The 56473-nt window shown below is 65.1% G+C and carries 50 protein-coding genes and 1 tRNA gene (2 of these 51 only partly in view); 13 read left to right on the forward strand and 38 right to left on the reverse strand.

Features of this window, described 5'->3' with window-relative positions; genetic code table 11:
• Positions 1-635, reverse strand: partial view of an HlyD family secretion protein gene (locus AC2T4A_RS03010; protein WP_486742693.1) — the 5' portion only. Its footprint begins 439 nt before the window's first position; the window shows 635 of its 1074 coding nt (coding positions 1-635); it begins with the start codon at positions 633-635; the stop codon falls past the left edge of the window.
• 227 nt (positions 636-862) lie between these two features.
• On the reverse strand, positions 863-1276 hold the full coding sequence (locus AC2T4A_RS03015; protein ID WP_416743667.1) for a flagellar basal body-associated protein FliL: 414 nt from the start codon (positions 1274-1276) through the stop codon (positions 863-865).
• A gap of 161 nt (positions 1277-1437) precedes the next feature.
• Between AC2T4A_RS03015 and AC2T4A_RS03020 the strand changes: the two genes are divergently transcribed.
• Entirely contained in the window at positions 1438-2415 is a 978-nt protein-coding gene (locus tag AC2T4A_RS03020) for an NADPH:quinone oxidoreductase family protein (RefSeq protein ID WP_486742694.1), read from the forward strand.
• Positions 2416-2934: 519 nt separating this feature from the next.
• Here AC2T4A_RS03020 and AC2T4A_RS03025 read toward each other — a convergent pair.
• The 7 genes from AC2T4A_RS03025 to AC2T4A_RS03055 form a co-directional block, all read right to left on the reverse strand.
• Complete coding sequence (locus AC2T4A_RS03025; RefSeq protein ID WP_486742695.1) at positions 2935-4458, reverse strand: malonate--CoA ligase; 1524 nt, start codon at positions 4456-4458, stop codon at positions 2935-2937.
• A 9-nt stretch (positions 4459-4467) separates the two neighbouring features.
• On the reverse strand, positions 4468-5787 hold the full coding sequence (locus tag AC2T4A_RS03030; RefSeq protein ID WP_416743670.1) for a malonyl-CoA decarboxylase: 1320 nt from the start codon (positions 5785-5787) through the stop codon (positions 4468-4470).
• 29 nt (positions 5788-5816) lie between these two features.
• Entirely contained in the window at positions 5817-7277 is a 1461-nt protein-coding gene (locus tag AC2T4A_RS03035) for an amidase (RefSeq protein ID WP_478379704.1), read from the reverse strand.
• 166 nt (positions 7278-7443) lie between these two features.
• Entirely contained in the window at positions 7444-8478 is a 1035-nt protein-coding gene (locus tag AC2T4A_RS03040) for an ABC transporter substrate-binding protein (protein ID WP_416743673.1), read from the reverse strand.
• Between the two features lie 21 nt (positions 8479-8499).
• Complete coding sequence (locus tag AC2T4A_RS03045; protein WP_416744370.1) at positions 8500-9306, reverse strand: ABC transporter permease; 807 nt, start codon at positions 9304-9306, stop codon at positions 8500-8502.
• Positions 9306-10232: an ABC transporter permease gene (locus AC2T4A_RS03050; RefSeq protein WP_416743675.1), complete on the reverse strand. Its 927-nt coding sequence runs from the start codon at positions 10230-10232 to the stop codon at positions 9306-9308. The genes AC2T4A_RS03045 and AC2T4A_RS03050 overlap by 1 nt, the downstream gene beginning before the upstream one ends.
• A gap of 12 nt (positions 10233-10244) precedes the next feature.
• Positions 10245-11363 (reverse strand): ABC transporter ATP-binding protein, encoded by a 1119-nt coding sequence (locus AC2T4A_RS03055; RefSeq protein WP_416743676.1) that lies wholly within the window; start codon positions 11361-11363, stop codon positions 10245-10247.
• 234 nt (positions 11364-11597) lie between these two features.
• On the opposite strand from AC2T4A_RS03055, the gene AC2T4A_RS03060 reads away from it, so the two are divergent.
• Positions 11598-12512, forward strand: a complete 915-nt coding sequence (locus AC2T4A_RS03060; RefSeq protein WP_416743678.1) for a LysR substrate-binding domain-containing protein — start codon at positions 11598-11600, stop codon at positions 12510-12512.
• A 95-nt stretch (positions 12513-12607) separates the two neighbouring features.
• Here the strand turns inward: AC2T4A_RS03060 and AC2T4A_RS03065 are convergent, their stop codons facing one another.
• The 4 genes from AC2T4A_RS03065 to trxA all read right to left on the reverse strand — a co-directional run bounded on the left by AC2T4A_RS03065 (position 12608) and on the right by trxA (position 17212).
• The gene (locus AC2T4A_RS03065) at positions 12608-13576 is read right to left on the reverse strand and encodes a CDP-6-deoxy-delta-3,4-glucoseen reductase (RefSeq protein WP_486742696.1); all 969 of its coding nucleotides are present in this window, start codon (positions 13574-13576) and stop codon (positions 12608-12610) included.
• 120 nt (positions 13577-13696) lie between these two features.
• Positions 13697-15163 (reverse strand): 4-hydroxy-3-polyprenylbenzoate decarboxylase, encoded by a 1467-nt coding sequence (gene ubiD / locus AC2T4A_RS03070; protein ID WP_478379707.1) that lies wholly within the window; start codon positions 15161-15163, stop codon positions 13697-13699.
• Between the two features lie 221 nt (positions 15164-15384).
• Complete coding sequence (gene rho, locus AC2T4A_RS03075) at positions 15385-16647, reverse strand: transcription termination factor Rho (protein WP_015475046.1); 1263 nt, start codon at positions 16645-16647, stop codon at positions 15385-15387.
• 238 nt (positions 16648-16885) lie between these two features.
• Entirely contained in the window at positions 16886-17212 is a 327-nt protein-coding gene (gene trxA / locus AC2T4A_RS03080) for a thioredoxin TrxA (protein ID WP_015475045.1), read from the reverse strand.
• Positions 17213-17402: 190 nt separating this feature from the next.
• On the opposite strand from trxA, the gene ppx reads away from it, so the two are divergent.
• Positions 17403-18905 carry an exopolyphosphatase gene (gene ppx, locus AC2T4A_RS03085; RefSeq protein ID WP_416743681.1) on the forward strand — a complete coding sequence of 501 codons (1503 nt, stop codon included), beginning with the start codon at positions 17403-17405 and terminating at the stop codon, positions 18903-18905.
• A gap of 209 nt (positions 18906-19114) precedes the next feature.
• Here the strand turns inward: ppx and ppk1 are convergent, their stop codons facing one another.
• Both ppk1 and hemB read right to left on the reverse strand, forming a co-directional pair.
• Positions 19115-21319: a polyphosphate kinase 1 gene (gene ppk1, locus AC2T4A_RS03090; protein ID WP_416743683.1), complete on the reverse strand. Its 2205-nt coding sequence runs from the start codon at positions 21317-21319 to the stop codon at positions 19115-19117.
• A gap of 20 nt (positions 21320-21339) precedes the next feature.
• The gene (gene hemB, locus AC2T4A_RS03095) at positions 21340-22359 is read right to left on the reverse strand and encodes a porphobilinogen synthase (RefSeq protein WP_138213195.1); all 1020 of its coding nucleotides are present in this window, start codon (positions 22357-22359) and stop codon (positions 21340-21342) included.
• Between the two features lie 233 nt (positions 22360-22592).
• Here hemB and AC2T4A_RS03100 point away from each other — a divergent pair, with 233 nt between their 5' ends.
• Positions 22593-23153, forward strand: coding sequence for a DedA family protein (locus tag AC2T4A_RS03100; protein WP_026079304.1), 561 nt, complete (start codon positions 22593-22595; stop codon positions 23151-23153).
• Positions 23154-23166: 13 nt separating this feature from the next.
• On the opposite strand, the gene AC2T4A_RS03105 is transcribed toward AC2T4A_RS03100, so the two are convergent.
• The gene (locus AC2T4A_RS03105; RefSeq protein ID WP_486742697.1) at positions 23167-24405 is read right to left on the reverse strand and encodes a sterol desaturase family protein; all 1239 of its coding nucleotides are present in this window, start codon (positions 24403-24405) and stop codon (positions 23167-23169) included.
• 127 nt (positions 24406-24532) lie between these two features.
• Between AC2T4A_RS03105 and elbB the strand changes: the two genes are divergently transcribed.
• Complete coding sequence (elbB, locus tag AC2T4A_RS03110) at positions 24533-25183, forward strand: isoprenoid biosynthesis glyoxalase ElbB (RefSeq protein ID WP_416743686.1); 651 nt, start codon at positions 24533-24535, stop codon at positions 25181-25183.
• Positions 25184-25329: 146 nt separating this feature from the next.
• Here elbB and AC2T4A_RS03115 read toward each other — a convergent pair whose 3' ends face one another.
• From AC2T4A_RS03115 to AC2T4A_RS03140, 6 genes are all read right to left on the reverse strand, one after another.
• Positions 25330-25800, reverse strand: coding sequence for a YaiI/YqxD family protein (locus AC2T4A_RS03115; protein WP_416743688.1), 471 nt, complete (start codon positions 25798-25800; stop codon positions 25330-25332).
• A 71-nt stretch (positions 25801-25871) separates the two neighbouring features.
• Positions 25872-27773: an FTR1 family protein gene (locus AC2T4A_RS03120; RefSeq protein ID WP_486742698.1), complete on the reverse strand. Its 1902-nt coding sequence runs from the start codon at positions 27771-27773 to the stop codon at positions 25872-25874.
• 139 nt (positions 27774-27912) lie between these two features.
• Positions 27913-28542, reverse strand: a complete 630-nt coding sequence (locus tag AC2T4A_RS03125; RefSeq protein ID WP_054910211.1) for a LysE family transporter — start codon at positions 28540-28542, stop codon at positions 27913-27915.
• 240 nt (positions 28543-28782) lie between these two features.
• A complete protein-coding gene (locus AC2T4A_RS03130) occupies positions 28783-29541 on the reverse strand; it encodes a TerC family protein (protein ID WP_045213198.1) in 759 nt (252 codons plus the stop codon).
• Positions 29542-29556: 15 nt separating this feature from the next.
• The gene (locus AC2T4A_RS03135) at positions 29557-30123 is read right to left on the reverse strand and encodes a mechanosensitive ion channel domain-containing protein (RefSeq protein WP_486742699.1); all 567 of its coding nucleotides are present in this window, start codon (positions 30121-30123) and stop codon (positions 29557-29559) included.
• Positions 30123-32033, reverse strand: a complete 1911-nt coding sequence (locus tag AC2T4A_RS03140) for an ATP-binding cassette domain-containing protein (protein WP_486742700.1) — start codon at positions 32031-32033, stop codon at positions 30123-30125. Before AC2T4A_RS03140 ends, AC2T4A_RS03135 begins: the two co-directional genes overlap by 1 nt.
• Positions 32034-32080: 47 nt before the next feature.
• Between AC2T4A_RS03140 and AC2T4A_RS03145 the strand changes: the two genes are divergently transcribed.
• Positions 32081-32545 (forward strand): TIGR02444 family protein, encoded by a 465-nt coding sequence (locus tag AC2T4A_RS03145; RefSeq protein ID WP_486742701.1) that lies wholly within the window; start codon positions 32081-32083, stop codon positions 32543-32545.
• Positions 32546-32548: 3 nt separating this feature from the next.
• Here AC2T4A_RS03145 and AC2T4A_RS03150 read toward each other — a convergent pair whose 3' ends face one another.
• From AC2T4A_RS03150 to AC2T4A_RS03160, 3 genes are all read right to left on the reverse strand, one after another.
• On the reverse strand, positions 32549-33751 hold the full coding sequence (locus AC2T4A_RS03150) for an AlgP family protein (protein ID WP_486742703.1): 1203 nt from the start codon (positions 33749-33751) through the stop codon (positions 32549-32551).
• Between the two features lie 670 nt (positions 33752-34421).
• On the reverse strand, positions 34422-34889 hold the full coding sequence (gene rsd / locus AC2T4A_RS03155) for a sigma D regulator (RefSeq protein ID WP_138519790.1): 468 nt from the start codon (positions 34887-34889) through the stop codon (positions 34422-34424).
• 257 nt (positions 34890-35146) lie between these two features.
• Positions 35147-35632 carry a disulfide bond formation protein B gene (locus AC2T4A_RS03160; protein ID WP_416743700.1) on the reverse strand — a complete coding sequence of 162 codons (486 nt, stop codon included), beginning with the start codon at positions 35630-35632 and terminating at the stop codon, positions 35147-35149.
• Positions 35633-35748: 116 nt separating this feature from the next.
• Between AC2T4A_RS03160 and AC2T4A_RS03165 the strand changes: the two genes are divergently transcribed.
• Entirely contained in the window at positions 35749-36834 is a 1086-nt protein-coding gene (locus AC2T4A_RS03165; RefSeq protein ID WP_416743702.1) for a PQQ-dependent sugar dehydrogenase, read from the forward strand.
• A 48-nt stretch (positions 36835-36882) separates the two neighbouring features.
• On the opposite strand, the gene AC2T4A_RS03170 is transcribed toward AC2T4A_RS03165, so the two are convergent.
• The 6 genes from AC2T4A_RS03170 to AC2T4A_RS03195 form a co-directional block, all read right to left on the reverse strand.
• Positions 36883-38115: a heme biosynthesis HemY N-terminal domain-containing protein gene (locus AC2T4A_RS03170; protein ID WP_486742704.1), complete on the reverse strand. Its 1233-nt coding sequence runs from the start codon at positions 38113-38115 to the stop codon at positions 36883-36885.
• Positions 38112-39224 carry a uroporphyrinogen-III C-methyltransferase gene (locus AC2T4A_RS03175; RefSeq protein WP_478379754.1) on the reverse strand — a complete coding sequence of 371 codons (1113 nt, stop codon included), beginning with the start codon at positions 39222-39224 and terminating at the stop codon, positions 38112-38114. The genes AC2T4A_RS03170 and AC2T4A_RS03175 overlap by 4 nt, the downstream gene beginning before the upstream one ends.
• 27 nt (positions 39225-39251) lie before the next feature.
• Positions 39252-40010 (reverse strand): uroporphyrinogen-III synthase, encoded by a 759-nt coding sequence (locus AC2T4A_RS03180; protein WP_486742705.1) that lies wholly within the window; start codon positions 40008-40010, stop codon positions 39252-39254.
• Entirely contained in the window at positions 40007-40945 is a 939-nt protein-coding gene (hemC, locus tag AC2T4A_RS03185) for a hydroxymethylbilane synthase (protein WP_416743709.1), read from the reverse strand. Before hemC ends, AC2T4A_RS03180 begins: the two co-directional genes overlap by 4 nt.
• A 113-nt stretch (positions 40946-41058) precedes the next feature.
• Positions 41059-41805 (reverse strand): alginate biosynthesis regulator AlgR, encoded by a 747-nt coding sequence (gene algR, locus AC2T4A_RS03190; protein WP_017521347.1) that lies wholly within the window; start codon positions 41803-41805, stop codon positions 41059-41061.
• 4 nt (positions 41806-41809) lie between these two features.
• Positions 41810-42880, reverse strand: a complete 1071-nt coding sequence (locus AC2T4A_RS03195) for a sensor histidine kinase (RefSeq protein WP_416744372.1) — start codon at positions 42878-42880, stop codon at positions 41810-41812.
• A 233-nt stretch (positions 42881-43113) separates the two neighbouring features.
• On the opposite strand from AC2T4A_RS03195, the gene argH reads away from it, so the two are divergent.
• Positions 43114-44508 carry an argininosuccinate lyase gene (argH, locus tag AC2T4A_RS03200; RefSeq protein ID WP_037014656.1) on the forward strand — a complete coding sequence of 465 codons (1395 nt, stop codon included), beginning with the start codon at positions 43114-43116 and terminating at the stop codon, positions 44506-44508.
• Between the two features lie 54 nt (positions 44509-44562).
• On the opposite strand, the gene AC2T4A_RS03205 is transcribed toward argH, so the two are convergent.
• From AC2T4A_RS03205 to gabD, 3 genes are all read right to left on the reverse strand, one after another.
• Entirely contained in the window at positions 44563-45759 is a 1197-nt protein-coding gene (locus tag AC2T4A_RS03205) for an HDOD domain-containing protein (protein WP_486742706.1), read from the reverse strand.
• A 257-nt stretch (positions 45760-46016) separates the two neighbouring features.
• On the reverse strand, positions 46017-47297 hold the full coding sequence (gene gabT / locus AC2T4A_RS03210) for a 4-aminobutyrate--2-oxoglutarate transaminase (protein WP_045213232.1): 1281 nt from the start codon (positions 47295-47297) through the stop codon (positions 46017-46019).
• A 201-nt stretch (positions 47298-47498) separates the two neighbouring features.
• Positions 47499-48950, reverse strand: coding sequence for an NADP-dependent succinate-semialdehyde dehydrogenase (gene gabD / locus AC2T4A_RS03215; protein ID WP_184586317.1), 1452 nt, complete (start codon positions 48948-48950; stop codon positions 47499-47501).
• Between the two features lie 657 nt (positions 48951-49607).
• Here gabD and AC2T4A_RS03220 point away from each other — a divergent pair.
• Positions 49608-49684, forward strand: a tRNA-Arg gene (locus tag AC2T4A_RS03220).
• Between the two features lie 82 nt (positions 49685-49766).
• Here the strand turns inward: AC2T4A_RS03220 and yecR are convergent.
• On the reverse strand, positions 49767-50264 hold the full coding sequence (yecR, locus tag AC2T4A_RS03225) for a YecR family lipoprotein (RefSeq protein ID WP_486742708.1): 498 nt from the start codon (positions 50262-50264) through the stop codon (positions 49767-49769).
• Positions 50265-50504: 240 nt separating this feature from the next.
• On the opposite strand from yecR, the gene AC2T4A_RS03230 reads away from it, so the two are divergent.
• A complete protein-coding gene (locus tag AC2T4A_RS03230; protein WP_416743716.1) occupies positions 50505-51098 on the forward strand; it encodes a transglycosylase SLT domain-containing protein in 594 nt (197 codons plus the stop codon).
• A 35-nt stretch (positions 51099-51133) separates the two neighbouring features.
• Here AC2T4A_RS03230 and AC2T4A_RS03235 read toward each other — a convergent pair whose 3' ends face one another.
• Positions 51134-51859: a hypothetical protein gene (locus tag AC2T4A_RS03235; RefSeq protein WP_486742709.1), complete on the reverse strand. Its 726-nt coding sequence runs from the start codon at positions 51857-51859 to the stop codon at positions 51134-51136.
• Between the two features lie 77 nt (positions 51860-51936).
• Entirely contained in the window at positions 51937-52119 is a 183-nt protein-coding gene (locus AC2T4A_RS03240; protein ID WP_416743719.1) for a hypothetical protein, read from the reverse strand.
• Positions 52120-52294: 175 nt separating this feature from the next.
• Between AC2T4A_RS03240 and AC2T4A_RS03245 the strand changes: the two genes are divergently transcribed.
• Positions 52295-52729, forward strand: a complete 435-nt coding sequence (locus AC2T4A_RS03245; RefSeq protein WP_081518744.1) for a CBS domain-containing protein — start codon at positions 52295-52297, stop codon at positions 52727-52729.
• Between the two features lie 16 nt (positions 52730-52745).
• On the opposite strand, the gene AC2T4A_RS03250 is transcribed toward AC2T4A_RS03245, so the two are convergent.
• A complete protein-coding gene (locus AC2T4A_RS03250; RefSeq protein ID WP_486742710.1) occupies positions 52746-53483 on the reverse strand; it encodes a metallophosphoesterase in 738 nt (245 codons plus the stop codon).
• Positions 53484-53838: 355 nt separating this feature from the next.
• Here AC2T4A_RS03250 and AC2T4A_RS03255 point away from each other — a divergent pair, with 355 nt between their 5' ends.
• Both AC2T4A_RS03255 and AC2T4A_RS03260 read left to right on the forward strand, forming a co-directional pair.
• Positions 53839-56055 (forward strand): TonB-dependent receptor, encoded by a 2217-nt coding sequence (locus AC2T4A_RS03255; RefSeq protein WP_486742711.1) that lies wholly within the window; start codon positions 53839-53841, stop codon positions 56053-56055.
• Positions 56056-56069: 14 nt separating this feature from the next.
• Positions 56070-56473: the 5' portion of an ABC transporter substrate-binding protein gene (locus tag AC2T4A_RS03260; protein ID WP_416743723.1), read on the forward strand. The gene runs 667 nt beyond the window's last position; the window shows 404 of its 1071 coding nt (coding positions 1-404); the start codon lies at positions 56070-56072; its stop codon lies off the right edge, out of view.

Genomic DNA, 56473 nt, shown 5'->3' on the forward strand with positions numbered 1-56473 from the left:
TCGATATCGGCCTGCAGGCGCACGGTGCTGGCGGTGGCGGCCTCGATGGCCGATTGCGCCTCGATCACCTGGGAACTGGCGGCAGCGATGCTGGCCTGCGCCGAGATGACCTGCGAGCGCGCGGCGGCCAGCGCTGCCTGGGAGCTCTGCAATGCCGCGCGGTCGTCGTCCAGCTGTTGCTGCGGCAGAGCGTTGCGCTTGACCAGTTGCTCGGTGCGGGTGAAGCGCTTCTGCGCGGCAGTAAGTTCGGCCTGGCGCTGGGCGACCATGGCTTCGGCGGTGGCCTTCTCGCTATGCCGCTGGGCAACCAGCGATTCGGCGGTGAGCTTGGCGTTCTGCGCCCGCCGCACCTCGGCCTCGGCCTGCGCCAGCTGGGCCTTGAGCACCTGGGTATCCATGCGCGCAACGACCTGCCCGGCAGTGACGAAGTCCCCCTCGTCCACCAGGATCTCCGCCACGCGGCCCGCCAGTTTGGTGGCCACGTCGACTTCGGTGGCTTCGATGCGCCCGTTGCCGCTGGCGAAGCCTGCGCCCAGGCCATTTGGCTTGAACGTCTGCCAGGCCAGCGCGGCGAGCACGGCCACTACCAGCACCGCGAGTCCGCGGGTGCGCCAGCTTTTTGCGTTTCCTGTCATCCGATTTCCCCTTGTCCAGGCGCTCGAATTCGAGCGAATCATGAGGGGATGTTCGGCGACAGGCAGCGAATGGGGTTTGATTCAGGTCAGGCGTGCGCAGGAAATTTCCTACGCGCCTTGCGGGACGGGGCTTTCAGCCCGGCATTGCGGCGAGCAGCCGCAGCCGGGAACGAGGAGCGCCTGCGGTGGGCAGATGAGTCGCGCTCATGCAGGCGCTCATGCAGCGGTCAGGGCTGGACGATCAGGTTGTTGAACAGCAGGTCGTCCACCAGCGGTTTGCCCTCTTCCTGCTGGAGGACGGTCTGCACCTGCTTGAGGGCTTCCTGGCGCAGCTTCTCCTTGCCGTCGACGCTGCCCAGGGAATCGTCGGTCTGCTGGGCGAACAGCATTACCAGTTGGTTGCGGATCAGCGGCTCGTGGTGCTCGACCTTCTCGGAGGCCTCCTTGCCGGTGACCTTCAGCGCGATGTCGGCCTTGAAATACTTCAGGCGCGGACCGCTGCCGTAGTTGCCCACCAGTGCGGGAGTGAGGTCGACGAATACAGGCTTGTTGGCGTCTTCCGGCTTGGCCTCTTCGGACTCGGAAGCCATGACGAAGGTACTGAAGGAAAAGGCCAGCAACAGGGCGAGGAAAGCTCTCAAGGCGATGTCTCCGGATTCGATGGGCAAAGGATAGCCACACTCGCGCCGCCGCCCAAGCTATATCGGGGCATAAGCCCAGGCCATGGTCATTTGCCCCCTGTGCCTGCGCTCCTACACTGCCCGCTACTCACAAAGAACAACCTCCAACGGAGTACGTCCTCATGAAAGCCGTGCTGTGCAAAGCCTTCGGCCCCGCCGAAACCCTGGTGCTGGAAGACATCGCCAGCCCCGAGCCGAAGAAGAACGAGGTCCTGCTGCAGGTTCACGCCGCCGGGGTGAACTTCCCCGACACCCTGATCATCGAGGGCAAGTACCAGTTCAATCCGCCCTTCCCGTTCTCCCCGGGCGGCGAGGCCGCCGGTGTGGTCGGCGCGGTTGGTGAGAAAGTGTCCCACGTGAAGCCCGGCGACCGCGTGATGGCGCTGACCGGCTGGGGCAGCTTCGCCGAAGAAGTGGCGGTACCCGGCTACAGCGTGATGCCGATCCCCGACGGCATGGACTTCGCCAGCGCCGCTGCCTTCGGCATGACCTACGGCACCTCCATGCACGCGCTCAAGCAGCGCGCCAACCTGCAGCCGGGCGAAACCCTGCTGGTACTCGGCGCCTCGGGTGGCGTGGGCCTGGCCGCCGTGGAAATCGGTAAGGCCATGGGCGCGAAAGTGATCGCCGCCGCCAGCAGCGAGGCCAAGCTGGAAGTGGCCAAGGCCGCCGGCGCCGACGTGCTGATCAACTACAGCGAAGGCAGCCTGAAGGACAAGCTCAAGGAAATCACCGGCGGCCAGGGCGTGGACGTGATCTACGACCCGGTGGGCGGCGACCTGTTCGAAGAAGCCTTCCGCTCCATCGCCTGGAACGGCCGGATGCTGGTGGTCGGTTTCGCCAGCGGCACCATCCCGTCGCTGCCGGCCAACCTCACCCTGCTCAAGGGTGCCTCGCTGGTCGGCGTATTCTGGGGCTCCTTCGCCCAGCGCCAGCCGCAGGACAATGCGGCGAACTTCCAGCAACTGTTCGCCTGGTTCGCCGAGGGCAAGATCAAGCCGCTGGTGTCGCAGACCTACCCGCTGGAGAAGGCGGCAGAGGCGATCAATCACCTAGGCCAGCGCAAGGCGGTGGGCAAGGTGGTGGTGACCGTTCGCTGATCGATTTGTGCAACATGAAAGAGCCCCGCTGATGCGGGGCTTCTTCATTGCGTCGCTCCGGCGTTGAGCGATTCGCGAGCAAGCTCGCTCCTACGCAGAGCCCTATCCCGCCGGCTTTGGTTTTGGCTTTAAAAGGATTTCCAGAGAAACATCCGCGCACGCCGAGCCGCCCCGTTCAACGAGGGAATTTTTCGCCTGAGCGAAAAACCGTATGTCCGGGGCAAGACCTTTGCCCACTTTGGGTCGTTTGCCAAAGTGGGTCGCCCGAGGGGGCGAAACAAGAAGTTCGCGCGCACGCCAAAGCGGCGCGGGAACACCCAAGCCAACGCAGAAGACCTGCAACATCAGCGCAAAAGGAAATGCCGGCCCTGCCGGCGGATTGCGTGCATGGCCCGCTCCTACAATGGGTACCGGCGTTGGGCGGTTCGCGAGCGAGCTCGCTCCTACGAAGAGCGCTCCGGCGCTAGGCCCGACCTGTAGGAGCGAGCTTGCTCGCGAACAACTGACCCGCGCGGACTATCAGGAATACAACGCCTTGAACTGCTCGCGCAGCACATTCTTCTGCACCTTGCCCATCACGTTGCGCGGCAGCGCGTCGACCACCATCACCCGCTTGGGCTGCTTGAAGCGCGCCAGCTTGCCGTCCAGCGCGGCGAGTACCTGCGCCTCGCTCGGCGCCTGCCCTTGGCTGGCCACCAGCACAGCGGTAACGCCCTCGCCGAAGTCCGGGTGCGGCACGCCGATCACCGCCGACTCGACCACGCCCGGCAGGGTGTCGAGGATTTCCTCCAGCTCCTTGGGATACACGTTGAAGCCGCCGCTGATGATCATGTCCTTGTTGCGGCCGACGATCTGCACGTAGCCCTTGTCATCGATGAAGCCGATGTCGCCGGTCATGAAGTAGCCGTCCGCGCGCAGTTCCTCGGCGGTCTTTTCCGGCATCCGCCAGTAGCCCTGGAACACGTTCGGCCCGCGCACTTCGATCATCCCCGGCTCGCCTTGCGGCAACAGAGTTGGCTCAGCCTGGCCCGGATCGGTAATGCGCAGTTCGACACCCGGCAGCGGGAAGCCAACGGTACCGGCGATACGCTCGCCATCCAGCGGGTTGGAGGTGTTCATGCCGGTCTCGGTCATGCCGTAGCGCTCGAGAATGGCCATGCCGGTGCGCTCGGAGAACGCCTTGTGGGTCTCGGCGGTGAGCGGCGCGGAACCGGAGATGAACAGGCGCATGTGCGCGACCGCCTCACGGCTCAGGCCAGGCTGGTCGAGCAGGCGCGTGTAGAAGGTCGGCACGCCCATCAGCAGGTTCACCTGGGGCAGCAGGCGAAGCATCTGCGCGGCGTCGAACTTGCTCAGGAAGAGCATCGAGCCGCCCGCCATCAGCAGGCTGTTGCAGGCCACGAACAGGCCATGGATGTGGAAGATCGGCAGCGCATGGAGCAGCCAGTCCCTGTCGGTGATCTGCCAGGCATCCACCAGCGCGCGGGCGTTGGACACCAGGTTGCCGTGGCTGATCATCGCCCCCTTGGAACGCCCGGTGGTGCCCGACGTGTAGAGGATCGCCGCGAGGTCGCTGGAGGCGCGCGGCACGTCGACGAAGCGGCCTGGCTTGCCGTGCACCCGAGCCATCAGCGAACCGTCACCGGCATCGCCCAGGGTCTCCACGTGGGCCACGCCGCTAACTTTCGCCAGCTCGCGGGCCTGGGCCTCGAAGGCCGGAGCGCAGACGAACAGCGAGGGCTCGGCATCGTCGAGGAAGTAGCGCAGCTCGTCGCCGGTATAGCCGCTGTTGAGCGGCAGGTAGACCGCGCCGACGCGCAGCACGGCGAGGTAGAGCATCACCGTCTCGGGGCTCTTGTCGACCTGCACGGCAACGCGGTCGCCCGGCTGCACGCCAAGCTCCACCAGCGCGTGGGCGAACTGCGAGGTGCTGCGCAGCATGTCGGCATAGCTGTAGCCGCCCCCCAGGGGCGTGCGGATGAAGGGTTTGGACAGGTCGCTGGGCAGGTGTTTGCCGACTTCGGCGAAAAGACTCTGGTTCATGGTGAGGTCCTAGCGTTTTGTTTTCACCGTCAGGGTGGCCAGCTTGCGTACCTCGGGTGAGGCCGCGACCGCGCCCTGGTTGGCGTAGGCTTCGTGGTTCTTTTCGATCTGGCGCAGTTCGTAGCGGTAATTGACCATCAACCCGGCGGCCTGGCGCAGGCCGCTGGCGGACAGGTCGCCACGCCAGTTCAGGCGTTCCAGGCGGGCACCGTTGCCCAGGTGGAAACGCGCCACCGGGTCCAGCGGCAGGCCGGCGCCATTCTTGGCGTGCAGGAAATACTCGGCGGCCAGCGCCAGCATGGGTTCTTCAGTGCGTGGTGGAGGCGGCGCATCGGGCTTGAGCGCCTTGAGCAGGTCGGCAGCCGCCGAGCCCAGCTGCGGGTCAGCGCCCAGGCCGTCGAGCCAGCGGCGGAAGCCAGGCACCGGCGACAGCGTGACGTACTGGCGCAGGCTCGGAATCTCCCGCGCCAGCTCCTCCACCACCTGCTTGATCAGGAAGTTGCCGAAGGAGATGCCGCGCAGGCCGTCCTGGCAGTTGCTGATGGAGTAGAAGACAGCGGTGTCGGGTTCTTCCAGCGGCTGCGCCGGCGAACCAGGCTCCAGAATGTCAGCGATGGCACCCGGCATCGCCCGGGTCAGCGCCACCTCGACGAAGATCAGCGGCTCGTCGGCCAGCGCCGGGTGGAAGAAGGCGAAGCAACGGCGGTCGGCCGGCTGCAGCCGGCTGCGCAGGTCGTCCCAGTCCTTGATGGCGTGGACGGCCTCGTACTTGATGATTTTTTCCAGGATCGACGCCGGCGTCGACCAGTCGATGCGCCGCAGCACCAGGAAACCGCGGTTGAACCAGGACGCCAGCAGGTGCTGCAGGTCATGGTCCACCGCCGCCAACTCGGGTTTGCCCTTGAGTTCCCCCAGCAGCCGGCGACGCATGGCGATCAGTTCAGTCGTGCCTCCCGGCGCCTGGTTGAGGCGGCGGAACAGCTCCTGGCGCGGCGGTTCGCTGGCCTCGAACAGCTTCGTGGTGTTGGCCGACGAAGGATCGTCCAGATAACGCTGGCAGGCGGCGGCCAGCGCCTCGTGAGGCGGCGCAAAATCCTTGAGCAGCGTGTCGAAGAAGGCCTTCTGCTGCTCCTCGGGACAGTCGCGATAGGCGCACAGCACCTGCCGCGCCAAGGCCACGCCGGAGGCCTCGCCGTGGCCGGAGATCAGTTTGCGGCAGGCCTGCGCCAGCGCCTGGGCATTGGCCGGCGCCGGCTCGCGCGACTCGAGCAATTGCCGGCCGCGCTCGCTGATGCTCTGCAGCAGTTCCTGGAAGAAGCTGATGTTCATGCATCCCCCTCAGCTTGTGGAAAAGTGAATCAATCCCCCGCCAGCATCGGCGGCGGGCAGCGCTGGTACCAGCGCGAAGCCTGCTCATAGGCATGGGCCAGTTGCAGCACGGCCATGTCGGCCTGGTGCCTGCCGATGATCTGCAGGCCCATGGGCAGGCCCTGCTCATTGAAGCCCACCGGCACGTTGGCCGCCGGGCAACCGGACAGGGTGGCCGGGATCACCACTTCCATCCAGCGGTGGTAGGTGTCCATGGCCTTGCCAGCGATCTCTTTCGGCCAGTCCCAGGTCTTGTCGAACGGGAACACCTGGGCACTGGGCAGCAGCAGGTAGTCGTAGCGCTCGAACAGCTTGCTGATCGCACGGTACCAGTCGCTGCGCGCGGCGGAGGCGCGGAACACATCCATGGCGGAAAGCTTCAGGCCGTTCTCCACCTCCCAGATTGCCTCGGGCTTGAGCAACTCGCGCTTGGCCGGGTCGGTGTAGGCCCCGCCCAGGGAGCCGGCGACCATCCAGTGGCGCAGGGTGCGCCAGGTGTCCCAGAGGCGCTCGGGCGAGAAACCCATGGCGGTGTCCTCGACGTGGCAGCCGATGGCTTCGAAGTCAGCGAAGGATTTCCGGCAGAGCTCCAGCACGCCTTTCTCCATCGTCAGGTGCCCGCCCAGGTCGCCCAGCCAGCCCAGGCGTGCGCCCTTGAAATCACGTTCCAGCTTGCCGGCAAACTGCTCGCCGCTCTCGGCAATGGACAGCGGCGCACGGGCATCGCCACCGGCCTGTACCGACAGCAGCAAAGCCACGTCGCGCACGCTGCGGCCCATCGGGCCTTCGTAGCCGAGCTGGTCGATGAACAGGTCGGCGCTGTCGTCGAAGGGCACGCGCCCCTGGGACGGACGGAAGCCGATGATGTTGTTGAAGGCCGCCGGGTTGCGCAACGAGCCCATCATGTCGCTGCCGTCGGCCACCGGGACCATCTGCAGCGCCAGCGCCGCCGCCGCGCCACCGCTGCTGCCGCCGGCGGTGCGTTCGGGCGCGTAGGCGCAGCCGGTGGCACCGAAGATCGGGTTGTAGCTGTGGGAGCCGAGGCCGAATTCGGGGGTGTTGGTCTTGCCGATGATGATCGCGCCGGCCGCCTTGATGCGCTCGACCATGATGCCGTCGCGCTCGGGCAGGTAGTCGCGGAACAGCGGCGAGCCGAGGGTGGTGCGGATGCCCTGGGTCAGCGACAGGTCCTTCACCGCGTGCGGCAGGCCGTGCATCCAGCCGCGGTATTCGCCACGCGCCAGCTCGGCGTCGCGCTGGTCGGCTTCGGCCAGCAGAAGGGCTTCGGGTTGCTGGCTGACGATGGCGTTGACCGCCGGGTTGAAGCGCTCGATCTGCTCGAGGTGCGCCTGCATCACTTCACGGCAGGAAACCTGGCGCAGGCGGATGCGCTGGGCCAGTTCGTGGGCCTGGAGCTGGACGAGTTCGTTGTTGTGCTTGTACTGGCTCATGGAGCGCGGCCTTTTTTCATCAGGCTTCCGGTCGATGGGAAGCGTCAGTCGGGTTCAGCGACCCCGCACTTGAGCGGGGCTTGTTGCGTTCTGCAGGCCGAGCGATGCCGCTGCGCCAAGCTGGCGCACGCGTGCATCGCCGTGCCGTGTTCCCGTCGGGCGGGGATCAGCGCATCAGGTTGGTCCAGATGCGGTCGGCCAGGCGGATCGCGCCTTCGCCGCAGGTCTTGCTGAACACCACCTTGGTGCCCTCGGGGATGTGCAGTTCCGGCGCATCCTTCAGGCTGGCATCGAGGAAGGGCTCCACGCCCTTGATCGGGCTCTGGTGCTTGAGGAAGTTCTGGGTCAGCGCCGAGTTTTCCGGCTGGCTGAGGAAGGCGATGAACTTCTTCGCGTTCTCCGGATGCTTGGCGCCGGCAGGGATCACCAGGTTGTCCACCCAGGCCATCACGCCCTCTTTCGGGTAGAGGTACTTCAGGCTGGACTTCATCTCACGCGCACGCATCGACGAGCCGCCCCAGAACATCGACATGTCGACTTCGCCCGAGGCCAGGTTCTCGCGGATCGAGCCAGCCTTGGAGCTGTAGGTCTTCACGAAGGGTTTCTGGTTCTTCAGCAGGGTCAGCACCTGTTGCATCTGCTTGGGGTCCTCGCTGCACAGCGGGATGCCCAGGTAGAGGCTGGCGGTGTCGATCACCTCGCTGGCCGAGTCGAACATGTTGATCTTGCCCTGCAGCTCCTTGGGCGGGGTGAACAGCACCGAGTAACTGTCGGCCGGGCCGCTGTACCTGGCGCTGTCCAGCACCACGCTGGTGGTGCCCCAGATGAAGGGCACGGCGTAGGCGCCCTCCGGGTCCCAGGCGGGCTTCTTCAGGTTGTCCTCGACGTTGGCGTAGTACGGCTGGCTGGCCGGGTCGAAGCGCTCCAGCAGCTTTTCCTGGATCAGGATCGGCACGAAGGCGTGGGAAGGAATCGCCACGTCGTAGCCGGCGCCCCCCTGCTTGAGCTTGGCCAGCAGCGTTTCGTTGGAATCGTAGGAATCCACGGTCACCTTGATGCCGCTTTCCTTCTCGAACTTCTCCAGGATCTGCGGGGTGAAATAGCCACTCCAGCTCACCACGTTCAGTTGCTCGGCGGCTTGCGCGTGGACGGCCATGGCCAGCGTCAGCGAGGCCCCTACAGCAGCGATCAGTTTGCTCATCTTCTACTCCGGTATGTGGGCTCAGGCCTTCTTCTTGCCGAGCAGGAACGACAGGGTTACGAACAGCACGGAAACGCCGAGGATCAGGGTCGACACCGCGTTCACATCAGGCGTCACGCCCATGCGCAGCAGGCCGAAGATGAAGATCGGCAAGGTGGTGGTGCCGGCCTGGGAGACCATCATCGAAATCACGAAGTTATCCAGCGAGACGATGAAGGCCAGCATCAACCCGGAGAAGATCCCCGGCATCAGCAGCGGCAGGGTGACCTTTCGGAAAGTCCGCCAGGGCCCGGCGTAGAGGTCGGCGGCGGCCTGCTCCAGGGACAGGTCCATGTCGTTGAGGCGCGCGCGGATCGGCAGGTAGGCGAACGGGATGCAGAACACCGTGTGGGCGATGATCAGGTTGCCGTAGCCCAGCGACAGGCCGAGGGTGGAGAACAGCGCCAGGGTGGCGACGCCGACCACGATCTCGGGCAGCACCAGCGGCAACATGATCGCCCCCATGGACAGGCGCAGGCCCTTGAACTTGGCCCCGCGCGAGGTGCCCAGCGCGGCCAGGGTGGCGATCGCCGTGGCAATCACGCTGGCGCACACGGCGATCAGCAGGCTGTTGCCGGCGGCCTGGCGCAGCGCCTGGTTGGCGAAAGCGGCGCGGTACCAGTCGAAGCTGAAGCCGGTCCACACGGTGGCGGACTGGTTGGCGTTGAACGAGAGCACCACCAGCACCACGATGGGCGCGTACAGGTAGAGATAGAACAGGAAACTCAGGACGCCGAAGCCACGGAAATCCTGTACGCCAAGGCGGCGCTTGGTCAGCAGCGAGAGCATCATTCACCTCCCCGGGCGATACGCAGGCGTTCGGCGCGCATCGCATAGAACATCAGCACCAGCATCACCGCGCCCATCAGCACCAGCGACAGCGCCGCACCAAAGGGCCAGTTCCGCGAGTCGCTGAACTGCCGGAAGATCAGGTTGCCGAGCATCATCTTGGTGCCGCCGCCGAGCAGTTCGGGGGCGATCATCGCGCCCAGGCACGGCACGAAGGTGAGGATGGCGCCGGCCAGGATGCCCGGACGGGCGATCGGCAGGACGACCTTGCGCAGGGTGCGGATGCGTCCGGCGTAGAGGTCCTGGGCAGCCTCGAGCAGGCGCATGTCCATCTTCTCGAGGGTGGCGTAGATCGGCAGCACCACGAAGGGCGCGTAGGTGTAGACCAGCCCCAGCAGTACGGCGCCGTCGGTGTAGAGCATATTCAGCGGCTGGTGGATGATGCCGAGGCTCATCAGCGTGCCGTTGACCACGCCGGTGCCGCGCAGCAGCAGGATCCAGGCGTAGGTGCGGATCAGCAGGTTGGCCCAGAACGGCACGGTGATCAGGAAGATCAGCAGGCCGCGACGGTGCGCCGGCTGCATCGCCAGCCACACCGCCACCGGGAAGCCCACCAGTAGGGTGATGACGGTGGTCGCCGCAGCGATGCCGATGGAGCGCAGCGCGATCACCATGTACGAGTCGGCGAAGGCCAGGCTGTCGTCGAGCTGCCGCTCGAACAGCAGCGAGACATAGGCGTCGACGCTGAAGTGCGGGTTCACCCCACCATAGGGGTTGGCTTGCATCAGCGAGTAACCGACGACGATGAAGATCGGCACGATCAGGAACAGGCCGATGGAAACCAGCGCGGGCGACACACCGAGGAAGCTGCGCAGCGCCTGGCGCCGCTCCAGCGAATTGCCGGCGGTTGTGGATAACCGGTTCATGCACACCTCCGCTCAGTCCACGAGGACGCTGGCACTGCCTTTTTCGAACAGCAGCCCGGCGCGCTGCCCGGCTGCCAGCCGCCCACGCTGGCCGGCGCTGTTGGGCGCGCGGACTGTCAGGCGGGTGCCGTCGGCAAGGCTGACCTGGTACTGCAGGTCGGTGCCCAGGTAGATCTGCTGGACGACGTTGCAGGGCGTGGCGGACGGGGTGTCCTCGGCCACCAGTTGCAGGCGCTCCGGGCGGATCGACAGCGTGACCTCGGCGCCGACCTTCAGGCCCTCGCGGCTGCCGGCCTCGATCAACTGATCGCCGGCAATCCGGTAGTACGCGCGCTCGCCGTCGAAGTTCTCGACGCGAGCCGGGAGGAAGTTGGTCTCGCCGATGAAGTCGGCGACGAAGCGATTGCGCGGGTTTTCGTAGATGTCGTCGGGACGGCCGACCTGCTGCACCTCGCCCTCGGAGAGCACGGCGATGCGGTCGGACATGGTCAGGGCTTCTTCCTGGTCATGGGTGACGAAGATGAAGGTGATGCCGGTCTTGGACTGGATCGCCTTGAGCTCTTCGCGCATGGCCTGGCGCAGCTTGAGGTCGAGCGCGGAAAGCGGCTCGTCGAGCAGCAGCACCTTGGGATGCGGCGCCAACGCGCGGGCCAGGGCGACGCGCTGTTGCTGGCCGCCGGAGAGCTGGGTCGGCTTGCGCTGGGCGAAGCGCTCCATCTGCACCAGGGCGAGCATCTCGCGGACGCGCTCGGCAACCTGCGCCTTGCTCATGCGCTGGCCCATCGGGTGGGACTCCAGGCCGAAGGCCAGATTCTCGGCGATGGTCATGTGCGGGAACAGCGCATAGTGCTGGAACACGGTATTCACCGGGCGCTCGAAGGGCGGCCGGTCGGCGATGTTCTCGCCGTAGAGTTGGATTTCCCCGGAGGTGGGGAACTCGAAGCCGGCGATCATCCGCAGCAGGGTGGTCTTGCCGCAGCCCGAGGGGCCGAGCAGGGTGAAGAATTCGTTGTCGCGGATATCCAGGTCGACGCATTTCAGAGCGACGGGACCGCTCGCCGGATCGCCGTAGACCTTGCGCACGGAGCGGATGGAGACCGCCGCCGTCTGCAGGCTGTGCAGGGCACTCATGGTGAAACCTCCGTACCTTCCCTTCCGCCACCAGCAGGCGGTCGGGGGATCTTGTAGTTGTTCTGGCAGGACTAGAGACGCTGGATTGCAGCGCTGGCCTTGGGTCAGGCCCAAGTTGTGGTGTTGTTGAGGCGGATATTCGAAGAAAGGTGGTTGAGCGGAAAGCTCAATTTTCTTACATTCGATATTAAATAATTTAACAGCTAAAAAGCTGATACCCCCCGAGGCCACGCCATGTCCATCCAGCGCCTTCCGCCGCTCAATGCCGTCCGCGCCTTCGAGGCCGCCGCCCGGCTGGGCAGCTATGTCGCCGCCTCGAAAGACCTGCATGTGACGCAGCCGGCCATCGGCCGTCACGTGAAGCTGCTGGAGGACTGGCTGGGCGTGCAGTTGTTCGAGCGCACCCCGCGCGGGGTGAGCTTGACGCCCGCCGGGCAGCGCTACTACGCGAAGATATCCACAGCCCTGCAGCAGATCGCCGACGCCGGCCACGAACTGGCGCCGGGCGGCACCGCGCGCTGGTTGAAGATCATGGTGGTGCCCGCCTTCGCCAAGCGCTGGCTGATGCCGCGCCTGGAGACACTGCGCCAGCAACGCCCCGGCCTGAAAGTGGCGGTGGAACCCAACCCGACTTTCACTGAAGTTGACGGCAAAAGCGCCGATCTGGGGATAGTCTACGGGCTTCCGGGCGTCTACCCGCAGTGCCACGCTACTCTGGTGCGGCCAGCGGTTTTCCCGGTGTGCTCGCCCTCCTACCTCGAACAGCACGGCCCGCTGACCAGCGTGCACGAGCTGGCGCAGCACAAGCTGATCCACGTCGACGACGGCGAATGGTGGAACCTCTGGCTATCCACCATCGGGCTGGACCTGCGGGTGAACTCCGACGTGCTCTACGTCAGCAACGACCACGCCCTGTCCATGGCCGAAGCCGGCCACGGCATCGCCCTGGCCAACCTGGTGCTGGTGAAGCACCAACTGGCCGCCGGCACGCTGGTGCGGCCGCTGCCCGAGGAAGTACCGCTGGAAAGCTACCAACTGCTGCTGCCTACCGGTGCTGTAAGCGCCGACGTGGCCTGGTTCGAGGACTGGATTCGTGCGGCGCTGCAGGAGGAATTCTCCCTCGGCGCCGCGACACAGCGGGACCTGTAGGAGCGAGCTTGCTCGCGAACCAGAGTTACCGGATATGCCGGTGCCGTGCGGTTCGCGAGCAAGCTCGCTCCTACCAAAAGCGTTGCGGGCTCGAATCAGCCTCGCGGGGCGTAGGCGAAGACGTCGGCGCGCATCTGGTGCGGGTCCATGCCTGCGGCGACCAACGCATCCAGCGTGCCGTAGACCATCGCCGGCGAGCCGCTGGCGTAAACGCGCAGGCCGGACAGCTCGGCGAAGTCCTCGCACACCGCTTCGTGCAACAGGCCGCAGCGCCCCTGCCAGCCGCACAGGTCGCTGACGATCTTGTGCAGATGCAGGTTGGCCACGCTTTCCCACTCTTCCCAGTGCGGCAGCTCGTAGAAGTCCTCCGGGCGGCGCACGCCCCAGTACAGGTGTACCGGATGGGCGAAGCCGGCGGCGCGGCAGAATTCGATCAGGCTGTGCATCTGCGCCATACCGGTGCCCGCAGCGATCAGCACCAGCGGGCCGTCCGGCAGATCGGCCAGGTGCGCATCGCCAAAGGGCATCTGCACACGGGCGAAGCGATCGCGCTGCAACTGGGCCAGCAGTTCGATGGCGCTGTTCTCGCGGGCCAGGATGTGCAGCTCCAGGTCCCGCCCGTCCTGCGGCGCGGAGGCCAGGGAGAAGGCCGCCGGATCGCTGCCCTCGCGCTCGATCAGCAGGTACTGCCCGGCGTGGTAGCGCGGCGGCTTGCCGGCCGGAGCACGCAGGCGCACGCGCCAGACGTCGCCACCGACCGGCTCGCAGAGGGTCAACTGGCAGGACAGCTTGCGCACCGGCAGCTCGCCGGGGGCCAGGACGCCGTCCCAGTGCAGCACACAGTCTTCCAGCGGTTCAGCCAGGCAGGTGAAGAGTTCGCCGTGGTCGCGCACCTCGCCATCCTGGCGCACACGGCCTTCCACCAGCAGCGCCGCGCAGATATGGCAGTTGCCGTTGCGGCAGCTCTGCGGGCACTCGTAGCCCAGGCGCCGCGCACCGTCGAGGATACGTTCCCCGGGCCGCAGGTCGAGCTGGGCGCCGGAGGGTTGCAAGGTCACTTTCAAGCGATGTTCTCGTTGTTGTTCATGTAGGAGCGAGCTTGCTCGCGAACCCAGCCCCGCAGCGGGGTCATGTTCGCGAGCAAGGACTAGGCGTCCCCCTCGCTCCTACAGGGGGCGGCCCGATCAATCGATGCCCAGGCTCGCCCAGATTTCGTCGACGCGGCGGGTCACCGCCGGGTCCTTCTCGATCACCCGGCCCCACTCGCGGCTGGTCTCGCCCGGCCACTTGTGGGTGGCGTCCAGGCCCATCTTCGAACCCAGCCCCGAAATCGGCGAGGCGAAGTCCAGGTAGTCGATCGGCGTGTTATCGATCATCACCGTGTCGCGCTTGGGGTCCATGCGCGTGGTAATGGCCCAGATCACGTCATTCCAGTCGCGGGCGTTGATGTCGTCGTCGGTGACGATAACGAACTTGGTGTACATGAACTGTCGCAGGAACGACCAGACACCCAGCATCACGCGCTTGGCGTGGCCGGGGTACTGCTTCTTCATGGTCACCACCGCCATGCGGTAGGAGCAACCCTCGGGCGGCAGGTAGAAGTCGGTGATCTCGGGGAACTGCTTCTGCAGGATCGGCACGAAGACTTCGTTCAGCGCCACACCGAGGATCGCCGGCTCGTCCGGCGGGCGGCCGGTGTAGGTGCTGTGGTAGATCGGTTTCTGCCGGCGGGTGATGCGCTCGACGGTGAATACCGGGAAGCGGTCCACCTCGTTGTAGTAGCCGGTGTGGTCACCGTACGGCCCTTCATCGGCCATCTCGCCGGGATGGATCACCCCTTCGAGGACGATCTCGGCGCTGGCCGGCACCTGCAGGTCGCTGCCGATGCACTTGACCAGCTCGGTCTTGTGGCCGCGCAGCAGGCCGGCGAAGGCGTACTCGGAGAGGTTGTCCGGCACCGGGGTCACGGCGCCGAGGATGGTCGCCGGGTCCGCGCCCAGGGCCACAGCCACGGGATAGGGCTGGCCGGGATGCTTCTGGCACCACTCGCGGAAATCCAGCGCGCCGCCACGGTGGCTGAGCCAGCGCATGATGACCTTGTTGCGCCCGATCACCTGCTGGCGGTAGATGCCCAGGTTCTGCCGTTCCTTGTTCGGCCCGCGGGTGACCGTCAGGCCCCAGGTGATCAGCGGCGCGACGTCGCCGGGCCAGCAGGTCTGCACCGGCAGCTTTGACAGGTCGACATCGTCGCCCTCCTCGATCACTTCCTGGCACGGCGCGTCCTTGAGGACCTTGGGCGCCATGTTGATGACCTTCTTGAAGATCGGCAGCTTGGACCAGGCGTCCTTCAGCCCCTTGGGCGGCTCCGGCTCCTTGAGGAAGGCCAGCAGCTTGCCGATCTCGCGCAGCTCGGTGACGTCCTCGGCGCCCATGCCCAGCGCCACGCGCTCAGGCGTGCCGAACAGGTTGCCGAGTACGGGCATGTCGAAGCCGGTGGGCTTTTCGAACAGCAGGGCCGGGCCCTTGGCGCGCAGGGTGCGGTCGCACACCTCGGTCATTTCCAGCACCGGGGATACCGGCGCCTGGATGCGCTTGAGCTGTCCGCGCTGCTCCAGGGCAGCGATGAACTCGCGCAGGTCGCGATACTGCATGAGGGTCTCGATGGCGGCAGGATGATGCGACAGTCTACCGCCTATCAACGCCTTGCAGAAACACGAAGGCCGGGTTTCCCCGGCCTTGTGGCACTACTGATGCGCGTAGAGTCGCTGACAAATCTGAGCGAAGCGGTTCTGGCTAGACGCCTGGCCTCAGACAGTACTTCGCGTACGGCAGAGGCCAGGCAACAACGCCAGAACAGATTTGCCGGCGACTCTTACTTGCTGCGCTTCATCGAGTCGAAGAACTCGTCGTTCGTCTTGGTCTGGCGCAGCTTGTCCAGCAGGAACTCCACGGCGGCGATCTCGTCCATCGGGTGGAGGATCTTGCGCAGAATCCACATGCGCTGCAGCTCTTCCTCACCGGTGAGCAACTCTTCGCGACGGGTGCCCGAGCGGTTTATGTTGATCGCCGGGAATACACGTTTTTCCGAGATGCGACGGTCGAGGATGAGTTCCGAGTTACCGGTACCCTTGAATTCCTCGTAGATCACTTCGTCCATCTTCGAGCCGGTTTCGATCAGCGCGGTGGCGAGGATGGTCAGCGAACCGCCTTCCTCGATATTGCGCGCGGCGCCGAAGAAGCGCTTGGGCTTTTCCAGAGCGTGGGCATCGACACCACCGGTGAGCACCTTGCCAGAGCTGGGGATCACGGTGTTGTAGGCACGGGCCAGACGGGTGATGGAGTCGAGCAGGATGATCACGTCCTTCTTGTGCTCGACCAGGCGCTTGGCCTTCTCGATCACCATTTCGGCAACCTGCACGTGGCGGGTCGGCGGCTCGTCGAAGGTGGAAGCAACCACTTCGCCGCGCACGGTGCGCTGCATCTCGGTCACTTCTTCCGGGCGCTCGTCGATCAGCAGGACGATCAGGTGGCACTCGGGGTTGTTGCGGGTGATGTTCGAGGCGATGTTCTGCAGCATGATGGTCTTGCCCGCTTTCGGCGGGGCGACGATCAGGCCGCGCTGGCCCTTGCCGATCGGCGAGCAGAGGTCGATCACACGGCCGGTGAGGTCCTCGGTGGAGCCGTTGCCGGCTTCCATGGTCAGGCGCTTGGTCGGGAACAGCGGCGTCAGGTTCTCGAAGAGAATCTTGTTCTTCGCGTTCTCCGGACGATCGAAGTTGATCGAGTCGACTTTCAGCAGGGCGAAATAACGCTCGCCTTCCTTCGGCGGACGAATCTTGCCGATGATGGTATCGCCCGTGCGCAGGTTGAAGCGACGGATCTGGCTGGGCGAGACGTAGATGTCGTCGGGGCCGGCCAGGTACGAGGAATCGGCGGAGCGCAGGAAGCCGAAGCCATCCTGGAGAATCTCCAGCACGCCGTCACCGGAGATTTCCTCGCCGCTTTTCGCGTGCTTCTTCAGCAGCGCGAAGATGATGTCCTGTTTGCGCGAACGAGCCATGTTTTCCAGGCCCATGGCATCGGACATTTCCAGCAATTCGGCAATCGGCTTTTGCTTGAGTTCGGTCAGATTCATAGAAGGGACGTAAATACGCTGAAAGGGGAAAAGGGAACAAGCGTGATGCTTGAAGAGCCGCGCCGTAGATGACGGACAGGATCGCTTGGAATTCGAATAGGAAGTGCGTCGGCGACGGCTTGCAGGGAACAACGAAATACTCGTTGTGCGCCCGAATTTAACACCCGAGTTTCGGAGCGTCTAGGGGCAATAACGAAAAAACCCCGCGCGTTGGCGGGGCTTTTCGAGCTTCTTCGACTCAGATGTTGCTGTCGAGGAAGGCAGCCAGCTGCGACTTGGACAGTGCGCCGACCTTGGTCGCTTCGACGTTGCCGCCCTTGAACAGCATCAGGGTCGGAATGCCGCGCACGCCGTACTTAGGCGGGGTGTCCTGGTTCTCGTCGATGTTCAGCTTGCAGACTTTCAGCTTGCCCTGATAGTCCTTGGCGATCTCGTCGAGTACCGGGGCAATCATCTTGCACGGGCCGCACCATTCGGCCCAGTAGTCGACCAGCACCGGACCGTCGGACTTCAGTACGTCCTGCTCGAAGCTGGCATCAGTAACATTGACGATATGTTCGCTCATGTATTCTCTCCGTCAATCGGATGCGAAAAAGTGTCCGCCATCATATCCCGCCTCGGCCCACACCGAAAGGCACAGCCGATTGAGTGTATCTATCGCTGCCGCGGTGACTTCTGATCGGTGACAACCCCTTCATTGGCACTACCTGCCTAAAATGGCAGGATGTCTTCCGTATTTACCCGGACCTCTCCCTATGCCCCATACCCCTGCCAAGACCTTCCCGATGATCGCGGCCATTGACCTTGGCTCGAACAGTTTCCACATGGTTTTGGCGAAGGCCGATCACGGCGAGATCCGCATCCTCGAGCGATTGGGCGAGAAGGTCCAACTGGCTGCCGGTATCGGCGAAGACCGCATGCTCACCGCCGAAGCGATGCAACGCGGCTACGACTGTCTGAAGCAGTTCGCCCAGTTCATCAACGGCATGCCGCCGGGTTCGGTGCGTGTCGTGGGCACCAACGCCCTGCGCGAAGCGCGCAACCGCGCCGAATTCATCCGCGTCGCCGACCAGATACTCGGGCACCCGGTGGAAGTCATCTCTGGCCGTGAAGAGGCGCGCCTGATCTACCTCGGCGTCTCCCACACCCTGCCCGACAACCCCGGCAAGCGCCTGGTGGTCGACATCGGCGGCGGCAGCACCGAGTTCATCATCGGCCAGCAGTTCGAATCGCAGCTGCGCGAGAGCCTGCAGATGGGCTGCGTGAGCTTCACCCAGCGCTACTTCAAGGACGGCAAGATCACCCCGGCGCGCTACGCCCAGGCCTACACCTCGGCCCGCCTGGAGCTGATGAGCATCGAGAACAGCCTGCGCCGCCTGGGCTGGGACGAGGCCGTCGGGGCCTCCGGCACCATCCGCGCCATCTGCCTGGCGATCCAGGCCGGCGGCCATGGCAACGGCGAGATCAATCCCGACGGCCTGGCCTGGCTCAAGCGCAAGATGTTCAAGCTGGGCGAGGTCGAGAAGCTCGACATCGACGGCATCAAGCCGGACCGCCGGCCGATCTTCCCGGCCGGCATGGCGATCCTCGAGGCGCTGTTCGACGCCCTCGAACTGACCCGCATGACCCACTCCGAAGGCGCCCTGCGCGAAGGCGTGCTCTACGACCTGCTGGGCCGCCACCACCACGAGGACGTCCGCGAGCGCACCATCGGCGCGCTAATGGAGCGCTACCACGTCGATCCGGAGCAGGCCGCGCGCGTCGAAGCCAAGGCGCTGGAATCCCTGGACCAGGTCGCCAAGGCCTGGGACCTGAACGACGAAGGCCACCGCGAGCTGCTGATGTGGGCCGCGCGCGTGCACGAGTTGGGCCTGGACATCGCTCACTACCACTACCACAAGCATGGCGCCTACCTGCTGGAGCACTCGGACCTGGCCGGCTTCTCGCGCCTGGACCAGCTGACCCTGGCGCTGCTGGTGCGCGGCCACCGCCGCAATATCCCGGTGGACAAGTTCAACGAGCTGGGCGACGAGGGCGACAAGCTGATCCGCCTGTGCATCGTGCTGCGCTTCGCCATTCTCTTCCACCACATCCGTGGCACCCAGGAAATGCCGGCGGTGGCCCTGAAGGCTTCGGGCAAATCGCTGGACGTGCGCTTCCCCGATGGCTGGCTGGCGGCCAACCCGCTGACCCAGGCGGACTTCGAACAGGAAGCCGAGTGGCTCAAGCGCGTGGGCTATTCGCTCAGCGTGAGCTGATCGCTACCACGAACGACAAAGGCCCCGGCGCGCAAACGCCGGGGCCTTTTCATTTCGCGCGCCAGCCCCGGCATGATCTGTAGGAGCGAGCTTGCTCGCGAACCCCGCCACTCCGCCGGGCAATGTTCGCGAGCAAGCTCGCTCCCACGAAAAGCACTCGGGCACAAAAAAGCCCTGCCGAGGCAGGGCTTTCGATACCACCGGGAGGATCAGCGAACGCTGATCACCGGCGTGCACAGGCGCTCCAGCAGCGTCGCCTGGGCGTTGCGGGCGTTCTGGTTACCGCTGGGGCTCTGGCGCACGTAGCTGCCGTCGGACTGCAGCACCCAGGCCTGGGTATTGTCGGTCAGGTAGGACTCCAGTTCCTTCTTCACCCGCAGCACGAGCTTCTTGCCTTCTACCGGGAAGCAGGTCTCCACGCGCATGTCGAGGTTACGCTCCATCCAGTCGGCGCTGGAGAGATAGAGCTTCTCCTCGCCGCCGTTGAGGAAGTAGTAGATCCGGCTGTGCTCGAGGAAGCGGCCGATGATCGAGCGCACCTGGATGTTGTGCGATACGCCCGGCACGCCCGGACGCAGGCAGCACATGCCGCGCACCACCAGGTCGATCTTCACGCCGGCCTGGCTGGCCTTGTACAGCGCGCGGATGACCTTGGCATCGGTCAGCGAGTTGACCTTGGCCATGATGTGCGCCGGCTTGCCCTCGGCGGCTTGGGCGGCCTCGCGGTTGATCATCTCCAGCAGGTTCTTCTTCAGGGTGAAGGGCGCGTGCAGGAGCTTCTTCATGCGCAGCGTCTTGCCCATGCCGATCAGCTGGTTGAACAGCTTGTGCAGGTCCTCGCAGAGCGCCACGTCGGCAGTCAGCAGGCTGTAGTCGGTGTACAGGCGGGCGTTGCCGGCGTGGTAGTTGCCGGTGCCCAGGTGCGCGTAGCGGCGCAGCTCGCCGTCCTCGCGACGCAGGATCAGCATCATCTTGGCGTGGGTCTTGAAGCCGACCACACCGTAGATCACCACCGCGCCGGCCTGCTGCAGGCGGCTGGCCAGTTGCAGGTTGGATTCTTCGTCGAAACGCGCTCGCAGCTCGATCACCACGGTGACCTCCTTGCCGTTACGCGCGGCTTCCACCAGCGCGTCGACGATCTCGGAGTTGGCGCCGGAGCGGTACAGCGTCTGCTTGATCGCCAGCACGCTGGGGTCCTTGGCGGCCTGGCGCAGCAGGTCGATCACCGGGGTGAAGGACTCGAACGGGTGCATCAGCAGCACGTCGAGCTTGCCCAGCACGTTGAAGAGGTTTTCCTTCTTCTGCAGCAGCTTGGGAATCGTCGGGGTGAACGGTGGCGACTGCAGCTCCGGGTGGCTGGCGAGGCCGGTGACGCTGAACAGGCGCGTCAGGTTGACCGGCCCGCTGACGCGGTACAGTTCGGTCTCGGACAGGCCGAACTGCTTGAGCAGGTAATTAGACAGGGGCACCGGGCAGGTATCCACCACCTCCAGGCGCACGGCGTCGCCATAGCGGCGCGAGAACAGCTCGCCGCGCAGGGCGCGGGCCAGGTCCTCGACGTCCTCGGCGTCCACCGAGAGGTCGGCGTTACGGGTCAGGCGGAACTGGTAGCAGCCCTTCACCTTCATGCCGTGGAACAGGTCGTCGGCGTGGGCGTGGATCATCGACGACAGGAACACGTAGTTGTCGCCGGGGCCGGCAACTTCCTCCGGCAGGCGGATGATCCGCGGCAGCGAACGCGGCGCCGGGATGATCGCAAGGCCGGAGTCGCGGCCGAAGGCGTCCAGGCCCTCTAGCTCGACCATGAAGTTCAGGCTCTTGTTCACCAGCAGCGGGAACGGGTGAGTCGGGTCGAGGCCGATCGGGGTGACGATGGGTGCAATCTCGTCGCGGAAGAAGCGACGGACCCAGGCCTTGATCTTCGGCGTCCAGTAGCGGCGGCGGATGAAGCGGATGTCGTGCTTGGCCAGCTCCGGCAACAGGATGTCGTTGAGAATGCTGTACTGGCGGGCGACCTGCTCGTGCACCTGCTCGCTGATGCGCGCCAGCGCCTGGTGCGGCAGCAGGCCGTCGGCCCCGGCCTGCTCGCGGGCGAAGGTGATCTGCTTCTTCAGACCGGCAACACGAATCTCGAAGAACTCGTCGAGGTTGCTGGAGAAGATCAGCAGGAACTTCAGGCGTTCCAGCAGCGGGTAGGACTCATCCAGCGCCTGTTCCAGCACGCGGATGTTGAACTGCAGCTGCGAGAGCTCGCGATGAATGTAGAGGGCACTGTCGTCCACGTTGATCGCCGGAACCGCCGGTTCGGCGGGAGGCGGCGTCGCCTCGGCGACCTCCGTCACGACGACTTCGGTGATTTCAGCGGTGGTGTCAGCTTCGATAACTTCGGTTTCGCTAATGCCTTCGGTATTCATCGCTCGTCTCATCGACGGGGTCAGCCCCCGCTTTTCATTTTCAATTGTTGTGCCGCGCGCTTGGCGAAGTAGGTCAGGATGCCATCTGCGCCCGCGCGTTTGAAGGCCAGCAGGGATTCGAGGATCACCGCCTCGCTGAGCCAGCCGTTGTTGATCGCGGCCATGTGCATCGCGTACTCGCCGCTCACCTGGTAGACAAAGGTCGGCGCGCGGAATTCGTCCTTGGCGCGGCGAACGATGTCGAGATACGGCATGCCCGGCTTGACCATGATCATGTCGGCGCCTTCGGCGAGGTCGGCGTAGATCTCGTGCAGCGCTTCGTCGCTGTTGGCCGGGTCCATCTGGTAGGTGGCCTTGTTGCCCTTGCCCAGGTTGGCGGCGGAGCCGACAGCGTCGCGGAACGGGCCGTAGTAGGCGCTGGCGTACTTGGCCGAGTAGGCCATGATGCGGGTGTTGATGTGACCGGTGGATTCCAGGGCCTCGCGGATCGCGCCGATACGGCCATCCATCATGTCCGAGGGGGCCACGACCTGGGCGCCGGCTTCGGCGTGGGAAAGTGCCTGCTTGACCAGCACATCAACGGAAATGTCGTTCAGGACGTAGCCGTCCTCGTCGAGGATGCCATCCTGGCCGTGGCTGGTGAACGGGTCCAGCGCCACGTCGGTGATGATGCCCAGTTCCGGGAAGCGCTCGCGCAGGGCGCGGGTGGCGCGCTGGGCGATGCCGTCGGGGTTGAAGGCTTCGGCGCCATCGAGGGATTTCTTCTCCAGCGGAGTCACCGGGAACAGCGCCAGCGCCGGGATGCCCAGCTCCACCAGTTCTTCGGCTTCCTTGAGCAGCAGGTCGATGGACATGCGCTCCACACCCGGCATCGAGGGCACCGCTTCACGCTGATTCTTGCCGTCGAGGACGAATACCGGAAGGATCAGGTCGTTGGTGGTCAGGACGTTTTCGCGAACCAGGCGGCGGGAAAATTCGTCGCGACGGTTACGACGCAGTCGGGTAAAGGGGAAGGCACGATCGGCGGGAATGAAGCTCACGGCGTACTCCAGGGCCTGATACAGCAGGCACAGTCTGACAGTTATAGCCCTGAATTATGACCGATTGGTAACAACCGGTAACAGTGACCCTTGGTCGCGGCATCCTGCCGCAGCGGCACACCGCCGCTCTGCACCGGCACAGACTTGTTCCAGGTCAGTTGTGCAGACTGGGGTGCCTTCCCTGCGGGCGACAACCGGGTTAGGCTTCGCGTTCATTTCGCTGCGTTGCCTCGATAATGCTCCAACAATTCCTGCAGGATTTCGGCTACTTCGCGCTGTTTCTCGGCACGTTCTTCGAGGGTGAGACCATTCTGGTCCTGGCCGGCTTCCTGGCTTTCCGCGGCTACATGCAGCTGGAGTACGTCATCGCGGTGGCGTTCTTCGGTAGTTACGCGGGCGACCAGCTCTGGTATTTCCTTGGCCGTCGCCACGGGCGCAAGCTGCTCGCGCGCAAGCCGCGCTGGCAGAAAATGGGTGACAAGGCGCTGGAGCACGTGCGCAAACACCCCGACCTGTGGGTGCTGAGCTTCCGTTTCGTCTACGGTCTGCGCACCGTGATGCCGGTGGCCATCGGCCTGTCAGGCTACCCTCCGGCGCGCTACCTGCTACTCAACGGTATTGGCGCCATCGTCTGGGCTACCGTGCTGGGCAGCGCCGCCTTCTACTTCGGCAGCGTGCTCGAAGGCGTGCTGGGCAACATCAAGAAGTACGAACTCATGGTCCTCGGCGGCCTGGTGGTGATCGGCCTGCTGTTCTGGCTGCGCCGCCGCTTCAAGGCCAGCAAGACCGACTGACCACGCCGGCCGATCAGGCCGCCTGCGGCAGGCGTTCGGCGCGCCGCAGGCCCGACAGACCGATCAGGCTGAGCAGCGAGTAGACCGCCAGCGCCCAGGGCGCCCACTGTGGCAGCTCGATGCCTCCCCACAGCGCCATAGCCGCCACTGCCGGCACGTTCAGCGCCAATCGCAGCAGTTCCAGGCGCAGCGCCCAGCTTCGATTCTCCAGCCAACAGCCGATGGCGTAGAGCCCGAAAGCCATCCAGCTCCAGCCGATCACCAGCGGCAGCACCTGCCAGTGTTCCCCGACGCCCAGCAGCCAGGTGCCGACCACCACATAGGTGGCGAACTGCAGCCCGGCGTACCACTGCCGGCCGCGCGTCAGCGGCACCTCGAACTTGCGGAAGGACGCCAGGTCCGGCTTGGCCATCGGGTAGCGCTGGGCGACGTCATCGGGGCGCCAGCCGGTGCGCATGAACCAGATGCGCAGCTTGTCCCAGGCACTACCGGCGCGGCGCGCGTCGTTCCACAGGTGCGCGTACACCTGCAGGTTGGCCCACAACGGGTTCCAGCTGGCCAGTGGCACGGTCACGCCGAACACCACCGGCTCCTCGTCCAGTTCCTCCTGGAAGGTGCCGAACAGACGGTCCCAAATAATGAACACCCCGCCGTAGTTGCGATCCATGTAAACAGGGTTCTGTGCGTGGTGGACGCGGTGGTTGGATGGGGTGATGAAAATCCATTCGAACCAGCCCAGCTTGGGGATGTGCCGGGTGTGCACCCAGAACTGGTAGAGCAGGTTCAGCGCACCGACGGTGAGGAACACCAGCGGCGGCACGCCGGCGATGGCCATGGGCAGGTAGAAGATCCAGCCGAAGATGAAGCCGGTGCTGGTCTGCCGCAGCGCAGTGGAGAGGTTGTAGTCCTCGCTCTGATGGTGCACCGAGTGTGCAGCCCAGAGCACGTTGCGCTCGTGGCCCAGGCGGTGGTTCCAGTAGTAGCAGAAGTCGTAGAAGACGAAGGCGAAAGCCCAGACCCACAGGCTCTTGGCCGACAGCTCGAGCAATGCGAGCTGCTGCCACGCCAGGGTGTAAGTGACCAGCGCCAGGCCCTTGGTCAGCAGACCACTGGTGGTGGACAGCACGCCGGCGCTGAGGCTGTTCAGCGCATCGCTCAGACGATAGGTGCGCAGGCCGCGCCAGCGGTCGGCGAGCAACTCGATCGCGATCAGGAGGAAAAAGAAGGGCACGGCGAAGAGGATGTAGTTCATGGCGCGACCGAATCGTTATGCTTATGAACAAGGATCCTAGTCCCTTGCCCGACGCCGGCCACGGCCGTCGGCGACAGCCCGGGCGGCATATCGCGACAGCCCCGGCCCCCTCGTACAGGAGCAGTCCATGAAGAAAGTTGCCGTTATCCTCTCCGGTTGTGGCGTCTACGACGGCGCGGAAATCCACGAGAGCGTGATCACCCTCCTGCGCCTTTCCCAGCGCGGCGCGCAGGTCCAGTGTTTCGCGCCGAACATCGAGCAGCACCATGTGCTCAATCACCTCACCGGCGAGGAGATGGCCGAAAAACGCAACGTACTGGTAGAGTCCGCGCGCATTGCCCGTGGCGAGATCAAGGACATTCGCGAGGCCAAGGTCGAAGATTTCGACGCGTTGGTCGTGCCCGGCGGCTTCGGCGCCGCGAAGAACCTCAGCGACTTCGCCTTCAAGGGCGACCAGTGCGAAGTGCAGCCGGATGTACTGGCCCTGGCCAAGGCCTTCGCCGCGGCGAAGAAGCCGGTCGGGCTGTTCTGCATCGCCCCGGCCATGGCCGCGCGCATCTATGGCGAAGGCGTGGAATGCACCATCGGCACCGATGAAGGTACCGCCCAGGCGCTGACCAACATGGGTGCCAAGCACATCGACTGCGCCGTGGAAGACATCGTCGAGGACAAGGACCACAAACTGGTCACAACCCCGGCATACATGCTGGCGCAGTCCATCGCCGAAGCCGCCAGCGGCATCAACAAGGCCGTGGATCGGGTGCTGGAGCTGGCCTGAAGCAATTGAGCGTCGAACGTTCGCGAGCAAGCTCGCTCCTACCCGGAGCGGCCGCACCCTGTAGGAACGAGCTTGCTCGCGAACCGATGCCACACCGATCCAGCCCATTGAAATGAAAACGCCCGGCAATGCCGGGCGTTTTCGTTTCAGGGCTTGCGGGCCTCTGCCTCTCGCAGCAGCCGCGTCAGCAGCCGATCCAGGCCGTTGGCGAAGGCCTGGCGGTCCTTGTCGCCGTAGGGCGCCTGCCCTCCTCCCACCTGGCCCTGTTCGCGCAGGTCGGTGAACAGGTTACGCACGGCCAGTCGTTCGCCCATGTTCTTCTCGTCGAACTCGCGGCCACGCGGGTCCAGCGCATCGACGCCCTTCTTCACCAGCCGATCGGCCAGCGGCACGTCGCTACAGATCACCAGGTCGCCGGGCTCGGCCTGCTCCACCAGGTAATCGTCGGCGGCGTCCATCCCGCTGGGCACAACGATCAGGCTGACACAGGCGAACGGCGGCTTGGCCACGGGCTGGCCGGCAACCATCACCACCTCCAGCTTGCGCTTGAGGGCGAATTTCGCCACCAGGTCCTTGGCCGCGCGCGGGCAGGCATCGGCATCGATCCAGATACGCATCAGAAAACCATTCTCCAGAAAGCACGACGGCCAGTATCGCACTGGCCGTCGTGGGTCGCTCAGCTATTGCCTCAGGACGAGGCGATCTCGGCGGCCTTGCGGCGCTCGGAGAAGTAGCTGCGCCCGTAGAGCACGGCCACCGCCAGCAGCGCCACGGCCTGGGCCGACAGCGAGTAGGCGTCGGCCTTGATGCCGAGCCAGTCGAAGTCGAAGAACGGCACCGGACGAGTGCCGATCACGCCGGCTTCCTGCAGCGCGACCACGCCATGGCCGGCGAACACCACCGACAGGGCGCAGAGCAGCGCGGCGTTGACGGTGAAGAACAGCTTCAGCGGCAGCTTCGCCGAGCCACGCAGGATCACGAAGGCAATGGCGATCAGGATCACCACGGCGGTGCCAGCACCGGCGATCACCGCGTTGTGACCGGCCGGGCCGGCCTGCAGCCAGAGGGTTTCGTAGAACAGGATGACCTCGAACAGCTCGCGGTAGACCGAGAAGAAGGCCAGCACGGCGAAGCCGAAGCGGCCACCACCGCCCACCAGGCTGCTGCGAATGTAGTCCTGCCAGGCGGCGGCGTGGCGACGGTCATGCATCCACACGCCAAGCCAGAGCACCATCACGCAGGCGAACAGCGAGGTGAAGCCCTCCATCAGCTCGCGCTGGGCGCCGCCGATGTCGATGACGTAGGCCGCAACCGCCCAGGTGGCGAAACCGGCAACGAAGGCCAGGCCCCAGCCGATGTGCACGCCACGCACTGCTTTCTCCTGCCCGGTATTGCGCAGGAAGGCGAGGATCGCGGCCAGCACCAGGATCGCTTCCACGCCTTCGCGCAGCAGGATCAGCAGGGCCGAGAGGAAGCTGATGGAGAAGCTCAGCGAGTCGCCGCTAAGGGCCTTGGCGGCGTCCACTAGCTTGGCCTTGGCCAGCGCCAGCTGTTGCGCCACCTCGGCTTCCGGCAGACCGTCACGCAGCGCCTGACGGTACGCCATCAACTGCTTCTCGGTGGCCTTGCGCAGGTCGGCGTCGACGTTGTCCAGCGAGCTTTCCACCAGCTCGAAGCCTTCCAGGTAGGCCGCCACGGAGAGGTCGTAGGCCTGGTCGTGGTCGCCGGAGCGGTACACGGCGAAACTCTTGTCCAGCGTCGCACTGGTGTAGTCGATCTGCTGCGCCGGGCCACGGTGCTCCAGCGGAGGATGGGCACGCAGGGCACGGAAGCTCTCGGCCGCCGCCTCACCATCGCGTTCGGCAACGTCGGCCGGGGTCTGCGTCGAGAGAGTCGCCAGCGGGTAGGCGTGGGCCGCATCGGCCTTGGCCTGACCAGCGCTGAGGCCGGCGATATAGGCTGCCAGGTCCCAGCGCTGACGCTCGTCGAGCTGGTCGGCGAAGGCCGGCATGTCGGTGCCGGATACGCCCAGGCCGATGACGTTGCGCAGATCGTACAGGCTCAGCTGGTCGAGGCGCGCGCGGTCGGTCAGGTTGGCCGGCGGCGGCTCCAGGCCGATACCCGCCGGGCCGTCGCCCTTGCCGGTATCACCGTGGCAGATCGAGCACTGCTGGGTGTAGATCTCGGCGGCGCGGGTCGGGTCCGGGGTGATCGAAGGCGTCTGCACCACCTGGTAGAGATCAGCGACGCGCGCCTCCAGGTGACGGGCCTGCTGGGCAACCTGCTTGCCAGGACGGCGCTGCTCGATGGTCTGCTTGAGGCTGGCGGCGTCCTTCTCCAGGTCCGCACGCTCGGGAACGGCCGGCAGGGTGACGATCAGCGACTGCAGATTACCGACGAACTCCAGCTGCTCCTTGTATTCGCTCTCGTCCACGACCTTGCCGTCGGTGACGGTGGCCGGGTAGTCGGCAGCGAGATAGCTGAGCAGGTGAAGGGCTTGGGAGGGGTCGACAGCCGTGTCGGCTTGAGCTCCAAGGCTGAAAAGGCCGACCAGCGGCAACAGCCAGACGAAAAGTTTGGAGGGGCGCATACGGGAAGTTAAATGAGAATGAAAGAGATTAAATTGTCACCTCAGGTTTCCGTCTATGCAAGGACAATGTCCTGCGAAGTTGCGCCTGGAGTGACCGTGCGGACACTCCGGCATTTCCGCAAGCTCTCCTCAAACGCCCTCAGGCCGGGGCGCGGCGGACAGTGGCAAGCAGCGCGGCGGCGCCCACGAAAAGGGTAGCGAAAGTACGGTTCATTACCCGCTGCTGACGCTGCGAACGCAACGCACGCAGCACGCGGGCGGCCAATCCGGTGTAGCCGGCCATGACGATCAGGTCGACGGTGATCATGGTCGCGCCCATGATCACGTACTGGATTGCCATCGGGCGGTGCGGGTCGACGAACTGCGGCAGTACCGCGAGCATGAAGATCACCGCCTTGGGGTTGCTGGCGTTGACCAGGAAGCCGCGCAGCACCAGGGTCAGCGGCCGGCCGATGGGCCGCTCGCCGCTCGCCGCCATCACCTGCGGCGCAGCGGTCCACTGGCGGTAGGCGAGGTAGACCAGGTAGACCACGCCGAACCACTTGATCGCGCTGAACGCCACGGCCGATGCCGAGAGCAGCGCGCCGACGCCGGCGGCAACGATGGCGATCTGCAGGGCGAGGCCGATCTGCAGGCCCAGCGCATTCCAGTAGCCGCGCCAGAAGCCGTATTGCAGCCCGCAGGACATCGAGGCGATGGCCCCGGCGCCGGGCGACAGGCTGATCACCCAGCAGGCGATGAAGAAGGCGAACCAGGTACTGGCGAGCATTGCGGACCTCACGGCGCCCAGGCAGGCGCAATAATTTGTTACGGAGGCCCAGTGTGCCTCAGTCAGGCTGCGCCGCCCAGCATTGCCGACGAAGGTCGGGGGAGCCCTGTAGGAGCGAGCTTGCTCGCGAACCGCCATAACTCCGGAGTCGCCGGGAAACTCCGTTCGCGAGCAGGCTCGCTCCTACGAAAAACCAAAAGCCCGGCGCTGGGCCGGGCTTTTGGTTTCACGACAGACCGATCAGCTCGGAATGTCCTTGCGCAGCTTCACCGGCTCCTCGCCACGCTTGCGCGCCAGGGCGCCGCGCAGGCGGATGTTGATTGCCTCCACCGCCAGCGAGAAGGCCATGGCGAAGTACACGTAGCCCTTGGGCACGTGAATCTCGAAGGCCTCGGCGATCAGCACGGTGCCGACCACGATGAGGAACGACAGCGCCAGCATCTTCAGCGACGGGTGCTTCTCGATGAAGGCACTGATGGTGCCCGCCGAGAGCATCATCACGCCGACCGAGATGACGATGGCCGCAACCATCACCGGCACGTGCTGCACCAGGCCCACGGCGGTGATCACCGAGTCCAGGGAGAAGACGATGTCGATGATCGCGATCTGGATGATGATGCCCATGAAACCGCGGGACTTGCCGCCCTGCTGGCCACCCTCTTCCGCGCCTTCGAGGCTGTGGAAGATTTCCATGGTGCTCTTGAACAGCAGGAACAGGCCGCCGAAGAACAGGATCAGGTCGCGCCCGGAGATACCGTGTTCGAACACAGTGAACAGGTCGGCGGTGAGCCGCATCACCCAGGTGATCGACAGCAACAGCAGGATGCGCGTACCCATCGCCAGCGCAAGGCCGAAGAAGCGCGCCTTGGGTTGCTGCTCCGGTGGCAGGCGGCCCACCAGGATCGAGATGAAGATGATGTTGTCGATGCCCAGTACGATTTCCAGGGCAGTCAGGGTCAGAAAGGCAACCCAGATCTCAGGGCTTGTGAGCCATTCCATAGTGGGAGACGTCCGTCAGGGTGTGGTGGTGGGAAAGTTCGGGCCGCGCCAGCGGCGGATGGCCTTCTGGAAGAACAGGTTGTTTGGTACTTGCAGCAGCGCGCCGGGCGTACCGTCCTCGGCCACTTCTTCCAGGGTGGTGTAGAGCAGGTTGATGGCAATCACCCGCCCCTTCACGCCGGGTTTGTCGGCGGACTCGATGACTTCCACGCAGTCGCCCAGGCGGAACGGGCCCATGGTGAAGATCATCAGCGCGCAGAACAGGTTGGAGAGCACGCTCCAGATGGCGAAGAAAGCCACCGCCGCCACGGCGGCGAAGCCGGTCAGCGCCGCCCAGAGCACATCGGCGGAGACGCCCAGGCGCTCCAGCACCAGCATCACTGCCGAGCCCATGATCAACCAGCGCAGGCCGCCGCGCAGCGGTAGCAGCAGCTCCGGTGGCATCGGGTAGCGCTCGCCCAGGCGGCTGATGGCACGGGTGACAATGCGCTGCACCACCCACGCCAGCAGCAGGATGAGGATAATCTGCCCGCCGCGCAGCAGCGGTTCGCTCCACGCCACCAGCAGGTTTACGTCATCCATCACTCGCTGGCCTCAAGCTGGCGCTGCAGCTCTTCGAGGGTTTCCAGGGCCATCAGCCAGGACTCTTCCAGCTCGCTTTCGCGGCCCTTCAGAGTCGCCTGGCGGGCCAGCAGATCACGCAGTTCATCCTTGCGCGAGGACTCGTACAGTGCGCTGTCGCCCAGGCGATGCTCCAGCTCGGCGAGCTGCTCGTGGACCTTGCCCAGCTCCTTCTCCAGCTTGTCGGCTTCGCGCTTGTGCGGGGCGAGCTGCTGGCGCAGGGCCGCAGCGGCCTGGCGCTGGGCGCGCTTGTCGGTCTTGTCGCCAGCGGGAGTGGCGGGCGATGAAGGCGTCTGCCGCGCGCGGAAGTCCACCAGCCAGCGCGCGTAGTCCTCCAGGTCGCCGTCGAACTCCTGGATGCGCCCGTCGGCCACCAGCAGGAATTCGTCGGTGGTGCTCTTGAGCAGGTGACGATCGTGCGATACCACCACCACGGCGCCGGAGAACTCCTGCAGCGCCAGGGTGAGCGCCAGGCGCATTTCCAGGTCGAGATGGTTGGTCGGTTCGTCGAGCAGCAGCAGATTGGGCTTCTGCCAGGCGATCAGCGCCAGGGCCAGGCGCGCCTTCTCGCCACCGGAGAAGTTCAGCACCGGTTCGTCACAGCGCTCACCACGGAAGTCGAAGCCGCCGAGGAAGTCGCGCAGGGTCTGCTCGCGCTCGGCTGGCGCGATGCGCGCCAGGTGCAGCAGCGGGCTGGCCTTGGGATCGAGCGAGTCGAGCTGGTGCTGGGCGAAGTAGCCAATGGCGAGGTTTTCGCCACGGGCGAGCTCGCCGGACAGCAGCGACAGGTCGCCGGACAGGGTCTTGATCAGCGTCGACTTGCCCGCGCCGTTGGGGCCGAGCAGGCCGATGCGCGCGCCGGGCACCAACTGCAGCTTGACCTTCTCCAGCACGATCTTGTCGCCGTAGCCCAGGCGGGCCTCGGAGAGGTTCAGCAGCGGGCTGGAAATCTTGTCGGATTCGCGGAAGGCGAAGTCGAACGGCGAATCGACGTGGGCCGGCGCCAGCTCTTCCAGACGCTCCAGTGCCTTGATCCGGCTCTGCGCCTGGCGAGCCTTGGTGGCCTGGGCGCGGAAGCGGGCAATGTACTTTTCCATGTGCGCACGCTGCGCCTGCTGCTTCTCGTACGCCTGTTGCTGCTGGGCGAGACGTTCGGCGCGGGTGCGCTCGAAGGCCGAGTAGCCGCCGCGGTACAGGGTCAGCTTGCGCTGTTCGAGGTGGGCGATGTTGTCCACCACGGCGTCGAGGAAGTCACGGTCGTGGGAGATCAGCAGCAGCGTGCCCGGGTAGCCCTTGAGCCACTCTTCCAGCCAGAGGATGGCGTCGAGGTCCAGGTGGTTGGTGGGTTCGTCGAGCAGCAGCAGTTCGGACGGGCACATCAGCGCCTGTGCCAGGTTCAGGCGCATCCGCCAGCCACCGGAGAAGTCGCCAACACGGCGGTCCATCTGCTCGGGCGTGAAGCCCAGGCCTGCCAGCAGCTTGCGCGCGCGGGCGTCGGCAGTGTATCCGTCGGCACTGTCCAGCTCGCTGTGCAGGCGTGCCAGGGCGGTGCCGTCATGGGCGTCTTCCGCCGCGGCCAGGTCCGCCTGGATCTTGCGCAGGTGCACGTCGCCATCGAGTACGTAGTCGACAGCGAGGCGGTCGAGGGTATCGACTTCCTGGCGCATGTGCGCGATGCGCCAGTCCGCCGGCAGGTAGCAATCGCCAGCGTCCTGGCCGAGCTGGCCGCGCAGCAGGGCGAACAGGCTCGACTTGCCGGCGCCGTTGGCGCCGATCAGGCCGACTTTCTGTCCGGCGTGCAGGGTGAGTTCGGCACCTTCCAGCAAGCGCTGGGGGCCACGCTGTAGCGTAAGATTTTGTAGTCGAATCATGGCGGCGGAGTTTATCAGCTTCGCCTGGCAATCGCTGTGGGTGCTCTATGTCTGATGATGTCTGGTCGTATGCGCTGAAACTCTACGCCCGCCCTGGGGTTGAGACGGCTTGCCTGTCGCTGCAGGAAGGCGGTGCGGATGTCTGCCTGGTGCTCGCTGCGGCGTGGCTGGGCAGCACTGGCGTGGCCTTCGCGACAGTGCGAATGAGCGAGCTGGAAAGCACGGCGCAGGGATGGCGCGAAGAGGTGGTTGTTCCGCTGCGTTCGCTGCGTCAGGGCTGGCGAGAATCGGCGAAGCAGGATGCACAGCTGGCGCCGTTGCGCGAGCAGATCAAGCAGCTCGAACTGGAAGCGGAAAAGGTCCTGCTGGGGAGATTGGAAGCAGTGGCCCGGGATTGGCCACGCGGTGAAGCAGAGGACCTGGCGCGCTGGCTGGAAGCCGCGACAGGTGAAGCCGGCAGCTTGCGCCGCGATGCGCGGGAAACCCTGCGCACCGCGGCGAGCCTCTCCTGAGCCTTAGGAAGCGCTGGAGGTGCTGCTGGCCGGAGCAGCCGGTGCCGGAGTGGCGCTGGCAACCGGGGTAGCGGCCGGAGCGCTCGGCTGAGCAACCGGTGCGCTCGGAGCAGCCGGAACGGCCGGTTTGGCAGCAGTGGCGGGCTTGGGCGCAGCCGGTTTGGCAGCAGGCTTGGCGGCCGGTTTTGCAGCGGGCTTGGCAGCAGCTTTCACCGCCGGCTTGGCAGCCGGTTTCGCGGCAGGCTTGGCAGCCGGTTTGGCAGCGGCAGCCGGCTTGGCGGCAGGCTTCGCAGCTGGTTTGGCGGCAGCGGCAGGCTTGGCGGCAGCAGGCTTGGCTGCTGCTTTGGCGGCAGGCTTGGCTGCGGGCTTGACGGCGGGCTTCGCAGCAGGCTTGGCAGCGGGTTTAGCGGCGGGCTTCGCAGCCGGCTTGGCAGCAGCGGCGGCAGGCTTCGCGGCGGATTTGGTGGCTGGCTTGGCTGCAGGCTTGGCGGCGGCTTTGACAGCAGGCTTGGCAGCCGGTTTAGCGGCGGCTTTGACAGCGGGTTTGGCGGCAGCGGGTTTGGCAGCAGCAGTTTTCGCGGCCGGTTTGGCAGCCGGTTTTGCAGCGGCTTTAGCGGCAGGTTTGACGGCAGGTTTCGCAGCCGCTTTGGCAGCGACCGGCTTGGCAGCGGCAACCTTGGCAACCGGCTTCGCAGCAGGCTTGGCGGCAGCTTTCACGGCGGGCTTGGCAGCCGGTTTGGCAACGGCTTTAGCGGCCGGTTTGGCGGCAGCCTTGGCAACCGGCTTGGCAGCGGCAGTAACCGGCTTACGGGTAGCGAGGGATTTGCCAGCGGCTTCCTTCACCTTGGTCACGCCCTGGGCCAGCTTCAGGCTCTCCTGCACATCACGCTTGAGGTTGGCGATGTAGGCACGGGTTTCGGTCTGACGGGCCTTAAGGACGTCCAGTGCACCGTCGATATCGGCGATGGTCGACTTGGCTTTCGCCTGCGCCTTTGCCTTGCCGGTCTTGGTCGCGTCCTGCAGTTTGGCGCGAGCCTTGTGCAGCTTCTCCTGTGCCTTGCCGCGTTGTTTCTCGAGCTTGGCGAGCAGCTTTTCGGAATCGACGAGCGCCTGCTTGCAGGCACCTTCGAGGTGTTCGATCAGACTGTTGGACAACTGGTGCAGCAGATGCAACGGAGTGGTGACGGGTTTCTTGTTGGCCGACATGACGTGCCTCCTGGCGGACGTGGTTGCGCCCATACTAGCCCCGCTGATGGCCTCTCGCCAATGTCCCGATTGTGCTGCAGGCCGCAGCAGGCATCGGCTTCAGAGGTTTTCAGCAGTGCGCGAAGGCGCGTTTTTTCACTCATCCAGAGACGCTGCAACCCGCACTTGGTTCCGTTGGCGCAAGCGGCATCGCAGCGCAAACGCCCGTGGCGCGTGCGTTTGACGACGAAAAATAAATATTCAGGACAGGCCGGAAACCCCCGCCGCAGAGCCTTTTCCGTGACACGTGACAGGCCTGGCGAAGGCAGGCTGGCAGTCGTTCGCGGCGCGCCAGCACGACGTGAGAATCGCGATCACTACAGCGTGGAAACGCTCTCGCGAGCACGCCTTCGCAGTCACCATCGCAGCCCGTTTTTAGTCGCGACTCATCGCGTAAAAAAGACTGCGCGAACACAACTGCAAGCTGCCGAACGGCCCGAGTTCTTCAGCGTTGCGGGTGCACGGGGCTCGAAGCATCGCGGACAGAGTCCGCTCCTACGCGGAGTTGAACCTTGGGTAGGAGCGGACTCCGTCCGCGGCAGGCATGAACGGCACAGACTCAATACGAAAGCGGAAACGAAAACGGCGCGAGTGCTTCAAGCGCTCGCGCCGTTGTCGGATCACCCTTGGCTCAGGCCGTGACGGCTTTCTGCTCGTGGGCGTTGTGCAGCACTTCGATCAGGCAGTCTTCCAGTTCGAAGCGTTCGTGCAGTTGCTGGCGCAGACTCTTCAGCTCGCTGGTCAGGCAGGTGCCTTCGCGGCAGTCGCCGTTGTCGCAACGGTCGTTGAAGTTCAGCGCATTGGCGGTGATGGTTTCGAGGCGGGGGTAAATCTGCTTGGCCAGTTCCAGGCCACGCGTATCGCCGAAGGCCTGCGCTTCGTTCATCAGCTGTTCGTAGACTTCGAAGTGGCCTGCCGACACGTAGTCGAGCAGCAGCTGACAGAAGCTTTGCAGATTCTCGGCATTGGTCTTCGGCGCCTGGACACCGTCCAGGGAATCGAATGCCCGGACCAATTCATGTCGATCCCGCAACCAGCGGTCGATCAGCTGGTGTACGCCTCCCCAACGTTCCTGGGCATTACGGCAGCTCTCGAGCATGTTGTCCTCACTTCCCTTGTCGCCGTCCCGGCAAAGTCCGCCCCGGGACAATATTCTGTCGAATTTCGACATCCGCGATGTGTGAAGCTTGTTCGGCGGCGGCTTTCCGACGGAGTGGAAAACCAGAGTATGCCCGCCCGTTAACGCCTTCAAGACACCGGCATCGGGAAAATTCATACGAGCGTTTAATCGACAGACCGCGACGCCTCTGGCCTGCGCCGATGAGGCGCAGGCCATGGCGAATTGAGATGCGACGCTCAGCCGCGGCGGCGGAAGAACTGCACGATGGCGAACAGGGCGAAACCAATGAAGGCCAGCAGGCTCCACTCCGGAATGCTCAGGCCAAGCAGGGTCCAGGACACCTCGGCGCAGTCGGCCGAACCGTGGAACATGGTCCAGATGATGTCGGCATAGGGCATGCTCTCCATCATGTATTCCAGCGGCGGCAGGCAGGATGGCAGTTGGTCCGGCGGCAGAGTCTGCAGCCAGACCTGACGGCCCGCGGTGCCGGCGCCGCCCAGGGCGCAGAGCAGGATCAGCACGGAGTAGATGCGCGGCGCACGACCGTGCAGCGCAGCGATCAGCGAGAACAGACCGCAACCGGCGAAGAAGATCCGCTGCAGGATGCACAGCGGGCAGGGTTCGAGCCCGACCATGTACTGCAGGTAGAAGCCGGTGCCAAGCATGGCGACGCAGGCGAGGAAGGCAAGGAAGAACAGGGACCGAGGGCTGGCCAGATTCATGGCGGCTCCGCTGAAAAGCGCTGTTGCAGGAAAGGCCGCTACGGTAGAGGAAACACGACGATCAGTTCAAGGCGAGTGTCTAGACTGGCCGAGGCACTCATCCGGGAATTCCTGCCATGCGTCGTTATCTTCCACTTTTCTCGCTGCTTTCTCTGACAGCAACGACGGCCATTGCCGACACCGATCTCAGCCAGATCCGTCTACCAGAAGGCTTCCACATCAGCCTGTTCACTGACCAGGTACCAGGTGCGAGAGCCATGGCCTGGGGCGACAAGGGCACGCTGTTCGTGGGCAGTCGCTCCGCCGACAAGGTCTACGCAGTGAAGCCCGACGGCCAGGTGAAGATGCTCGCCGAAGGCCTGCAGATGCCCGTGGGCGTGACCTTCCACAAGGGCGACCTGTACGTGTCCTCGATCAACCGCATCGTCGTGCTGCGCGCTATCGAGTCGCACCTGGACGCTCCGCCCAAGGCCGAGGAACTGCCGGCACAGTTCCCGAAGGAAACGGCGCACGGCTGGAAATTCATCGCCTTCGGCCCGGACGACAAGCTTTATGTGCCGGTTGGAGCCCCCTGCAACATCTGCCGTCCGGACCGCGAGAAATACGCCAACCTGCAACGCATGAACGCCGATGGCAGCGCACGGGAAGTGGTCGCGTATGGCATCCGCAACACCGTTGGCTTCACCTGGCATCCTCAGACCAAACAGCTGTGGTTTACCGACAACGGCCGCGACCTGCTGGGCGACGACAAGCCCGATGACGAGCTGAACAAGGTCAGCAAGGTGGGCGAAGACTTCGGCTACCCCGACTGCCACCAGGGCGATATCGCCGACCCCGAGGAAGGCAAGAAGCCCTGCTCCGCCTTCACGCCTCCAGTGGCCAGACTCGGCCCGCACGTCGCCGCACTGGGGCTGCGGTTCTACACCGGCGAGCAGTTCCCCGCGGAGTACCGCAACAACTTGTTCATCGCCGAGCACGGTTCGTGGAATCGCACGCAGAAGATCGGCTATCGCGTGGCGCGCATCGAGCTCAACGAGGACGGCACGCTGAAGCGGCAGAGCGTGTTCGCCGAGGGATGGCTCGACAAGGATGGCGAGGTGCACGGGCGGCCAGCGGACGTACTGGTGGCGCCGGACGGCTCGCTGCTGGTCAGCGATGACCAGAACGGCGCCATCTACCGCATCAGTTACGGCAACCCCTGACAACGAAAACGGCGCCCTCAGGCGCCGTTTTCAAGTGCTGCGACGGGATCAGGCCCGCACGGGAACCGGCAGGGAAACCGGCGGCGCCAGCAGGCCCAGGCCTTCCTGGAACAACTGGTTGCTGTGCTCCACCTCTCCCAGTTGCGCCAGCAGGCGCGCCAGCTCGGCGCAGGTTTCCGCGCTGCGCTGGCGGGCCAGGCTGGCTTCCAGGTATTCACGCGCCTTGCCCCAGAGCTTGTTCTGCAGGCACAGGCGGCCAAGGGTCAACAGCAGCTCCGGATCGTCGCCATGCTGCTTCAGCCAGCTTTCGGCGGTCTTCAGCTGGTGCGCACCATCGCGGCCGCGGGCGCGGCCATAGAGGTGCACCAGGCGGCTGTCGTAGCCCTCCTTGAGCGCCTTGCGCAGCACTTCCTCGGCCTCTTCCGGCGCGCCCAGGCGCAGCAGCTGTTCAGCGTAGGCGGCCACCAGCGGCGGCTGGGCGCGAAGATTCGACGGCACGTTCTGCCAGCGCTGGGTCAGCGGCTGCAGGCTGCTCTCTCCCTGGCCGACGCCCTGCTCGCCCGCGGCGCTCAGCGCGGCCATCCAGGTGCGGCGTTCCAGGTCCGCCAGCTCGGCGTTCGGCAACACACGCTCCTTGCGCAACTCGGGCAGCAGCACGCACAGCGCCTGCCATTCGTGGAGGCTGACATAGAGTTGCTGGAGCAGGCGCAGCACGGTCGGGTGACGCGGGTGATCCTGGTGCAGCTTGTCCAGCACCACACGGGCGCGGGTGAAGTCGCCCCGGTTGATCAGCAATTGCGCGCGGGTCAAGCCGACGGCGAGCTCGGCGCCGGGCTCGCGCTCCCGGGCGCGGTCCAGCAGTTCGTCACACTCTTCGGTCTTGCCCAGTTCGTTGGCCGCGCGGGCGGCGCCCAGGTAATGCGACAGCGGACGATCGCTCAGCTCGGCGGCACGCCGCAGATGACGCAGCGCCTGCGCCCAGTGTCCTTCGGCGAGGTCGCGTTGGCCGTGCTCCTCGGCCAGTTGCGAACGGCGGCGACGGTTGAAGCGCGACCAGGGGTTCACCACGCGACCGGAAACGCCCAGCAGCCGCAGCACCAGACGCACGGCGAGGTAGATCACCCAGAGCACCACCAGCAGCGCGAGGAAAGTCCACAGGCTGGATTCGTAGCGGAAGCTCTTGTAGGCGATCAACACGTAGCCGGACTGCTCGGCGATGGCCAGCCCGATCAGGGTGGCCGCGAGGACCACGGCAAGGATCAGGACATACACACGGCTCATGGCTGGGTCCCCGCGTCCGGCGCCACCGCCTCCTGCTGCTGCACCGCGTTCTCGCGGCGCGACAGGTAGGCCTGCAGCGAACTCAGGGCCGGGCCGAGGTCCGGCGTCTGCACGGTGACGGCCTGGCCGCTCAGCTCATCCAGGCGCGCAACCAGTGCGCGGCTGTCGGCGAGGTCGGCGTTGAAGAAGTCGGCGATGATCTGCCTGGCCTGCTTCAGCGCCTGCTCGTAGACGTCCTGCTTGCCATTCAGTGCGGCCCACTGCGCCTGTTCCAGGGCAAGGCTCAGGGCGAGGCGAACGCGGTCCAGCTGCTGGCCGGAGAGCAGCGGGCGGATGTCCTGCCCGGCATTGAAATCGATGCGCACGTAGCGCGAGATGCGTTCCCACCACTGGTCCCAGGTACTGCTGCCGTCGCCCCAGGCCGTGCTGGGACCGGTGCCGCCCTCGGAGGGTTTGAACGCCGGACTCAGCGGTTGCAGTTGGGCAGCCTGATCGCGCAGCGCGCCCAGTTGCAGGAACAAACCGGTGCGATCCGGTCGTGGCAACGCGCGCAGCGCTTCCAGGCTCTTGGCCAGTTGCGCACGGGCGGCGAAGGCGCCCGGATCGTTGTTCACGCGAAGGATGTCGTCGGCGCCCTGAACCAGCTCGGTAGCGCTGTCGATGTCCTGCAGCGCGGAGAGCCGTAGCGCTGCCAGGCGCAGCAGGTGTTCGGATTCGGCCAGGCGCCACTGTTGGCGGCTCTGCCCAAGTACTTGCTTGACCTGTTTGGCCAACTGCTGCTGATCGCCCTGCAGCTCAACCACCAAACGGCGGCGGGCTTCGAGTTCGTCGGCGTTGGGCAGGGTATCCAGGCGCTTGTTCAGCTCGGCGTTGGCGCTCTGTACGCCCTGCGCCTGGGCGCGGGCATCTTCCAGTTGCGCAGCGCGCTGCTGCTCGGTGCCCTTGAGCTGCTGGACCTGCCAGAGGCCCCAGCCACCGGCGGCGAGGCCGGCGGCGCCGACCAGCAGGGCCAGCAGGGCGATGCCCGTACCGCCCTTGCGCGGGACCGGCGCGGCGGCCGGACTGGACGATGTTGGTGAAGTCTCTTGGGGAGTGACGGCTTCGCTCACAGATCCATCCTTCGCTCGAAAATTGTTCTAGTCGGCGCTTCTCAACGCTTCCATTAATGCCGCCGGGCTTGCGCCCCGGCAATCGATTACTTGCAGCGCACCCATCTCCCACGCCTGGTCAGCCACCCGCGGGCTGGGCACGAACAATGGCATCGCGCTCACTTGCGGCCAATCCTCCGCCGCCAGCTGTCTCAGGTGCTCCAGCCCCTGCCCACTACTGACCGCGATGGCGTTCAAACGCTCCGCCTGAATTCGCCGCAGCAGCTCGCCCTGGGGATAAGCCGGCATTTCGCGCCGGTAGAGTTCCAGATAGTCCACCGCCACGCCTTGGCCGCGCAGGCGTTCGGCAAGGAATTCTCGGCCACTCTCGCCACGCATGATCAACACCTTCGGATCATGCACCTGCAGGGCCTGCTCGAACTCAGGCAGGGCCAGCAGGGCTTCGCTGTCGTCGCCGTCCTGCGGGCAGACCACGTCCAGGCCGTAATCCTCGAGAATAGCCGCCGTAGCGGCGCCGACGGTGAACCAGCGCTGGGTTAGCGGCGGTTGCGGCCAGTAGCGGTCGAGCCGCTCCAGGCCCAGGCGCGCCGCAGGCTTGCTGACCACGATAACCGCGCAGTAGCGGTCCAGGTCAAGGATCAGGCTGCGCTCGGCGGGCGTCTCTTCGCGCGGCGTGATCGCCAGCAAGGGCAGGCAGTCGCCGTGGATACCGTGTTCGGCGAGAGTGGTGGCAAGGGCCGCGCAATCCTCTTCGGGACGGGTCAGCAGCAGCCGCCAGCGACTCACGGGTGACCAGCCTCGCCATACACCGCGTTGAGGATTTCCTCGGCGCCCTGGCCCAGCAGGTCCTCGGCGACCTTCACGCCCAGGGCTTCGGCGTCGGCGAAGGGCGCACGCGCTTGCGCGCGCAGCAGTTGGCTGCCGTCGGGCTGGCCGACCAGGCCACGCAGCCACAGCTGATCGTCCTCGAGGATGGCGTAGCAGGCGATGGGCACCTGGCAGCCGCCATTGAGGCGCTTGTTCAGCGCGCGCTCGGCGGTGACGCGCAGGGCGGTCTCGCGGTGATGCAGCGGTTGCAGCAGGGCATGGATTTCCACGTCGGCGCTGCGGCACTCGATACCCACCGCGCCCTGGCCACCGGCCGGCAGGCTGGCTTCGACGCTGATGGAGGAGCGGATACGGTCTTCGAAGCCGAGGCGGATCAGGCCGGCGGCCGCGAGGATGATGGCGTCGTACTCGCCGGCATCGAGCTTGGCCAGGCGAGTATTGACGTTGCCGCGCAGGAAGCGGATCTGCAGGTCAGGACGGCTGGCCAGCAGCTGGGCCTGGCGGCGCAGGCTGGAGGTGCCGACCACGCTGCCGGCAGGCAAGTCGTCGAGGCTCGCGTAGGTGTTGGAGACGAAGGCGTCGCGCGGGTCTTCACGCTCGCAGATGCAGTACAGCCCCAGGCCTTCGGGGAAGTCCATCGGCACGTCCTTCATGGAGTGCACGGCGATGTCCGCTTCGTTGTCCAGCAGGGCGGTTTCCAGCTCCTTGACGAACAGACCCTTGCCGCCGATTTTCGCCAGCGGCGCATCCAGCAGCTTGTCGCCGCGGCTGGTCATCGGCAGGAGGGTCACGGTCAGCCCAGGATGAGCTTGTTCCAGGCGGGCCTTGACGTATTCGGCCTGCCAGAGTGCCAGGGCGCTCTGGCGCGTGGCGATACGGATTTCGCGAGACATGGGCATTTCCAGGCAAAGGAAGCGTGCAAGAAAGTGCCCGCATGATAACAGCTCACGCAAACGAAAAGCCCGGGGGCCGCCCCCCGGGCTTCTAGCGCTGCGGCACTGTGTCGCTACAGGTTGTGCATGAGTCGCCGAACGCCGGCGACATGGCGGCGGCTGACGGTCAGCGCATCGCCATTGAGTCCTTTCAGGTACAGCTGGAAGTGCCCCAGCGGCGTGCGTTGCAGGCGCTCGATGCGCTCGCGGGAAACCAGCGCGTTGCGGTGGATGCGCACGAAGCGGTCACCGAACTCGTCTTCCAGTGCCTTCAGCGGCTCGTCCAGCAGCACTTCGCCGCCAGCGTGGCGCAGGGTCACGTACTTGTGGTCGGCGATGAAGAAGATCACGTCTTCCAGCGGAATCAGCTCGATGCCTTTGCGGGTCCGCGCGCTGATGTGGCTGCGCGGGCCGGGGCCGCCGGCGGCCGGGGGTTTGGTCAGCGCCGCCAACTGCACGCGGTTGGGCCGCGAGGCTTTCTTCAGGGCGTCGGCCAGATCCTCGCTGCGGACTGGCTTGACCAGGTAGCCGACCGCACTGACCTGGAACGCCTCCAGGGCGAATTCATCATGGGCGGTGCAGAAGATCACCGCCGGCGGGGCTTCGCGCTCGCACAGCTTGGCGGCCACCTGAAGCCCGTCCAGGCCGGGCATGCGGATATCCAGCAGGACGATATCCGGCTTCAGGCTGTCGATCAGCGTCAGCGCTTCTTCGCCGTTGCTGGCGGATGGCTCGAGGACGCGATAGCCGTCCAGTTGCCCCACCAGCCGGGCCAGGCGCTCTCGCGCCAGGGGTTCGTCATCGACGATCAGGACATTCATAAGCTCAGGCTTCCTGCATGAGACGCGCACATGGATAGCGTAGACAGGTGAAGTGCCGTCCGTCACGGCGCTCGACGCTGAGACTAGCTTTTGGCCCGAAAAGTGCCGCAAGTCTCGCCGCAATATTTTGCAGGGCTTGCTTGGTCCCCTTCGTGGGCAGCGTCTCGGTCGACTCGTCGTACGGGTTGCTCACGCAGAGCTGGAACACACCGTCACGGTAGTCCGCCTCAACTTTCACCAGACCGCCTTCGATGCGCGGCTGGATGCCATAAATCAATGAGTTCTCGAGCAACGGCTGCAGCGTCAGCTGGGGAATCGGCACGCCATCGGGCACGCCGCTCACCTGCCAGTCCATCTGCAACCGATCGCCAAGACGGAACTGTTCAATGGAAAGATAGCGTCTGGCCAGCTCAAGTTCCTCTCCCCAGGAAATTAATGTTCCAGGTTTGGCCAGGCTGGCGCGAAAAAGGTCCGAAAGATTCAGCACCGCCAGCTCGGCCTTGCCCGGATCGATCTCGATCAGGCTGGCGATGCTGTTCAGGCTGTTGAACAGGAAATGCGGACGGATGCGCGCCTGCAGCGACTCGATCCGCGCCCGCAACTCAGCCTGCTCCTGACGTCGCCATTGGCTCTGGAGATAAAAGTAGCGTAGCAACAGCGTGGACATGATGAGCGCAATCAACGCATGGCGCAGGTAGAGATTGACCTCGCCGGTGCGCGACATGGGCCCGCCCAGGGAGAAGTAATCCGCCACCGCGGTGCAACCCAGCGTCAGCATGACCACCAGCGCGCAGCTGAGCAGCCCGGAGAACCACGCCGGCCAGCGCGCCATGAACGGTCGCAGCTGGCACAGCAGGCCTGCCGAGAGCAGGACGATCCATTGCACGAACAGTGAGGATAGCGCCAGGCGCACCCAGTTGAAGCTGGGCGTCATCGGCTCGGCGAGAACCAGCACGAGCACCAGCAACTCGGCGAGCAGCACCAGGCTGAACAGCGCTTCGGGCTGGCAGAGTTCGGGGATGAAGAAGTCTTCGTTGGGCGCCGGCTTGTCGCCGGTCTTCGTCAGTCTGGGCATCGACGCAGTTTCCGTAAGCGCCTGCACGGCGGCAAGCGCCGCGTGCGATCAAAAGCCAGGAATTGTCGGCCAGCGCAAGGATCGGCCACGGGCCCTGCGACGATTCACCGCCACTGCCCTGCCCCAACCCGCCAAAGCGCCGCCGGTTTTGTCCCTCAGCCTGCTATTATCGTCGCACTTTGCCCTTCATGCAGGCCGCGCGCCGCGCCTGCCCGTTTCAGCGAGAGAGATCCATGAGCGTAGAGAAGACCAACCAGTCCTGGGGCGGCCGCTTCAGCGAGCCCGTCGATGCCTTTGTCGCCCGCTTCACCGCTTCCGTCGACTTCGACAAGCGCCTCTACCGCCACGACATCATGGGCTCCATGGCCCACGCGACCATGCTGGCCAAGGTCGGCGTGCTGACCGACGCTGAGCGCGACACCATCATCGACGGCCTCAAGCAGATCCAGAGCGAGATCGAGGCCGGCACCTTCGACTGGCGCGTCGACCTGGAAGACGTGCACATGAACATCGAAGCGCGCCTGACCGACCGCATCGGCATCACCGGCAAGAAACTGCACACCGGTCGTTCGCGCAACGACCAGGTGGCCACCGACATCCGCCTGTGGCTGCGCGACGAGATCGACCTGATCCTTGCCGAAATCACCCGCCTGCAGCAGGGCCTGCTGGGCCTGGCGGACGCCGAAGCGGACACCATCATGCCCGGCTTCACCCATCTGCAGACCGCGCAGCCGGTGACCTTCGGCCACCACCTGCTGGCCTGGTTCGAGATGCTCAGCCGCGACTACGAGCGTCTGGTGGACTGCCGCAAGCGCGCCAACCGCATGCCCCTGGGCAGCGCCGCGCTGGCGGGTACCACCTACCCGATCGACCGGACCATCACCTGCGAACTACTGGGATTCGAAGCGATCTCCGGCAATTCGCTGGACGGCGTATCCGACCGTGACTTCGCCATCGAATTCTGCGCCGCCGCCGCCGTGGCGATGATGCACCTGTCGCGCTTCTCCGAAGAGCTGGTGCTGTGGACCAGCGCCCAGTTCCAGTTCATCGACCTTCCCGACCGCTTCTGCACCGGCTCCTCGATCATGCCGCAGAAGAAGAACCCGGACGTACCGGAACTGGTGCGTGGCAAGTCCGGCCGCGTGTTTGGCCACCTCGCCGGGCTGCTGACCCTGATGAAAGGCCAGCCGCTGGCGTACAACAAGGACAACCAGGAAGACAAGGAACCGCTGTTCGACGCCGCCGACACCCTGCGCGACAGCCTGCGTGCCTTCGCCGACATGGTTCCGGCGATCAAGCCCAAGCGCGAGATCATGCGCGAAGCGGCCCGCCGGGGCTTCTCCACCGCCACTGACCTGGCCGACTACCTGGTGCGCCGCGGCCTGCCGTTCCGTGACTGCCACGAGATCGTCGGCCACGCCGTGAAGTACGGCGTGGACAGCGGCAAGGACCTGGCGGAGATGAGCCTGGACGAGCTGCGCCAGTTCAGCGACCAGATCGACGACGACGTATTCGCCGTGCTGACCCTGGAAGGCTCGGTGAACGCCCGCGACCACATCGGCGGCACTGCGCCGAACCAGGTCCGCGCCGCTGTCGTGCGCGGCAAGGAACTGCTGGCTTCGCGCTGATCGCGCTACTCGCCAGAAGCAAAGGCCGCGTCAATCGACGCGGCCTTTTTCGTTTCAGCTTCTGCCTAGAAAGCCCAGCTGTGCCGGCGTTAGCCGCAGCATCCGCGCCGCCTTGTGTTCGCTCAGTGCAGGCAGTTGATCCTCTGGCAAGCGCGCTGCGCTGGAAGCCAGGTTGACGATCAGCGCCTCGCGGCTGAACACGCCGTTATCGATGGCATAGGCCGCCGCGATCAGGTTGCGCAACTCCAGCGGCAGGCGCCACCGGGTACGCAGGGCGGAGCCAAAGCTCGCACCGTGCTCCTTCAGGGCCTTATCCACATCCCCCTCGCTCAGCTCGCCGCCGGCGCTGTGCCAGTCCTGCAGGCTGCGCAGCAGGGCGAGATCGCCCAGGCAGTGCAGCAGGCCGGCGGTAAAGCAACGGTCGGCATCAGCCCCCAGGGACTCGGCCAGGGCGAAAGCGGCGTCGGCGGTATGCCGGGACAATTCCCAGAAGCGCTCGGCACGCTCTTTCAGCAGCGGGTCGGCGAGAGTCGCGGCGCGCTGCAGCGCCACCGCCAGCATCAGGTTCAGCGCCTGCGCCACGCCCAGGCGCGACAGCGCCTGCATCAGTGTCTGGCAGGGCATGCCGACGTGCCGCGCGGCGCTGTTGGCGGCGGAGATCAGGCACGCGGTGATCTGCGGATCGTGGCCGAACTGCTGCTCGAGCATTTCCAGGTTGATATCGCTGGCCTCCATGCAGCGGTTCACCGCCGCGCCCACCTCGCCCATCAGCGGTGCGCCCTCGGTGGCGTCGCGCTCGGTCTGCAGGAAGCGCTCCAGCGACAGGCTCTGCTCCAGGGTCGGCAGCTCGCAGACGACGCTTTCCCCTGGCGACAGCAGCAGCGAGCGCAGGCGTTCGCGCAGGTTCTCGGCATTGAAGGGCTTGACCAGATAGGCCGTAGGCGCGAGCGGCAAGGCAGCGCGCACGCTGGCGGCATCGGCCTTGGAGCTGATCAGGATGAATGGCTGGGCGACCGGCCCGCGACGGCGCATGCGCACGTGGCGGAGCAATTCCAGGCCGTCGCTGCCGGGCAGCTCGCGCTCGGCCAGGATCAGGACGAAGGGATGCCGGCGACACGCCTCGATGGCGGTATCACCGTCCTCGCAGAATTCGACGGTCGCATCGCAACGCACGCTCAGCACCAGTTGGCCAAGCAGCTCGCGGCTCCAGGGATCACTGGCAGCGACCAGCACGCCGGGAGAAACGCTCATGGATCGCACCTCGTTCGGGACGTATGCCGCCGCGGGCGGAAACAACCGATCCTGAGCCTTCCCTGCCACGTGCCCGGTCCTTCGGATGCCGCCGGCCAACGGCCTTCGGATACTGCGCAGCGTAGTCCAAAGCCCACGAGCTTCCCATGCGCGCCATCAACTTCGGTGGACAATTCACACAAACAAACGCGATAAGAACGCACAAAAAAAGGCCCGCTTGCGCGGGCCTTTTTCTTGAACCGTTAGAGCGGTAAGGCTCAGGCCAGTTCGTCGAAGCACTCGGCCAGAATGGCCAGGCCTTTTTCCAGCTGCGCGTCAGGGATGGTGACGGGCATCAGGAAGCGGATCACGTTGTAGTAGGTACCGCAAGAGAGCAGGATCAGACCTTTCTCACGGGCACGAACCACGATCTTGCTGACCAGCTCAGCGGCCGGCTTGTTGTGATCGCCGCCTTCGAACAGCTCGATGGCAATCATCGAACCCAGGCCACGAACGTCGCCGATTACCTTGTGCTTGGCCTGGATGTCGCGCAGACCAGCCTTCAGGCTTTCGCCAACGGCTTGCGAACGCTCCAGCAGCTTCTCTTCGTCGAACACTTTCAGCACGGCCAGGGCCGCGGCGCAAGCGATCGGGCTACCGGCGTAGGTGCCGCCCAGGCCGCCGGGAGCGATGGCGTCCATGATTTCGGCTTTACCGGAAACACCGGAGATCGGGAAACCACCGCCAACGGACTTGGCGAAGGTGGTCAGGTCCGGAACGATGCCCAGTTGCTCGGTGGCGAAGAAGGTGCCGGTACGGCCAGCGCCGGTCTGTACTTCGTCAGCGATCAGCAGGATGCCGTGCTCGTCGCACAGGGCGCGCAGGCGCTGCATGAAGGCCTTGGAGTTGACGTAGAAGCCACCTTCGCCCTGAACCGGCTCGATGATGATGGCAGCGATGTCGCGCGGTTGAGCGTCGTTCTTGAAGATGCGCTCGATGCTGGCGATGGATTCGTCTTCGCTCACGCCGTGCAGTTCGCACGGAGCCAGGGCGCGGAAGATGCCGCCCGGCATCAGGCCCATGCCAGCGGAGTACGGAACGACCTTGCCGGTCAGGCCCAGGGTCATCATGGTACGGCCGTGGTAAGCGCCGGTGAAGGCGATCACGCCAGCGCGGCCGGTGGCGGCACGGGCGATCTTGACGGCGTTCTCAACGGCTTCGGAGCCGGAGGTGACCAGCAGGGTCTTCTTCGGGAAATTGCCCGGAACGCGCTTGGCGATTTCTTCGGCCAGCTCGATGTAGGGCTCGTACGCCAGCACCTGGAAGCAGGTGTGGGTCAGCTTGGTCAGTTGCTCCTGAACGGCGGCAACCACTTTCGGGTGCAGGTGGCCGGTGTTCAGTACGGCAATGCCGCCGGCGAAGTCGATGTACTCACGACCTTCGACGTCCCACACGGTGGAGTTCTCGGCGCGCTCGGCGACGACCGGGTGGATCTGGCCTACACCGCGCGGTACGGCGGCCTGACGACGTTGCAGCAGGGATTCGTTGGTTTTGCTCATAGCTTCCTCAGTGGCCGCTCATCGGGCGACCGGATCAAAGGATGAAAGCGGGGAGAAGCCTCACGCGACAGCATACGATGATCGACTGTCGTGGAACTTGCGGCCCGCCAGACGGGTTGTCCGGTGCTACCACCGGAAAACGCCGACGCGAAGGTGGCTGTCAGCTCTTGCCTGCCACCCCGCGCCCACGGAAAAAACGGATCAGATACCGCCGAGGCAGAGGTATTTGACTTCGAGGTAGTCCTCGATGCCGTACTTCGAACCTTCACGGCCCAGGCCCGAGGCCTTGATGCCGCCGAACGGCGCGACTTCGTTGGAGATCAGGCCGGTGTTGATACCCACCATGCCGTATTCCAGCTGCTCGGCAACGCGGAACACGCGGGCCAGGTCGCGGGCGTAGAAGTAGGAAGCCAGGCCGAACTCGGTGTCGTTGGACATGGCGATGACTTCGGCCTCGTCCTTGAAGCGGAACACCGGCGCCAGCGGGCCGAAGGTTTCGTCCTTGGACACCAGGGCGCTCTTGGGTACGTCGACCAGGATGGTCGGCTCGAAGAAGGTGCCGCCCAGGCTGTGCGGCTTGCCGCCAGTGAGGACTTTGGCGCCCTTGGAAACGGCGTCGGCAATGTGCTCTTCGACCTTGGCAACCGCCTTGGAATCGATCAGCGGGCCGGTGGTGACGCCCTGCTCCAGGCCGTTGCCGATGTTCAGCTTGGCCACGGCGACCTTCAGCTTCTCGACAAAGGCGTCGTACACGCCGTCCTGTACGTACAGGCGGTTGGCGCAGACGCAGGTCTGGCCGTTGTTGCGGTACTTGGAGATCAGCGCGCCTTCGACGGCGGCGTCCAGGTCGGCATCGTCGAACACGATGAACGGAGCGTTGCCGCCCAGTTCCAGGGACACTTTCTTGATGTCCTTGGCGCATTCGGCCATCAGCTGGCGACCGATCTCGGTGGAGCCGGTGAAGGTCAGCTTGCGCACGATCGGGTTGCTGGTCAGCTCACCGCCGACTTCGCCGGCGCTGCCGGTGACGACGCTGAACACGCCCTTCGGAATGCCGGCGCGCTCGGCCAGTTCGGCCAGGGCCAGGGCGGAGTACGGAGTCTGCGAAGCAGGCTTGAGCACCATGGTGCAGCCAGCGGCCAGGGCCGGGCCGGCTTTACGGGTGATCATTGCGGACGGGAAGTTCCACGGGGTGATGGCCGCGGTAACGCCGATCGGCTGCTTGATCACGATGATGCGCTTATCGGGCTGGTGGCCTGGGATGGTGTCGCCGTAGATGCGCTTGGCTTCTTCGCCGAACCACTCGAGGAAGGAGGCGGCGTAAGCGATCTCGCCCTTGGCTTCGGCCAGCGGCTTGCCCTGCTCGATGGTCATCAGGCGAGCCAGGTCGTCCTGGTTGGCAATCATCAGGTCGAACCACTTGCGCAGCTTGTTGGCGCGCTCCTTGGCGGTCAGCGCACGCCAGGCCGGCAGGGCCTTGTCGGCGGCTTCGATGGCACGACGAGTCTCGTCGGCGCCCATCTTCGGCACGGTGCCGATGATCTCGTTGGTGGCCGGGTTGTTCACGTTGATGGTCTTGCCGTTGTCGGCGTCGACCCAGGAACCGTCAATGTAAGCCTGTTGGCGGAACAGCTTGGCATCATTGAGTTGCATGACCTGTCTCCTTTCGAGGAAAGCCTGTGGACAGCGGGTCTACCTCGAGTCCCCGCCTGCCTTGTTGTCTGGATGGGAGAGACCGCAGTCTCTGCCGTTCATTCGCCCCGGCCGACCATTATCGACCCTGGATGCGAATGTCGCCCTGCTATGGAGGCGACGCCAGGCGAACGGCTCTTAGTTCGCTCGGCATGCGGACACGAAAAAACGCAGGCCCAGGTCATTGCCCGGTCTGGTTGAACTCGTTCACGCGCAGATTCCCGGGCTCGGCCCAGGAGTACGACTGCCCTACAACCTTCCGGTACGCTGATCGACGGAAGCCGCACGGAGACCTGTCACAAGGGACATGCGGTGGGTGCAACGGAAGACTGTCATCCCGCAGGCTGATGGCCGGCTGGTGTGATGCCAATTCTCCGGTCTCCTGTTGTTGTGATGGGGAGGCGTTTGAAATCTCAAACGAATCCTAGGGCCCTCGACTGCAAAGGGCAATAGCTCGTTCGACAAAACCAACGAAGGTATCAGGTTGCAGGGGGTTTTCGGAGGATTTCTACCGACAGGCGGCTGTTTTCGTTCGATATCATGAACGAGCGTACCCATATTGGACGCCCGCACGGGAGATGCGTATGATTGCCGCCTGCCGCGCCAGCCGCGGCATACGCACCAGTAGCTCAGCTGGATAGAGTACTGCCCTCCGAAGGCAGGGGTCGTGGGTTCGAATCCCGCCTGGTGCGCCATTCTCTTCGCCTCTCTGTTCAAGGGAAGCCACAAAAAAGGCCCGCAGATGCGGGCCTTTTTGTTTTCGCCAGTACCTCGGCTTTACTGCGCCATTATCTGCTGATAGCGACGCTGGTATTCCTCGTAGGACATCGGCGTCGACTGCAGCATTTGCAGTTGTTGCTGCTGCCATTGGGCTTTGTTCAACGATCCCGAGGCGCCGGCTTGGGCTTGCGGCTGCGTCTGTAGGGGAGTTGGAGCATTCTGGCCGACCTGGGTGCCCAGATTGCCCAGGCACTGGTATTTCACAACGATCTGAGCGGCGATGCAGGTGCCGTAGCCATTGAACTGGTTGCAGTGCTGGGTCTGACCGCCAAAGGCCTCAGCATCCTGATAGCCCCACACCTGACACTTGGACTTGGCGATGGCCTGGGCCTGCGATATGTCGACAACCGGCTGTTCGAACTGCTGGACGTCGTAGGCGAGGTCAACGGTGCCGTCCGCACGACTGCCGCCGGAGGCATAGAAGTTCTTCTTCACAGCGCAGCCACTGGTGGCGGTGAGGGCAATCAATAGCAGAGCGAGAGAAATACGGCGCACGGCAACCTCCTTGTCATCGATGGCCTCATTTTGCCATCAGGCTTTACCAGACGCCATCCGGTCACCTGGAGGAAAAGCGTCGCAGCCCCCCAGTGCTTCGGGCGGCCTCTGCCGCCACTGCCGGGCTGGCCGAGCGCACCGCCAGGCTTCGAGGCCGGGGCTCGATGCCCGACGATTCCTCTTCGCCACCAGAGGCTGTATAAGCCTTGCGCGATCGCGCGAGAAAAGGACAAACCGCCCATGCTTCGGCTTCTGCTGCCAGCCCTGCTCCTGGCCCTTGCCGGCTGTGCCACCAAGCCGCCGGCGCACCCCGAGAACCTCTGCGAGATCTTTCGCGAGAAGCCCGCATGGCACGAAGCGGCGCTGAAGGTGCAGAAGCGCTGGGGCGGGACCGTCCAGGTGCCGATGGCGATGATGTACCAGGAGTCCTCCTTCAAACACGACGCCCTGCCACCGCGTTACTACTTCCTCGGCTTCATCCCCTGGGGCCGGGTCAGTTCCGCCTATGGCTACGCCCAGGCCAAGGACGAAACCTGGGCGGACTACAAGAAAGAGGCGGGAGGCTGGGGCGCGGACCGCGACGACTTCGCCGACGCGCTGGACTTCATGGGCTGGTACATGAACAAGACCTACAGCGTGAATCGCGTCTCCAAGTGGGATGCTTACGGCCAGTATCTGAACTACCACGAGGGCTGGGGCGGCTATCGCAACCGCAGCTACGACGCCAAGCCGTGGCTGAAGACGACGTCACAGAAGGTCCAGGCACGCGCGTCGCTGTACGGCGCCCAGTACAAGAGCTGCGAGCAGGAATTGTCGAGCGGCGGCTGGTTCTAGCAGCCGCCGATGATCGCTTTACAGCGTGCGGGCGTTCAGCGCCCCATGATCCGCTGGTACTCGTCGCGGTATTCCTCATACGGCAGGTTGCGCCGCTGCAATTCCATCAGGCGCTGCTCCTTGGTCAACGGCTGCGAGACGTGGGCGACGGTTTCCGCCGCGGTGGGCGACATCGGCTGCGGCACGGCCTCGGGCGGCTGCGCCGGCGTGGTGGCGGGCAGAGGCGTCGGCAGGCTGCGGGATGGTCGCGCCACCAGCAGGGCGCCGGTGATTTCCTCGACGATCTGCTCGGACACTGCGCTGACTTCGGAAGAGCTCATGGAGCTGAACAGATCACCATCGGCTTCGCTCTCGTAGCGACGCGAGGCGAGCAGCTGGCCGGTCAGGCCATCGTGGTAACGCACGGTCGAGGCGATCCATTCCTCGCCATCGCTGCTCGTGCGGTTGTTCGCGCTATGGCCGGCGCCGACCTCGATCACCACCAGGGTGGACAGGGTGTCGGTGGCGCGCGGTTCGCCGTCCTGTTCGGTGAGCTGGTAGTCCGCCGACCCCGCCTCGTCGCGCAGCGCCTCACGCCAGCTGGCCTTCAGCGCGCCCCAGCGCGGGTTGGCCGCCACCGTGGGATCGGGCTGGAAGTTCACCACCATCACGTGGCGGGTGTCTCGATAGAGGGAGATGGGCGCGGTGCGGTCATCCCGGCGGACGTCCGAGGAGCATCCACAGAGCAGGGAGACGGCCAGGGCGAGCGTGATGTTGCGCATGATGCTTTCTCTTTATTGTCTGGCCGGCATTCTGCCAGCCAATCATGACGCCCGGATATCGTCCGGAGGTCGGTCCTCTACCAGTCCTCGTCATCCAGGCCCGGCTGATACTCGTCCGCTTCCTCGTCGCCGTCCTCATGATCGTCGGGCTGATCCTCGAAGAACGCCGCGTCCTCCTCCAGCAGGCCGTCGAGGTCGTCATCGAGGTCCAGCAGGTGGTCGTGTTCAGGCTCGTGGAGGTCGAGATCGTCGTCAGTCATGGCCGGTCTTTCGTGGGGGGATAAGGGGAAGGGAATCACAGTATAAGTCGCGTCGCGGGCGGATGACGCTGTCGTGACGGCGGACGCCGCTTTGCGACCTTGCCGGATCGCGATTCGTCCACGATTCTCTATGAACCACGGGTATCGCGCCGTGAACGACGAACAGGGGGTAGGAATGAAGACTGTGGCTCAGCTGTTGAACGCCAAGGCGGACCAGCAGGTTTACACCATCGCCCCGGATGCGCTGGTGATCGATGCATTGCGCCTGATGGCGGAAAAGAACCTCGGCGGCCTGCCGGTGGTGGAGGCCAACCAGCTGGTCGGCTTCTTCAGCGAGCGCGATTACGCCCGGCGCCTGGCGCTCAAGGGGCGCAATTCGGAAGACACGCCGATCAGCGCGGTGATGACCGCGCCAGTGATCACCGTGGACACCCACCTCAACGTCGACAAGTGCATGGGCATCATGACCGAGCGCCACCTGCGCCACCTGCCGGTGGTGGAGAACGGCGAGCTGCTCGGGCTGCTGTCCATCGGCGACCTGGTGAAGGCCGCCATCGCCGAACAGGCCGAGCTGATCCAGCAACTGGAACAGTACATCCGCGGCGAGTGATCGTCCCGGCGGTCGCTCAGCGGGCGGCCGCCGTTTCCACTTCACCACTGTGCATGTCGACGATGCTCAGGCAACCGTCGGCGTAGCCGCTGCCCGTGTCGATGTAGTGGGTATTGCCCAGCGGGCGCACGGCGCCTTGCGCGGTATGGCCGACATACAGGCGCTCCAGCCCGTCGATGAGCGTGGTGTCCTCCTTCTCGATCCGCGTGCGTGCCCACATGGCCAGGCCAACGGCATTGCGCCGGGCGGTTTCACCCAGCTCGCCGGCCAGCGCAGCGACGCCGCTGTCCCAGTCCGGAAATGCCGGTGAGACCGGTGCCTCGGCATGCACGATGCCCGCGCGGCGCCCATCCCCCAGTTCGACTTCGATCACCAGCGGCAATTGTTGCAGCCGGTGGGCGATGCGTTCGCGAGTCACGGGCGTGAGCTTGTACAGCCAGGCACCGCCATTGCGGAAGTGCAGGTCGCGGTCATCGCCGGCCAGCACCACGTCGATCACCAGTTGCTCGTGGTTGCCGCGCACCGAGGCGAACCAGGGTTTGGCCAACCAATCCAGCACCTGCGGGGAATAGGGGCCGCGGTCCACCAGGTCGCCGGCGGCGAACAGGCGATCGACGGCCGGATCGAATCCGACCTGGTCGAGCAATCGCTGCAGCAATTCGAAATGGCCGTGCACATCCCCCACCACGAAATCGCGGCCGCGCAGATTGCGCGGGAAGCATTGCAGGGGTTGCTCCGGCAGAAGCGTGTTCATCGCCAACTCCAGGGCTTCAGAGAGACCAGCTTATCAGCTGCAAATGGCGTTCCCACGGCAGTTCGACGAAAGCCGCGGAGAACCTGCTGCCGCGCTGCTGCCCAGGCAGCGATGGCCCAGCATGGACTGCTGCCCCAGCAGCACAGCGCCCGCAACAAACATAAAAAACCCTTTTGTATCAGCCATTTAACATTCAACGCGAAAGCGGTACGGATGTTGCGATGTTCCCGGCAAGCCTTCCGGCCTTCATCACGCGTGAGCCAGTACAAGAGCAACGCAATAACAGCTTCATGCCTTGCGGCGACGACCGAGCACCACAGAGCCAGCCGTCCTTTCGCCGCCCCCTGGGGACACCATGTTCAAACGCAACACCCTTTCCCTCGCGATCCTGGCGAGCCTCGCCAGCGTCGCCGTCCATGCCGCTGACGGCGAGACGCAGACCAAGGAGGACAGCAGCGCCGCACCGACCCTCGGCAAGGTGGTGGTGACCGCGCAGAAGCGCGAAGAGTCGGTGCAGGAAGTACCGGCGCCAATCACCGTGCTGAGCGGCGAGAAAATCCGCGATGCCTCGCTGCAATCGGCCAACGAAGTCACCCGCTACACCCCCAACGCCTCCGCCGGCACCACCGATGGCCATGGCCGTCCGCGCTGGTGGATTCGCGGGTTGGGCACGGGCGATCAGGGCGCCAACACCGTCAGCCCGATCGGCATCTACGTCGACGACGTGTATATCGCCAACATCAGCGCCACCGGCTTCCCGTTGTTCGACCAGGAGCGCGTGGAAGTGCTGCGCGGCCCGCAGGGCACGCTGTGGGGCAAGAACACCACGGGCGGCGCGATCAACTTCATCTCGCGCAAGCCGACCTTCAGCCCCGAGGGCTATTTCAAGGTCGACATGGGCAATTACGCCAACCGCATCGTCGAAGGCGCGGTGAGCGATGCGCTGGTCGACGACAAGCTGGCCGGGCGCGTGTCCTTCCACCACCAGGGCCGCGACGGCTACACCGAGAACAAGAACGATGGCAACGACCAGGGCGCGCTGGAAGACGACGCCGTGCGCCTGCAGCTGGCCGCGCGGGTGAACGACAACCTCGACGCCAACCTCAACGTTCACGCCCGCCACTACCACGACACCGCCAGCTACAACACGGTGAGCTACGGTACCCGGCCCAACGGCACCAACCAGTTCGGCTATTCCATCGATCCGGAACTGGGCAAGGCCAACTTCAACGCCAAGTACCAGGCCGAGATCGACCAGGCCGGCAGCAACCTCAACCTGGTCTGGCAACTGGGCGAGCTGGAGCTGACCTCCATCACCGCCTTCGAACACTTCACCCGCGACGGCTGGACCGACAGCGACAACACCCCGCTGGAATTGCAGCGCAGCTACAGCTATGCCGACAGCCAGCAGTGGTCACAGGAACTGCGCCTGGCCTCGCCGCGCAGCGACCGCCTGAACTGGGTGCTGGGCTTCCATTACTTCAACGAAGACCTGGAATCGAAGAACGCCAACGCCGCGCTGCCCAACGTCTACGTCCCCAGCTACTACAACAACGTCAGCTACGACCAGAAGACCGAGAGCTACGCCATCTTCGGCAGCACCACCTACAACTTCACCGACGACTTCAGCCTCACCGCCGGCCTGCGCTGGACCCGCGAGACCAAGGACATCGACCTGGCGCGCCTGGTCAACCGGGGCGCCGCCAGCTTCGGCGATGGCCACTGGTGGCAGCCGGGCAACGTCGAGACGCCGTTGATCGTCAACGCCACCCAGGATGAGAGCAACACCTGGAGCGACTACAGCTGGGACCTGACGCCGGAGTACCGGATCTCCGACAACGCCCGCGCCTACTTCCGCTATGCCCGCGGCTTCCGCTCCGGCGGCTACAACGCCGGCGTCACCAGCCAGGCCACGGTGGCCAAGGTCGACCCGGAATACCTCACCTCCTATGAACTGGGCCTGAAGTCGGAGTGGTTCGATGGCCGCCTGAACGCCAACGCCAGCGTCTTCTACTACGACTACAAGGACATCCAGCTCAACATCGTCACCGCGGTGAACAACCAGACCGTCTCGCGCCTGGCCAACGGCGCCCAGGGCGAGGCCTACGGCGCCGAGTTCGAACTCGAAGCCATCCCGGTGCAGAACCTCCATGTCAACTTCGGCCTGGGCCTGCTGCACACCGAGTTCACCGACTACACCTCGGGCACCGACGACTACTCCGGCAACCACTTCGTCCGCGCGCCCAGCGTCTCGGCGGTGATTGGCGCCGACTATCGCATCCCCCTGAACGTGGGTGGCGCGGTGATCCTCGGTACCGACTGGAACACCCGCAGCCGCCAGTACTTCTTCACCAACGACCAGAGCGCCAACATGCGCAGCGGCGGCTACACCCTGGGCAATGCGCGGGTGACCTACGAGCTGCCGGGCGAAACCACCCGCGTCACCGCCTACGTGAACAACCTGACCGACAAGGAATACCGCAACCACACCCTGCCCGGCGGCTACCAGACCGCCGCCGTGATGTTCGGTGACCCACGCACCTTCGGCGTCTCGGTCACCACCGACTTCTGAGCGAGGTAACCGCCATGTCCCTGATCCATCGCACGTTGCGCCGCCTGTTGCCAGCCGTCGTGCTGCTCGCAGGCCACGCACTGGCCGCCGAGCAACCCACCACCCTGCGCATCGCTACGGTGGCCTACGCCAACGCCGGGCAGATCACCTTCAACGGCCCCTCGTACGTGATCGACCGCGACAAGTGGCTGGAGCAGCAACTGGCGCAGCGCAATATCAAGCTGGAATGGGTGCCCGCCGCCACCGGTTCGGTGGGCACCTTCGTCAACGAGGAATTCGCCAACAAGCGTATCGACTTCGCCTTCTACGGCGACCTGCCGTCGATCATCGCCAACGCCTCGGGTGTGCAGACCCAACTGATCGTCCCCGGCGGCATCGGCAACAACGTCTACCTCGTAGTGCCGCCGGGATCGACAGC

The sequence above is a fragment of the Pseudomonas sp. PVC-3-1 genome (assembly GCF_057444315.1).

Coding starts and splice junctions, on each gene's coding strand:
- ubiD (WP_478379707.1), bottom strand. CDS start 15,163: ATGCAGTATCGCGACCTGCGCGAGTTCATCGCTGCCCTGGAGCAGCGC.
- AC2T4A_RS03250 (WP_486742710.1), bottom strand. CDS start 53,483: ATGAACACGCTTCTGCCGGAGCAACCCCTGCAATGCTTCCCGCGCAAT.
- AC2T4A_RS03135 (WP_486742699.1), bottom strand. CDS start 30,123: ATGGATGACGTAAACCTGCTGGTGGCGTGGAGCGAACCGCTGCTGCGC.
- AC2T4A_RS03055 (WP_416743676.1), bottom strand. CDS start 11,363: ATGAGTGCCCTGCACAGCCTGCAGACGGCGGCGGTCTCCATCCGCTCC.
- AC2T4A_RS03105 (WP_486742697.1), bottom strand. CDS start 24,405: ATGAACTACATCCTCTTCGCCGTGCCCTTCTTTTTCCTCCTGATCGCG.
- AC2T4A_RS03115 (WP_416743688.1), bottom strand. CDS start 25,800: ATGCGTATCTGGATCGATGCCGATGCCTGCCCGCGCGCGGCCAAGGAC.
- AC2T4A_RS03060 (WP_416743678.1), top strand. CDS start 11,598: ATGTCCATCCAGCGCCTTCCGCCGCTCAATGCCGTCCGCGCCTTCGAG.
- elbB (WP_416743686.1), top strand. CDS start 24,533: ATGAAGAAAGTTGCCGTTATCCTCTCCGGTTGTGGCGTCTACGACGGC.
- argH (WP_037014656.1), top strand. CDS start 43,114: ATGAGCGTAGAGAAGACCAACCAGTCCTGGGGCGGCCGCTTCAGCGAG.
- AC2T4A_RS03030 (WP_416743670.1), bottom strand. CDS start 5,787: ATGAACATCAGCTTCTTCCAGGAACTGCTGCAGAGCATCAGCGAGCGC.
- AC2T4A_RS03140 (WP_486742700.1), bottom strand. CDS start 32,033: ATGATTCGACTACAAAATCTTACGCTACAGCGTGGCCCCCAGCGCTTG.
- AC2T4A_RS03230 (WP_416743716.1), top strand. CDS start 50,505: ATGCTTCGGCTTCTGCTGCCAGCCCTGCTCCTGGCCCTTGCCGGCTGT.
- trxA (WP_015475045.1), bottom strand. CDS start 17,212: ATGAGCGAACATATCGTCAATGTTACTGATGCCAGCTTCGAGCAGGAC.
- AC2T4A_RS03040 (WP_416743673.1), bottom strand. CDS start 8,478: ATGAGCAAACTGATCGCTGCTGTAGGGGCCTCGCTGACGCTGGCCATG.
- hemC (WP_416743709.1), bottom strand. CDS start 40,945: ATGTCTCGCGAAATCCGTATCGCCACGCGCCAGAGCGCCCTGGCACTC.
- AC2T4A_RS03020 (WP_486742694.1), top strand. CDS start 1,438: ATGAAAGCCGTGCTGTGCAAAGCCTTCGGCCCCGCCGAAACCCTGGTG.
- AC2T4A_RS03235 (WP_486742709.1), bottom strand. CDS start 51,859: ATGCGCAACATCACGCTCGCCCTGGCCGTCTCCCTGCTCTGTGGATGC.
- ppk1 (WP_416743683.1), bottom strand. CDS start 21,319: ATGAATACCGAAGGCATTAGCGAAACCGAAGTTATCGAAGCTGACACC.
- AC2T4A_RS03245 (WP_081518744.1), top strand. CDS start 52,295: ATGAAGACTGTGGCTCAGCTGTTGAACGCCAAGGCGGACCAGCAGGTT.
- rsd (WP_138519790.1), bottom strand. CDS start 34,889: ATGCTCGAGAGCTGCCGTAATGCCCAGGAACGTTGGGGAGGCGTACAC.
- AC2T4A_RS03035 (WP_478379704.1), bottom strand. CDS start 7,277: ATGAGCCAGTACAAGCACAACAACGAACTCGTCCAGCTCCAGGCCCAC.
- AC2T4A_RS03025 (WP_486742695.1), bottom strand. CDS start 4,458: ATGAACCAGAGTCTTTTCGCCGAAGTCGGCAAACACCTGCCCAGCGAC.
- AC2T4A_RS03150 (WP_486742703.1), bottom strand. CDS start 33,751: ATGTCGGCCAACAAGAAACCCGTCACCACTCCGTTGCATCTGCTGCAC.
- AC2T4A_RS03165 (WP_416743702.1), top strand. CDS start 35,749: ATGCGTCGTTATCTTCCACTTTTCTCGCTGCTTTCTCTGACAGCAACG.
- AC2T4A_RS03255 (WP_486742711.1), top strand. CDS start 53,839: ATGTTCAAACGCAACACCCTTTCCCTCGCGATCCTGGCGAGCCTCGCC.
- gabT (WP_045213232.1), bottom strand. CDS start 47,297: ATGAGCAAAACCAACGAATCCCTGCTGCAACGTCGTCAGGCCGCCGTA.
- AC2T4A_RS03205 (WP_486742706.1), bottom strand. CDS start 45,759: ATGAGCGTTTCTCCCGGCGTGCTGGTCGCTGCCAGTGATCCCTGGAGC.
- AC2T4A_RS03240 (WP_416743719.1), bottom strand. CDS start 52,119: ATGACTGACGACGATCTCGACCTCCACGAGCCTGAACACGACCACCTG.
- AC2T4A_RS03170 (WP_486742704.1), bottom strand. CDS start 38,115: ATGAGCCGTGTGTATGTCCTGATCCTTGCCGTGGTCCTCGCGGCCACC.
- AC2T4A_RS03195 (WP_416744372.1), bottom strand. CDS start 42,880: ATGCCCAGACTGACGAAGACCGGCGACAAGCCGGCGCCCAACGAAGAC.
- AC2T4A_RS03160 (WP_416743700.1), bottom strand. CDS start 35,632: ATGAATCTGGCCAGCCCTCGGTCCCTGTTCTTCCTTGCCTTCCTCGCC.
- rho (WP_015475046.1), bottom strand. CDS start 16,647: ATGAATCTGACCGAACTCAAGCAAAAGCCGATTGCCGAATTGCTGGAA.
- AC2T4A_RS03145 (WP_486742701.1), top strand. CDS start 32,081: ATGTCTGATGATGTCTGGTCGTATGCGCTGAAACTCTACGCCCGCCCT.
- AC2T4A_RS03045 (WP_416744370.1), bottom strand. CDS start 9,306: ATGCTCTCGCTGCTGACCAAGCGCCGCCTTGGCGTACAGGATTTCCGT.
- AC2T4A_RS03125 (WP_054910211.1), bottom strand. CDS start 28,542: ATGCTCGCCAGTACCTGGTTCGCCTTCTTCATCGCCTGCTGGGTGATC.
- algR (WP_017521347.1), bottom strand. CDS start 41,805: ATGAATGTCCTGATCGTCGATGACGAACCCCTGGCGCGAGAGCGCCTG.
- ppx (WP_416743681.1), top strand. CDS start 17,403: ATGCCCCATACCCCTGCCAAGACCTTCCCGATGATCGCGGCCATTGAC.
- AC2T4A_RS03130 (WP_045213198.1), bottom strand. CDS start 29,541: ATGGAATGGCTCACAAGCCCTGAGATCTGGGTTGCCTTTCTGACCCTG.
- gabD (WP_184586317.1), bottom strand. CDS start 48,950: ATGCAACTCAATGATGCCAAGCTGTTCCGCCAACAGGCTTACATTGAC.
- AC2T4A_RS03120 (WP_486742698.1), bottom strand. CDS start 27,773: ATGCGCCCCTCCAAACTTTTCGTCTGGCTGTTGCCGCTGGTCGGCCTT.
- AC2T4A_RS03050 (WP_416743675.1), bottom strand. CDS start 10,232: ATGAACCGGTTATCCACAACCGCCGGCAATTCGCTGGAGCGGCGCCAG.